At 28.5% G+C, this 57,671-nt stretch carries 66 protein-coding genes and 2 pseudogenes (1 of these 68 running past the window's edge); 22 read left to right on the forward strand and 46 right to left on the reverse strand.

The annotated features are described in order from the left end of the window. Positions 1-371, reverse strand: a 371-nt coding sequence (locus MR875_07960) for a hypothetical protein (protein MCI6994769.1), incomplete at its 3' end; no start/stop codon positions are given. 146 nt (positions 372-517) lie between these two features. Here MR875_07960 and MR875_07965 point away from each other — a divergent pair. Continuing rightward, the gene (locus MR875_07965; protein MCI6994770.1) at positions 518-1,072 is read left to right on the forward strand and encodes a manganese efflux pump MntP family protein; all 555 of its coding nucleotides are present in this window, start codon (positions 518-520) and stop codon (positions 1,070-1,072) included. A 946-nt stretch (positions 1,073-2,018) separates the two neighbouring features. Continuing rightward, positions 2,019-3,554, forward strand: a complete 1,536-nt coding sequence (locus MR875_07970) for an IS1182 family transposase (GenBank protein ID MCI6994771.1) — start codon at positions 2,019-2,021, stop codon at positions 3,552-3,554. Positions 3,555-3,649: 95 nt separating this feature from the next. Here MR875_07970 and MR875_07975 read toward each other — a convergent pair whose 3' ends face one another. Continuing rightward, positions 3,650-4,732, reverse strand: coding sequence for a tyrosine-type recombinase/integrase (locus MR875_07975; protein MCI6994772.1), 1,083 nt, complete (start codon positions 4,730-4,732; stop codon positions 3,650-3,652). Between the two features lie 295 nt (positions 4,733-5,027). Here MR875_07975 and cas2 point away from each other — a divergent pair, with 295 nt between their 5' ends. Then, positions 5,028-5,303, forward strand: a complete 276-nt coding sequence (cas2, locus tag MR875_07980) for a CRISPR-associated endonuclease Cas2 (protein MCI6994773.1) — start codon at positions 5,028-5,030, stop codon at positions 5,301-5,303. Continuing rightward, on the forward strand, positions 5,303-6,298 hold the full coding sequence (cas1, locus tag MR875_07985) for a CRISPR-associated endonuclease Cas1 (GenBank protein ID MCI6994774.1): 996 nt from the start codon (positions 5,303-5,305) through the stop codon (positions 6,296-6,298). The genes cas2 and cas1 overlap by 1 nt, the downstream gene beginning before the upstream one ends. Before the next feature lie 222 nt (positions 6,299-6,520). Here cas1 and MR875_07990 read toward each other — a convergent pair whose 3' ends face one another. Next, positions 6,521-6,808, reverse strand: a complete 288-nt coding sequence (locus MR875_07990) for a hypothetical protein (protein ID MCI6994775.1) — start codon at positions 6,806-6,808, stop codon at positions 6,521-6,523. A gap of 36 nt (positions 6,809-6,844) precedes the next feature. On the opposite strand from MR875_07990, the gene MR875_07995 reads away from it, so the two are divergent. Together MR875_07995 and MR875_08000 are read left to right on the forward strand one after the other, a co-directional pair. Next, positions 6,845-7,414, forward strand: a complete 570-nt coding sequence (locus MR875_07995) for a hypothetical protein (protein ID MCI6994776.1) — start codon at positions 6,845-6,847, stop codon at positions 7,412-7,414. A gap of 4 nt (positions 7,415-7,418) precedes the next feature. After that, a complete protein-coding gene (locus MR875_08000) occupies positions 7,419-7,898 on the forward strand; it encodes a hypothetical protein (protein ID MCI6994777.1) in 480 nt (159 codons plus the stop codon). 18 nt (positions 7,899-7,916) lie between these two features. Here MR875_08000 and MR875_08005 read toward each other — a convergent pair whose 3' ends face one another. From MR875_08005 to MR875_08025, 5 genes are all read right to left on the reverse strand, one after another. Then, complete coding sequence (locus tag MR875_08005) at positions 7,917-8,345, reverse strand: hypothetical protein (protein MCI6994778.1); 429 nt, start codon at positions 8,343-8,345, stop codon at positions 7,917-7,919. 466 nt (positions 8,346-8,811) lie between these two features. Then, positions 8,812-9,066 carry a hypothetical protein gene (locus MR875_08010; GenBank protein MCI6994779.1) on the reverse strand — a complete coding sequence of 85 codons (255 nt, stop codon included), beginning with the start codon at positions 9,064-9,066 and terminating at the stop codon, positions 8,812-8,814. Next, on the reverse strand, positions 9,063-9,272 hold the full coding sequence (locus MR875_08015) for a hypothetical protein (protein ID MCI6994780.1): 210 nt from the start codon (positions 9,270-9,272) through the stop codon (positions 9,063-9,065). The genes MR875_08010 and MR875_08015 overlap by 4 nt, the downstream gene beginning before the upstream one ends. Before the next feature lie 197 nt (positions 9,273-9,469). After that, positions 9,470-9,805, reverse strand: coding sequence for a hypothetical protein (locus MR875_08020; GenBank protein MCI6994781.1), 336 nt, complete (start codon positions 9,803-9,805; stop codon positions 9,470-9,472). 567 nt (positions 9,806-10,372) lie between these two features. Further along, positions 10,373-12,235 (reverse strand): hypothetical protein, encoded by a 1,863-nt coding sequence (locus tag MR875_08025; protein ID MCI6994782.1) that lies wholly within the window; start codon positions 12,233-12,235, stop codon positions 10,373-10,375. Between the two features lie 918 nt (positions 12,236-13,153). On the opposite strand from MR875_08025, the gene MR875_08030 reads away from it, so the two are divergent. Then, entirely contained in the window at positions 13,154-13,570 is a 417-nt protein-coding gene (locus MR875_08030; protein ID MCI6994783.1) for a hypothetical protein, read from the forward strand. Between the two features lie 126 nt (positions 13,571-13,696). On the opposite strand, the gene MR875_08035 is transcribed toward MR875_08030, so the two are convergent. The 3 genes from MR875_08035 to MR875_08045 form a co-directional block, all read right to left on the reverse strand. Then, on the reverse strand, positions 13,697-14,797 hold the full coding sequence (locus tag MR875_08035) for an acyltransferase (GenBank protein ID MCI6994784.1): 1,101 nt from the start codon (positions 14,795-14,797) through the stop codon (positions 13,697-13,699). A gap of 67 nt (positions 14,798-14,864) precedes the next feature. Further along, positions 14,865-15,158, reverse strand: coding sequence for a hypothetical protein (locus tag MR875_08040; GenBank protein ID MCI6994785.1), 294 nt, complete (start codon positions 15,156-15,158; stop codon positions 14,865-14,867). After that, positions 15,155-15,445 (reverse strand): hypothetical protein, encoded by a 291-nt coding sequence (locus tag MR875_08045; protein MCI6994786.1) that lies wholly within the window; start codon positions 15,443-15,445, stop codon positions 15,155-15,157. Before MR875_08045 ends, MR875_08040 begins: the two co-directional genes overlap by 4 nt. A gap of 261 nt (positions 15,446-15,706) precedes the next feature. Here MR875_08045 and MR875_08050 point away from each other — a divergent pair, with 261 nt between their 5' ends. The 3 genes from MR875_08050 (at position 15,707) to MR875_08060 (ending at position 18,166) form a co-directional block, all read left to right on the forward strand. Continuing rightward, a complete protein-coding gene (locus MR875_08050) occupies positions 15,707-16,510 on the forward strand; it encodes an SDR family oxidoreductase (protein ID MCI6994787.1) in 804 nt (267 codons plus the stop codon). 638 nt (positions 16,511-17,148) lie between these two features. After that, positions 17,149-17,847 (forward strand): hypothetical protein, encoded by a 699-nt coding sequence (locus tag MR875_08055; GenBank protein MCI6994788.1) that lies wholly within the window; start codon positions 17,149-17,151, stop codon positions 17,845-17,847. A 10-nt stretch (positions 17,848-17,857) separates the two neighbouring features. After that, on the forward strand, positions 17,858-18,166 hold the full coding sequence (locus MR875_08060) for a heat-shock protein (GenBank protein MCI6994789.1): 309 nt from the start codon (positions 17,858-17,860) through the stop codon (positions 18,164-18,166). A gap of 44 nt (positions 18,167-18,210) precedes the next feature. Here MR875_08060 and MR875_08065 read toward each other — a convergent pair whose 3' ends face one another. The 6 genes from MR875_08065 to MR875_08090 all read right to left on the reverse strand — a co-directional run bounded on the left by MR875_08065 (position 18,211) and on the right by MR875_08090 (position 21,207). Continuing rightward, complete coding sequence (locus MR875_08065; protein MCI6994790.1) at positions 18,211-18,558, reverse strand: hypothetical protein; 348 nt, start codon at positions 18,556-18,558, stop codon at positions 18,211-18,213. Between the two features lie 165 nt (positions 18,559-18,723). Continuing rightward, positions 18,724-19,158 carry an N-acetyltransferase family protein gene (locus MR875_08070; GenBank protein ID MCI6994791.1) on the reverse strand — a complete coding sequence of 145 codons (435 nt, stop codon included), beginning with the start codon at positions 19,156-19,158 and terminating at the stop codon, positions 18,724-18,726. A 52-nt stretch (positions 19,159-19,210) separates the two neighbouring features. Further along, the gene (locus MR875_08075) at positions 19,211-19,567 is read right to left on the reverse strand and encodes an MmcQ/YjbR family DNA-binding protein (GenBank protein MCI6994792.1); all 357 of its coding nucleotides are present in this window, start codon (positions 19,565-19,567) and stop codon (positions 19,211-19,213) included. Positions 19,568-19,581: 14 nt separating this feature from the next. Next, positions 19,582-20,397 (reverse strand): 5'/3'-nucleotidase SurE, encoded by an 816-nt coding sequence (gene surE / locus MR875_08080; protein MCI6994793.1) that lies wholly within the window; start codon positions 20,395-20,397, stop codon positions 19,582-19,584. Positions 20,398-20,599: 202 nt separating this feature from the next. Then, on the reverse strand, positions 20,600-20,815 hold the full coding sequence (locus MR875_08085) for a hypothetical protein (protein MCI6994794.1): 216 nt from the start codon (positions 20,813-20,815) through the stop codon (positions 20,600-20,602). A gap of 20 nt (positions 20,816-20,835) precedes the next feature. Next, positions 20,836-21,207, reverse strand: a complete 372-nt coding sequence (locus MR875_08090) for a hypothetical protein (GenBank protein ID MCI6994795.1) — start codon at positions 21,205-21,207, stop codon at positions 20,836-20,838. Positions 21,208-21,383: 176 nt separating this feature from the next. On the opposite strand from MR875_08090, the gene MR875_08095 reads away from it, so the two are divergent. Further along, the gene (locus MR875_08095; protein ID MCI6994796.1) at positions 21,384-21,695 is read left to right on the forward strand and encodes a hypothetical protein; all 312 of its coding nucleotides are present in this window, start codon (positions 21,384-21,386) and stop codon (positions 21,693-21,695) included. A gap of 202 nt (positions 21,696-21,897) precedes the next feature. Here MR875_08095 and MR875_08100 read toward each other — a convergent pair whose 3' ends face one another. Next, complete coding sequence (locus tag MR875_08100; protein ID MCI6994797.1) at positions 21,898-22,887, reverse strand: hypothetical protein; 990 nt, start codon at positions 22,885-22,887, stop codon at positions 21,898-21,900. Positions 22,888-23,592: 705 nt separating this feature from the next. Here MR875_08100 and MR875_08105 point away from each other — a divergent pair. Together MR875_08105 and MR875_08110 are read left to right on the forward strand one after the other, a co-directional pair. Continuing rightward, positions 23,593-23,898, forward strand: coding sequence for a hypothetical protein (locus MR875_08105; protein MCI6994798.1), 306 nt, complete (start codon positions 23,593-23,595; stop codon positions 23,896-23,898). A gap of 101 nt (positions 23,899-23,999) precedes the next feature. Beyond that, complete coding sequence (locus MR875_08110) at positions 24,000-24,191, forward strand: hypothetical protein (protein ID MCI6994799.1); 192 nt, start codon at positions 24,000-24,002, stop codon at positions 24,189-24,191. A gap of 53 nt (positions 24,192-24,244) precedes the next feature. On the opposite strand, the gene MR875_08115 is transcribed toward MR875_08110, so the two are convergent. From MR875_08115 to MR875_08140, 6 genes are all read right to left on the reverse strand, one after another. After that, complete coding sequence (locus MR875_08115; protein ID MCI6994800.1) at positions 24,245-25,447, reverse strand: hypothetical protein; 1,203 nt, start codon at positions 25,445-25,447, stop codon at positions 24,245-24,247. Beyond that, positions 25,437-27,095 (reverse strand): LicD family protein, encoded by a 1,659-nt coding sequence (locus MR875_08120; protein ID MCI6994801.1) that lies wholly within the window; start codon positions 27,093-27,095, stop codon positions 25,437-25,439. Before MR875_08120 ends, MR875_08115 begins: the two co-directional genes overlap by 11 nt. 43 nt (positions 27,096-27,138) lie before the next feature. Further along, positions 27,139-28,206 (reverse strand): aminotransferase class V-fold PLP-dependent enzyme, encoded by a 1,068-nt coding sequence (locus MR875_08125; protein ID MCI6994802.1) that lies wholly within the window; start codon positions 28,204-28,206, stop codon positions 27,139-27,141. 17 nt (positions 28,207-28,223) lie between these two features. Next, complete coding sequence (locus tag MR875_08130; GenBank protein MCI6994803.1) at positions 28,224-29,174, reverse strand: ornithine cyclodeaminase; 951 nt, start codon at positions 29,172-29,174, stop codon at positions 28,224-28,226. Continuing rightward, on the reverse strand, positions 29,167-30,480 hold the full coding sequence (locus MR875_08135) for an adenylyltransferase/cytidyltransferase family protein (protein MCI6994804.1): 1,314 nt from the start codon (positions 30,478-30,480) through the stop codon (positions 29,167-29,169). Before MR875_08135 ends, MR875_08130 begins: the two co-directional genes overlap by 8 nt. Before the next feature lie 193 nt (positions 30,481-30,673). Beyond that, positions 30,674-31,222 (reverse strand): NAD(P)H-dependent oxidoreductase, encoded by a 549-nt coding sequence (locus MR875_08140; protein ID MCI6994805.1) that lies wholly within the window; start codon positions 31,220-31,222, stop codon positions 30,674-30,676. Positions 31,223-31,731: 509 nt separating this feature from the next. On the opposite strand from MR875_08140, the gene MR875_08145 reads away from it, so the two are divergent. Beyond that, positions 31,732-32,010: a hypothetical protein gene (locus MR875_08145; GenBank protein ID MCI6994806.1), complete on the forward strand. Its 279-nt coding sequence runs from the start codon at positions 31,732-31,734 to the stop codon at positions 32,008-32,010. A 158-nt stretch (positions 32,011-32,168) separates the two neighbouring features. Then, positions 32,169-32,716 (forward strand): annotated as a pseudogene (locus tag MR875_08150) (DNA alkylation repair protein). A gap of 78 nt (positions 32,717-32,794) precedes the next feature. On the opposite strand, the gene MR875_08155 reads toward MR875_08150, so the two are convergent. The 3 genes from MR875_08155 to MR875_08165 all read right to left on the reverse strand — a co-directional run bounded on the left by MR875_08155 (position 32,795) and on the right by MR875_08165 (position 34,879). Beyond that, positions 32,795-33,697 (reverse strand): DUF11 domain-containing protein, encoded by a 903-nt coding sequence (locus MR875_08155; protein ID MCI6994807.1) that lies wholly within the window; start codon positions 33,695-33,697, stop codon positions 32,795-32,797. After that, the gene (locus MR875_08160) at positions 33,681-33,995 is read right to left on the reverse strand and encodes a hypothetical protein (GenBank protein MCI6994808.1); all 315 of its coding nucleotides are present in this window, start codon (positions 33,993-33,995) and stop codon (positions 33,681-33,683) included. The genes MR875_08155 and MR875_08160 overlap by 17 nt, the downstream gene beginning before the upstream one ends. Before the next feature lie 407 nt (positions 33,996-34,402). Further along, positions 34,403-34,879: a stage II sporulation protein M gene (locus MR875_08165; GenBank protein ID MCI6994809.1), complete on the reverse strand. Its 477-nt coding sequence runs from the start codon at positions 34,877-34,879 to the stop codon at positions 34,403-34,405. Between the two features lie 453 nt (positions 34,880-35,332). On the opposite strand from MR875_08165, the gene MR875_08170 reads away from it, so the two are divergent. Continuing rightward, complete coding sequence (locus tag MR875_08170; protein ID MCI6994810.1) at positions 35,333-36,670, forward strand: NCS2 family permease; 1,338 nt, start codon at positions 35,333-35,335, stop codon at positions 36,668-36,670. Positions 36,671-36,682: 12 nt separating this feature from the next. On the opposite strand, the gene MR875_08175 is transcribed toward MR875_08170, so the two are convergent. The 3 genes from MR875_08175 to MR875_08185 form a co-directional block, all read right to left on the reverse strand. Then, entirely contained in the window at positions 36,683-38,095 is a 1,413-nt protein-coding gene (locus MR875_08175) for an MFS transporter (protein ID MCI6994811.1), read from the reverse strand. A gap of 173 nt (positions 38,096-38,268) precedes the next feature. Then, a complete protein-coding gene (locus MR875_08180; GenBank protein MCI6994812.1) occupies positions 38,269-39,918 on the reverse strand; it encodes an AarF/UbiB family protein in 1,650 nt (549 codons plus the stop codon). Positions 39,919-40,553: 635 nt separating this feature from the next. After that, positions 40,554-41,270, reverse strand: a complete 717-nt coding sequence (locus tag MR875_08185) for a DUF4013 domain-containing protein (protein MCI6994813.1) — start codon at positions 41,268-41,270, stop codon at positions 40,554-40,556. A gap of 154 nt (positions 41,271-41,424) precedes the next feature. Here MR875_08185 and MR875_08190 point away from each other — a divergent pair, with 154 nt between their 5' ends. Next, positions 41,425-41,613: a hypothetical protein gene (locus MR875_08190; protein MCI6994814.1), complete on the forward strand. Its 189-nt coding sequence runs from the start codon at positions 41,425-41,427 to the stop codon at positions 41,611-41,613. 335 nt (positions 41,614-41,948) lie between these two features. On the opposite strand, the gene MR875_08195 is transcribed toward MR875_08190, so the two are convergent. The 3 genes and pseudogenes from MR875_08195 to MR875_08205 form a co-directional block, all read right to left on the reverse strand. Next, positions 41,949-42,431, reverse strand: a complete 483-nt coding sequence (locus MR875_08195; GenBank protein MCI6994815.1) for a GNAT family N-acetyltransferase — start codon at positions 42,429-42,431, stop codon at positions 41,949-41,951. 150 nt (positions 42,432-42,581) lie between these two features. Beyond that, the gene (locus tag MR875_08200) at positions 42,582-42,686 is read right to left on the reverse strand and encodes a hypothetical protein (GenBank protein MCI6994816.1); all 105 of its coding nucleotides are present in this window, start codon (positions 42,684-42,686) and stop codon (positions 42,582-42,584) included. A 41-nt stretch (positions 42,687-42,727) separates the two neighbouring features. Then, positions 42,728-42,832: pseudogene (locus MR875_08205) on the reverse strand (pyridoxamine 5'-phosphate oxidase). Positions 42,833-43,022: 190 nt separating this feature from the next. Here MR875_08205 and MR875_08210 point away from each other — a divergent pair. Further along, positions 43,023-43,406: a helix-turn-helix transcriptional regulator gene (locus MR875_08210; GenBank protein MCI6994817.1), complete on the forward strand. Its 384-nt coding sequence runs from the start codon at positions 43,023-43,025 to the stop codon at positions 43,404-43,406. On the opposite strand, the gene MR875_08215 is transcribed toward MR875_08210, so the two are convergent. Genes MR875_08215 through MR875_08225 form a run of 3 tightly spaced genes read right to left on the reverse strand, consistent with a single transcriptional unit; the run spans position 43,407 to position 45,942 of the window. Then, positions 43,407-44,861 (reverse strand): NAD(P)/FAD-dependent oxidoreductase, encoded by a 1,455-nt coding sequence (locus MR875_08215; GenBank protein MCI6994818.1) that lies wholly within the window; start codon positions 44,859-44,861, stop codon positions 43,407-43,409. 50 nt (positions 44,862-44,911) lie between these two features. After that, positions 44,912-45,595, reverse strand: coding sequence for a hypothetical protein (locus MR875_08220; protein ID MCI6994819.1), 684 nt, complete (start codon positions 45,593-45,595; stop codon positions 44,912-44,914). A 59-nt stretch (positions 45,596-45,654) separates the two neighbouring features. Next, complete coding sequence (locus MR875_08225) at positions 45,655-45,942, reverse strand: hypothetical protein (GenBank protein MCI6994820.1); 288 nt, start codon at positions 45,940-45,942, stop codon at positions 45,655-45,657. A 146-nt stretch (positions 45,943-46,088) separates the two neighbouring features. Between MR875_08225 and MR875_08230 the strand changes: the two genes are divergently transcribed. The 3 genes from MR875_08230 to MR875_08240 all read left to right on the forward strand — a co-directional run bounded on the left by MR875_08230 (position 46,089) and on the right by MR875_08240 (position 48,596). Next, the gene (locus MR875_08230; GenBank protein MCI6994821.1) at positions 46,089-46,526 is read left to right on the forward strand and encodes a MarR family transcriptional regulator; all 438 of its coding nucleotides are present in this window, start codon (positions 46,089-46,091) and stop codon (positions 46,524-46,526) included. Between the two features lie 21 nt (positions 46,527-46,547). Then, a complete protein-coding gene (locus tag MR875_08235; protein ID MCI6994822.1) occupies positions 46,548-47,933 on the forward strand; it encodes an MFS transporter in 1,386 nt (461 codons plus the stop codon). Positions 47,934-48,029: 96 nt separating this feature from the next. Continuing rightward, positions 48,030-48,596 carry a hypothetical protein gene (locus tag MR875_08240; protein MCI6994823.1) on the forward strand — a complete coding sequence of 189 codons (567 nt, stop codon included), beginning with the start codon at positions 48,030-48,032 and terminating at the stop codon, positions 48,594-48,596. Here MR875_08240 and MR875_08245 read toward each other — a convergent pair whose 3' ends face one another. The 10 genes from MR875_08245 to MR875_08290 form a co-directional block, all read right to left on the reverse strand. Beyond that, positions 48,597-49,280 (reverse strand): uracil-DNA glycosylase, encoded by a 684-nt coding sequence (locus tag MR875_08245; GenBank protein ID MCI6994824.1) that lies wholly within the window; start codon positions 49,278-49,280, stop codon positions 48,597-48,599. A 26-nt stretch (positions 49,281-49,306) separates the two neighbouring features. Continuing rightward, positions 49,307-50,386 carry an acyltransferase gene (locus MR875_08250; protein MCI6994825.1) on the reverse strand — a complete coding sequence of 360 codons (1,080 nt, stop codon included), beginning with the start codon at positions 50,384-50,386 and terminating at the stop codon, positions 49,307-49,309. Between the two features lie 12 nt (positions 50,387-50,398). Next, entirely contained in the window at positions 50,399-50,869 is a 471-nt protein-coding gene (locus MR875_08255) for a pyridoxamine 5'-phosphate oxidase family protein (protein MCI6994826.1), read from the reverse strand. 45 nt (positions 50,870-50,914) lie between these two features. Next, complete coding sequence (locus MR875_08260; protein ID MCI6994827.1) at positions 50,915-51,571, reverse strand: hypothetical protein; 657 nt, start codon at positions 51,569-51,571, stop codon at positions 50,915-50,917. Positions 51,572-51,768: 197 nt separating this feature from the next. Then, on the reverse strand, positions 51,769-52,215 hold the full coding sequence (locus MR875_08265) for a GNAT family N-acetyltransferase (protein ID MCI6994828.1): 447 nt from the start codon (positions 52,213-52,215) through the stop codon (positions 51,769-51,771). Beyond that, positions 52,212-52,922 carry an alpha/beta hydrolase gene (locus MR875_08270; GenBank protein MCI6994829.1) on the reverse strand — a complete coding sequence of 237 codons (711 nt, stop codon included), beginning with the start codon at positions 52,920-52,922 and terminating at the stop codon, positions 52,212-52,214. The genes MR875_08265 and MR875_08270 overlap by 4 nt, the downstream gene beginning before the upstream one ends. A gap of 59 nt (positions 52,923-52,981) precedes the next feature. Further along, positions 52,982-54,124 (reverse strand): toxic anion resistance protein, encoded by a 1,143-nt coding sequence (locus MR875_08275; protein ID MCI6994830.1) that lies wholly within the window; start codon positions 54,122-54,124, stop codon positions 52,982-52,984. Between the two features lie 90 nt (positions 54,125-54,214). Continuing rightward, a complete protein-coding gene (gene dtd / locus MR875_08280) occupies positions 54,215-54,658 on the reverse strand; it encodes a D-aminoacyl-tRNA deacylase (protein MCI6994831.1) in 444 nt (147 codons plus the stop codon). Then, complete coding sequence (sstT, locus tag MR875_08285; GenBank protein ID MCI6994832.1) at positions 54,659-55,894, reverse strand: serine/threonine transporter SstT; 1,236 nt, start codon at positions 55,892-55,894, stop codon at positions 54,659-54,661. A gap of 104 nt (positions 55,895-55,998) precedes the next feature. Then, a complete protein-coding gene (locus MR875_08290; protein MCI6994833.1) occupies positions 55,999-56,949 on the reverse strand; it encodes a malate dehydrogenase in 951 nt (316 codons plus the stop codon). A 361-nt stretch (positions 56,950-57,310) separates the two neighbouring features. On the opposite strand from MR875_08290, the gene MR875_08295 reads away from it, so the two are divergent. Then, positions 57,311-57,671, forward strand: the 5' portion of a protein-coding gene (locus MR875_08295; GenBank protein ID MCI6994834.1) for a hypothetical protein. 290 nt of this gene lie beyond the right edge of the window; the window shows 361 of its 651 coding nt (coding positions 1-361); its start codon is at positions 57,311-57,313; its stop codon lies beyond the right edge, outside the window.

Raw genomic sequence — 57,671 nt, forward strand, 5'->3', positions numbered from 1 at the left:
TCTAAATAATCATAATAACCAAAATCTAAATCATAATCAGAAACAACATCTAAATCATCATCCAAATCATCATCAAAATCATCATCAAAATCATCATCAGAATCAACATCTAAATCATCATCCAAATCAACATCATAATAAACATATAAATCATAATCAGAATCAACATCTAAATCATCATCAGAATCAACATCTAAATCATCATCAGAATCAACATCTAAATCATCATCAGAATCAACATCTAAATCATTATTGAAACCATCATCACATATCTGCGAATCTCCAACATCATCAGATGCAAAGGCAACACTAGTACAGGATATAAGAAGTGTGAAAAGAAGGAATATTAATAAAATCCTTTTTATTCTCATATTATCACCTCTTGTTATGTAATAACTGAATTACATTGTATGTATTTTTTACAAAAGTACTATAAGTAATTATGTTTAATTTATATATCTTAAAGATAAATGGATTTGATTAAATTTAAATAACATAGATTACATATTTTAGGTTAATGTCATTTAGTTTTATTTCAATTTCATTAATTGCCGTTGCTCTTGCAATGGATGCATTTAGCGTATCTATGACAAAAGGTTTTACTCAAAAGAACCTTACAAAGTCACAGATTTTATATTACGGATTATTTTTTGGTGGTTTCCAGGCATTAATGCCTATTTTAGGATACTTCTGCGGTAATGCAATTGCATCAATTGTTGAAACATTAGCATCAGTTATCGGTTTCATATTACTTTTAGGTATTGGACTTAATATGATTCGTGAAAGCTTAAGTTCTGATGATGACGAAATTACTGATGAATTTTCATTTAAAGAGGTAACTTTACTTGCAATTGCAACAAGTATAGATGCATTTGCAGTTGGAATCGCCATTGCACTTTTAAAAGATCCAATTCTAATCTCATCTGCAATCATAGGTATTGTTGCATTCTTATTCAGTGTTGCAGGTATATTTATTGGTAAAAAAATAGGTCACTTTGTTGGAGACAAATTCCAAATACTTGGTGGTGTAATTCTTATCTTAATTGGTATTAAAATTCTTTTAGGATTTTAAACCTACTTATTTTTTTAAATTACAATTATAATTAACAAAATTCTAAAGATCATAGCAAATTATTTTCACAAAATTTATTAATTTTCTTAAAATAATGCAAAAGTATTGAATTTAGACAACTACATATAGATGGAACTACCATAGTTTGACACATTTTAATGTTTTAATTTCACAAGATAAAATTTCTGGAAATTAATTGAATAACATATTTTTATAAAATTTAATAAATTTTATTAATTTTTGAAAGCATATACTTTTATATGAGTTAAAACAAATAGAATTATAACTATTGAGTTTAATTCATTTTTATTAACTCATATTATCATTAAAATCAAATATTTGTAGGTTTTATTTAAAAATAACTCCATAGAAGCGTTATTTTTACTACAAATCTTGTTAGTGTAATATTAAATATGTCGGAAATGTATTTCCGTATAAAATACTAAAATATGTATTAATATATAATTATGTAAATATGCTATAGTAACCACTAATACAAATAATTATACTAATACTCATAATTGTAATATTACATATAATACATATTTTATAATAATACAACTAATCATATAATGCATTAATATGTAATTGATGATTATATGAAAAATACATATAATATATATTTTATAAAAGATGATTTATACATAAACTATATATTATACAATTAATACATATTTTATACATGAGAAAATGCTAAAAATCAACAGTTTCATATATATCAAGTTATTGAAATATAGTAGTCTCTTCAATTTTTACTATTTTTTATTAAATTTCATTAAAAATTATTAAATTTAAAGCAAAAAAATCGAATTTTAAATTTTAAAAAGAGGATGTGACACGAAGTCACAATTTTTTCTAATTTTAATTGTTTTATTTTTCTTTAATTTTATATACTATGAAGTACAATCTTTTATTATAGATATTAATATTTATGGTTGTTTTATTCATGGTTTTAAAAGATGATAATATAAATCAGACAATGTTGGTCCCTATGGACTTGCGAAATTTGATTCCTGAAGATCATCCTTGCTATTTTATTAAAAATGTGGTTGATTTAATTGATTGTTCGAAAGCAAACCAGGAATTTCGTGGAAAGCCTGGTGAATTTGCTTATCCACGAGAATTATTGCTCAGACTCATTTTAATGAGTGTATTTGATGGTGGATTGTCTTCAAGAGAAATAGAAAGAAAAACAAGAACAGACATTGCATATATGTATCTTGCAGCAATGGAAAAACCATCATACAGGACAATAGCACGATTTAAAGTCGATTATACTGATTTAATCGACGAAGCATTCAAAACAACCATTAAAATTGCAAAAGAAAATGATTTAATCAAAATCCATCATGTGAGCTTAGATGGAACAAAAATCAAAGCAAAAACATCCATCAATAAATTAACCGATGAAAACCAAATCAAAATCATGAAAAAACACCTCAAAAAAAGTATTGAACTTGATCAAAAAGAAGATGAAGAACTTGGAGATGAATCTGGAAATTCAGTCCCAGAATCATTAACAGACAAAGAAAAATTCAAAGAAACAGTAAAAGAAATCCAAAAATCTTCTAAAAACAATAGAAATAAAGATAAATTACGTTCTTCAAGTTTAAATCTTTTAAAACAAGCAGAAAAAAATCCAAAAAAAGTTTTAAAAAAACTCGATAAACTCGAAGAAAAAGTAAAAGAATCACCAAAAGACGTAATTAGCATCAACGACCCTGATGCTCGTTTGATGAAGAATAAAAAAGGCAAATGGGAATGGGATTACAATGCACAAATCATTGTGGACGAATATAAAGGAATAATACTTTCATCATACATTACACAAAATCCAACAGACCATTTCGAACTAATTCCATCAATAGAACAATTAGAATCAAATTTAATCGAAATCTACGATGAATTACCATCAAATTTCCAATTCAGCGCTGATAATGGATATTCCACAGATGAAAACACAACATATCTTGAAGAAAAAGGTTTAGATGGATATATATCCACTAGAAAACTCTCAAGAAAAGAAAAAAAGTACAATTTATGGGAAAAACCATTCAAAAAAGATAATTTCACTTACGATGCAGAAATTGAAACATATATCTGTCCTTTAGGAGAAATTTTATATCGAAGAAGAACTTACGAATATAAAAACAAACAAAGAATAACTTATTGGACAAATGAATGTAAAAATTGTGTTATGAAAGAAATATGCTGCGATAAAAAGAATTACAGAACAATTCAAGACTATGGAAACCCTTCCAAAATCAGAATGCAACGTAAAATGGAAACAGACTGGGCACAAAAAATCTACAAAAAACGATCAAAAACAGCAGAACTACCATTTGCACACATAAAACAAAACATGAAACTCCACGAATTCACAACAACAGGAATAAAAAACACAAACACTGAATTCAAACTATATACAATCGGACACAACCTAAAAAGAATATACAACGAAATAAACACAAAAAACAATTAAAATAAGAAAAAATTATCAAAAAATTAAAAAAAACAAAAATTCAACTAAAAATTTTGCGTCACATCCTCAAAAAATAAAAAAAAGAGAAAAGTCAATTAATTATTAAATCTCATGGAATTGACTTTTAATTTTTGTTTCATTTGTTCACGATCAATATGAATATATTTATCAGTAGTCTGGGAATTGGAGTGTCCTGCAATTGATTGAACTTCAGCAACCGTCAGAATCTCCGCATAATGAGACAATGCAGTGTGTCTTAGAATGTGAACACTGACATTTTTCCCATAATTTACAGGACAATCAATTCCTTCACTCTCAATTCTTTCATCACATTCACGTGCATGTTTTTTAATGATATCCTGAACTCCACGTTTACCAATACGATTACCTTTAATATTAGTGAACAGTTCTTCACGTGTTGCTTCTTCAGCAGCTTTATTTCTCTGAATCACCGGACGATAAACGTTATGAGTATTCTTTCTAAGTTTTGTGATACGATTCATCATCATATCATTCAAACTAACGAGTGTATCATAGGTAATAAAAGTAGTACGGTCTTTTAATTCCCCTTTTGTAGTTTCTGCCCTTAAATAGACATCAATAAACTCATTAGTATCCTCTGGCAAGATATAAAATCCATTATCATCTATTGGAACTTGAATATCATCCTTGTTTAAAAGCACAAGTTCCTTTAGCCTCATTCCAGAATCAATAAAAGTCCTGCAAATTGCATAATCTCTTACATTACCACTCTGTTTGATTGTATCAAGGAAAAAATTAGATTGTTGCCATGTTAAAGAAATTTTTTCAATTCTTTTTTTGGCAGTTTCAGGATCTTCTGCTTTAACTTCAATGATATCCTTCATTTTGATTGGATCATGCTGGATTTCTTCCTGAACATCTTCTGAATTAATGAATTCTAAAATGTTCATCATATATGTTTTAACAGTAGTCCTTTTGTTCCCACGTTGTTTTAAACAATACCTACGATAATGTCTTAACTGTTTTTTAACATTACGATCATTTAATTCATCAATTCCTTCATTTTCAAGATATTCAATGAATTTGGATATATTAAATGTTTGTTTCTTGATAGTTTCTTCCGTTAAGTTTTTTACCTCTTGCTTTTCTTCTAAGTATTCATCTAGGTAGTCTGTTAGCTCATCAACCTCAATCATAAGCTGTTTTTCCTCCTAAAATTTTATACCTAACCCTTGCTATACTATTTATTTTTTGAGTATATAAAGACTTCGTATCTTTTCTTTATTACTGTATATTATTACATAAAATATACGTTCTCTTTATATATAAAAATCAACAAATTTGGAAGTTTTCAGATAAGTGTTGAAAGTGAAGTAATTCCCCTACATCAATCTGTTGAAAAACAGCAATTTCTCCAGATTTTAGATTTGTAATAGAAATCTTAAAAAAAGTAATAAAAAAATTTTACTTTGAAATGATAAATTTTAACTCATGTATGTGATAGTAAGTCTTGATGTAAAATTCAAAACAAATTTGGAAAAAATTGAAAGAATCATCGAATACTATGGTCTTCGAAAAATTCAAAACACATTATATGTAGGGGAGCTGGACAACAATGAAAGAAATTCACTGAAAGAAAGTATTGATAATGTCATAAAAGAATATGATAGTGTTTTGATACTTCCAGTATGTCAAAACTGCTATTTGAAAAAGGAAAGCTGTGGTCGAGAGATTAAATTTGATAATGAACTATTTAGGGTGTACTGATGAAACTAATAATCGATGGATATAATAAATCAATACATAAAAAGGATAACCCGCTTGCCATACATGAAAACTCTGAAATTATAGATTCAATTAAGGCAAGTGAAGTTAATGACATAACAATTGTTGGAAAAGGATACGTGACTTTTGATGCATTGAATTTAATAGCACAAAATAACATTAAACTGATAGCAATCAATCCAAGAGGACAATTAACCTACACATTGGAATCACCTGACTGGAGGAATGTAACATTAAGAAAACAACAATATCAACTGAGTGAAAATAAATTAGGTCTTGAAATTTCAAAAGAACTAATCAAATGTAAAATGAAAAATCAAAAAGCAACATTAACAACATTAAACAAAAACAAACAGCTAAAAAGAGTATTTAATTACAGATCAAAAATTGATGAAATAATAAAACAGATTGATGAATTAAGTTTAAATGGAGATAATGAAAAACAGAGAATAAAAATCATGGGATTAGAAGGAAAAGCCTCAAATGAATATTGGATGGGTGTAAAATACTTCATTCCAAAAGAAATTGAATTTAGAAATAGGACTAAACAGCCGACAGATTTATTGAATTCAATGCTGAATTATGGATATGCTATTCTTGCAAGTGAAATTACAAAAAGCATTTTAGTTAATGGTTTAGATCCATACTGTGGTTTCCTACACTTTGATATGGATAGAAGAACCAGCTTAACATTTGATCTAATTGAACCATTCAGGCAGCAAATAGTAGATAAGACCGTTATAAGTTTAATCAATAGAAAACAAATCACTAATGATGATTTAGATAAAAGAAACAATACAATAAAACTAGAAGCTAGAAAACTAATCGTAAGTAAAATTCTTGGAAAAATATTCTCAACAATAACATATAACGATGAAACTGTCAGTTATGCAGATTTAATTAGAAAACAAAGCAAGAATTTAGTTGATACATTATTGAATGGTACTGAATTTAATGGATTTTATTTAAGATGGTGAGGAAATATAGATATTTTTTAGTTAAAAAATTAATGTCCTCAAAATTTATGAAAAAAATTCTATAAAATTAGTTAAAATCATATAATTTTGAGGAAACCTACCCAATAAAAAGAGTATAAAAAGGATGTCCTCAGAAAGTTTTTAAAAGAAGAAAAAATAGATATTAAACTAAGTAAAATAAAGAAAAATAGGCAGTGTATTTACTGAATGTTTTCTACTGAATTATTCAAAACAATAATCCATACTGATTTTAACAATTGTTCTGAGAATTGGTTTTGTTAAATCCAATTCATCCAAGTCAGTATTCCCATTCACAGTAAACGAACTTTTAATAATTTGATTTTGCTTAAACCAACTAACATACCTGTTCTCTTTAGGATATGGGCATTGATTTTTAGCAGTTCGACCATTAACAACATTAATTGTTTGACATTCACTTTGTAAGAATAAACAATCACCATTAGTGTAATTACCACATGTAGTATTATGGTCTGCTAATGCTTGGAACAATCTTAATTCAACCTGGTCGATTAATGTATTTACTGAATGTTTTCTACTGAATTATTCAAAACTAAAGATTCACCAGTATTCGGCAGTAAAAGATATTACTTCACTAAAGCTGTTAATCAAAGGCCTATGACTACAATGTTCGCAAAAAAGAACAAATCATTAAGAGAACATCACATTAACATGATTAAAGATAAGATAAGCAAAGGCGAATTATCTCCTGAAGATTATGACAAGGAAGTCTCTAAAATTCCACGATTCCATGCTCATGGATTACGAAAATTCTTTGAAACAATGGTTTCAAGGAACTGCGGAAACCTACGTATATGTGCAGTAATGGAAGGCCACACCGCACCTTTATCTACTGACAGCCATTATATTAAGATTGATGTTGAAGATGTTAAGGAAGCATATCTAGCTGCACTCCCTGACCTTTCACTTGAAAATACTGAAACCAAAGTATACACATCAGAAGTCAGAAGAGAAATGGAAGCCAAGATTAATGATTTGGAAAAAGAGAATGTTGAATTAAAGCAGGAATTATGGGATGAGATTAATAATTTGAAAGCTAGACAGCAAGTATGGGAAGAGTTAAAAAAAGAGAAGTGAAACTATGCCGTTATATTGCTATATTATTGAAACTGGATACTATGAGGACAGAGAAGCAAATATTTTAGGACATACAAAAAAATACACTCATGAAGAATTTGACAACCTATGTATCGAAATCACAGAAAAATACGGAGATGTAGAAGAAATAGAGTACACAGTACAGGCTACATTAGAACATGTGGAGGAAATAAGATATAAAATTGATGCATATGAACTAATCAAGCATTTAGTTAATGAATATGGTTTTGTGGAATTAGAAATTCCTGTTAATGATGGAGTTAATAGTAGAGAAATTCAACGGGCACCAGTGCCTACTGAAAATTTAGTTAAAGTTGAATTTAAACCACATCAGAAATGTCCATTTACTCCACAACTTGAAAATGAAATAACATGCACACATCCTGAAGCGGATTTTGATGGAGTGCTTCCAGTTAAGCATATAAATGCGAGATGTAATCTTAAATTTATAAAAAAAGATTGATGTACATTATGTACATCATTAAACAGGTACTGGTTCCAGATTATTCAGTTCATTAAACTTATCCAAATCTTCTTTTAATAAAGTTTTATCAGCATTAGATAATTCACTATCTTTGGATACTGAAACAAGATAATCCACATTATCAATACTTACTTTTTCCTGAAGCCCATACATTTGCATTGCATCATCAATAAAGTAATAAGTATTATTGCCAATATCTGAAACAATATACATTTCTTCAGCATTACTTTCAAAAACTCCAGGATTATCTTCTAATTTACCAACATATAATTCTGTATGACCATCATTTAACATTGCCATACCTCCTTCAAGGTCACTGTAACCGAAAGGCACTTTCATATCATCAACATTAACTGCAGCGGTTGCGGAACCTAGAAGTAAAAATAGTATTGAAATTCCAGTTAATATTTTTATTATTGTTTTCATATTTTCCACCATAATTTTTTTTATGATCATCAAAACCGATTTTTGTGGGTTTTGATATTATGATGTGTGTAAGTTTGGTTTTATACATTTTACTATTTTTTTATGTTTTGAGTTAAACACTGAAAATTAAAATACCGATGTTGTATTTACTGAATGTTTTCTACTGAATTATTCAAAACTTATAAACCAGAATATATTCTCTTTTTTTACAAACGACTAATTTCATAAAGTATTAATCCACATGTTCGACAATAGATTAATTTATGATGAGTATCATAGAGTATCTCCTTGTGTTCATCGCATTCAGGGCATCGCAAACCTGAAACATGTTTATGCTGATACTCATAAATCATCATTAAAATACACAACCCATTTTTTTCACCATATGAAAAAAATATATAAATGCAGTATAATAAGTATATACTCCTCTCTCTTCAATATTAAAAGGTGGAAAAATAAAAAAAAATTAGAATGTTGATAAAATTATCATAAAATTATATTCAAGACCAAATTTATCATAACATTCTTTTAAATCAGATTCAATATTGTCTTTCAGAGTATCTAATTCATCTTTAATCATGTTAAATCTAACTTTAAAAATAAATTCAATTTCAACCCCGAAATCATATTTTGGCACATGGCTATAGAAAAGTACTACATCTTCATGTTTAGGAATTATAATCTGAGAAATATAATCATTAATCTGTTGTTCATATATCATATTATCCCTGCTTTTCTTTTTGTGTATTTGATTCTTTTTAGTTCTTCTACCCAGTCACCTATTTTTTCGGGAAAATGTATTGTTCCTATTTTTCGTGTTTCATTGCTTACAAGTTCACCAGAGTTGATTAATTTCCTTCTTTTTCTTTGGTATTTGGCTTTGTTGTCTTGAGTGGATTTGCATGTGCATTCTGTGCTGCAGTACATTTTTTTTGTTTTCGAATTTTATGAATGTTTTGCCACAGTACTTGCGTTGTATGTGGCAAAACAAGTTTGAATTGATCCATCTAAACGTGCTGAAAGAGATATAAAAAGATTAATGAGAAAACTACAATAACTCATAAAAGTGGATAATAACATTTGTGGGGTTGAGTTATTATCTATTCATTCTACCGAATAAAATTTTATAACTCCTTAAGTTCTTCACTTATGAGTTGATCATCATCAAAAACCTGCTCCAAAACATGAGATGCTAAACATTTTTCAGACTGAATCAATTTACCCTCTTTATTATTTAAATAAATTTTTACTTTTATTTTATCAAAAAAAGGTTCACATTCATAATTAGTATGTTTAGTAACTGATTCATAAGTTTCTTTATTTATAAATTTAAAAATGTTTGAAGGATTTTTTGAAATTTCATCAAACATATCCTTAGTTACAAATGGAGAAATGCGTGGAGCATAATAATGCAAAGAATCATCAAACGATTCAAATTTTTCATTTTGAGAACTGTTCATTTTTTAATCTTCCTCCATCTTTTTATATATTTATTTATGGTTTTATCAGGTTTATATCTTTCCCACATATTATTGTAGATATCATTCCAAGAGTTAACACCAAATCTCATTCCTTTATTCCATTCTTCTCCATAAATTGTTTCTGCTGCATTAAATACGTTTTGAATAATTCAGTAGAAAACATTCAGTAAATACCTAAAGCAGTTAAAATTCCATAAATCAAGAAAAATATACCTAAAATTAAAAGTTTTTTAAAATTTAATGTAGGGTATTTAAAAGAATTTTTAAAAATTTCACCAAAATTCATATTCTACATTCCTCCTTTTAACATGATTTAATGTATATAATACATTGTATAATACTAAAATAAAAACATGATTATTTTATTAATTAACAAAAAAAAGTTTAGAATTTATCATGTTTATATTATTAGGAGTATATTAAAAAAGAAATTAAACAGTAATTATTTGATTGATTATCTGTTCATGTTTAATCAATAGTTATATTAATATTATTTAAAAATAAAAAATGTTTTAAGTTAAATAACTCAAAACATTATAGATAAATTTATTTTCTACGTTTTATTGGATAAATTAAACTGAATAAAGCTAAAACTAATAAGACTAATGGGTTACCAGTTTTAATGTTATTATCAACTAAATGGTTATTAATTGAAGCAGAGGATTCATGTGTTTCAATAAGTTTATTTTCCATGTTAGAACTATTTTTTGGAGCATCAGGATATTCTGGAATATCTGGAGAATTACTATTTTTAGTTACCTTAAATGTTGTATTTGCATAAGATGGATTATAATAATCATTTCCTGCAAAATTAACTTCAACAAAGTAAACATTCTCTGGTAAACCTGGAATAACAATAAATCCACTATTATTAACAATAGTAACATTGTACTTTTTACCATCAACAGTAACAGTAACAGGTCCATCAACAGTGGATTTAATGATTATAGTAGCATTCTCACCAACGATAATATCTTCAGCAGATACATCCAAAATAACCTTTTCTTTAGTGAATAGACTTAAACTTTTTACCTCATTATCAGTAACAAAAATATATTCTACATTTTGCCCAGATTTATTAGTTTCTACATTAACTATTCTGTTAAATCTCGCATCAAAAGTTTGTTGAATGCCATTTGTAATATTGGTATATACATTACTTACAAAATATGGCAAATAATTAGGATTGAATGAATCATTAGTATTTAACCTAAAAGTATAATTGAATTGTGCACCATTTTCAGTAGATGTTAAATTATTAACATTCATAACAAAATAATTCTCAAGTATAATTCCATTGACTAATGGAGTATTTTTACCCCACCAATTTAAATTTGCATTGGTATTAATACCGTTATTATCTAAATTAAAGCCAGTATTATTAGTATTATTTAGAATTCTATTATAATTAATAGTGGTATTTCTTGCTAAATTAGTTACATTTATTGCTTGAGTATTGTTAAAAATAGTGGAATTTATAATCCTAGCATTATTTCCTTTTATATTAATGGATAATAGATTATTTGTGAAATTACATCCAATAATATTGCTATTTGAACCTCTTAGTTCAATAGAAACACAATTATTAATAAAAGATGAATTAATCAGAGTAGTATTAACTGAGAGTCTATAGTTATAAATAGCTCCGCCAACAGGTGAAGTATTATCTGTGAAAGTTGAGTTAAATATTGTAAGATTTTCATTATCATTATCTTCAATAGCACCACCTTCATCTCTTGCATTATTATTTGTGAATATTGAATTAATAATTTTAGCGAATATATTTCCATTAATTGAAGAAGCTCCACCATAAGCAGCATCATTATTTGTAAATTTAGAAGAATTTATAAGTAATTCATCATCCAATTGGCTGAATATGGCACCTCCACTTCCATACCCTGTTGCAGTATTATAGTTAAAAGTAGAATTAATTACAGTTAATTTGCCATATTCGTGGAAAATTGCTCCACCATACTCTGCAGTATTATGGTTAAAAGTGGAATTGATAACAATTAAATCTCCATATTTTTGATATATTGCCCCACCATAAGAACCTTTCCCATTTATGATATTGATGTTTTTAAGTGTCAATGTAGTTTTTTCCATATTAAAAATTCTTGCAAGTTTATTACAGTTAATTGTAAATCCATTACCATCAATAACAAGGTCTTTATTAATTTTTATTCCATTTATGTAAGCATTATCTATTTTATTGTCGTATGTGTAATTTCTATTTAATTTTATATCACCTGCACTGTTTTTTATAAGGTCATTCAAGTCTGTGAATGTACCTTCATTTTTGTCAGCAATATTTATCATGTTATCTATCTGTTGAGTATTATCAATATTCGCAGTGTCTATTCCAATACTTGTGGATATAGATATGTTATCATCTGTTTCAGCATTCACAGCTGAAATTGAAAAAAATAACAGCACTAGGAATATTAAAAATATTTTCTTAAAATTTTTTGATATCATAATTAATCAAAATCCTAATGAAATTTTTTTAAAAAAAGGAAAAATTATTCTAATTAAAATTCCTTTTATTTTATTCAAAAAAATCTTCTAATTTTCTTCTTTAAAACTTTTGTTTTATGTAGAGAAATTATAACAAGATTTACATAATATGTTATTTATATTATAATGTTTATACTTTACTGAAATTTTGAATATGAACAAGATATTTTCTATGTTTTTTTGAATAAAAAGGAGAAGTCTATTGAGAATTTTAAAAAAAATATGAGATGAGTTACATGATTTCAAAGAATTTTAAAAGAATATTAATAATTTTTATATTATTATTTTTGTCTATTTCTTCAGTATCAGCTGAAAAAGACAATTCTGGGAATTTCACTGATTCAAATACTCTACTTGATGAATCTGATATATCAGCTCAAGAGGGTTATTCTGGGACATTCACAGACTTAAAAATATAATTGATGAAGCTGATGATAGGAATATAATAAATTTAGACAAAGATTATAGATTAGATGAAAGTGAAAAGGATAGTTTTATTAATGGTATTGGTATTTATAAAAATATTACTATAAATGGTAATAATTATACAATTGATTGTAATCATATTGTAAGAGTATTTCAAGTTTCAGAATCATTGACATTAATTAATGTAAATATAATTAATGGTTATGCTCCAGGAGAAGATGGTGGGGCTATTTATAACGCAGGTACTGTAGATCTTAGAAATTGTTCTTTCAATTTTAATATTGCAGATAAAGAAGGTGGAGCTATCGCCAGTTATAAGATGAATAAAATATATAATTGTACTTTTGATTCCAATAGTGCTGGAGATAGAGGAGGTGCAATTTCTTGTTCATATGGGATATCATTATTGATAATTCCACTTTTACAAATAATCGTGCTAATTATAGAGGGGGAGCATTATACGCTGAAGGAAAATTAAATATTTCAAACTCAAACTTTTCAAACAATAAAGCATCTTACGGTGGAGCAATTTCAAATCAAAATAATGCGAAATCCATTATTGCTAATTCTACATTTAAAAATAATAGTGCTTCTAGTATAGGAGGTGCTATTCGTAACAATGGTGGTCAATTAGATATAAATGATTCTACATTTGATAACAATAGTGCGGGGGAATATAGTGGAGCAGTATCCAGTTTCACAGACAGTGTAACAGAGGTATATAATTCTGTATTTATGAGCAATAGTGCTGGTGATAGAGGTGGCGCTATACGTAATGGTGGAAATTTAATTGTGTTTTGAATAATTCAGTAGAAAACATTCAGTAAATACTTTATCCCTTTAGATAGTTTTTTATTATTTATATTAATTATTATACATATATATTTTGTAAAAAAAATAAACAAAGTTTCAATATTATTTTATTAATTAACCAACACCAGAAATTCTATTGAGATATGGAATTTTATTTAAAATAAGAATAATACCCCAGGAAAAAATAATTGTTAATATGAATAACACATTGAAAAATATTGGATCTCCCCATTGTTTTTCAAAAGAATCTAATGCTACTTTTAATGAAATAAATACAATCATATGACATAAATAAATCCCAAAACTAGTAATACTAATTGAGTTAATAACATCTCCTACTTTAGAATCTTTAATTTTATCATAAACCTTTTTAATAGAACCGTGAGATAGAGAAAAATATCTTGCAAATAAAAATACAAAGCTTACAATTATAATATTCAAGAAACTAAATTGAGAGATTTGAATAAACTTATTTAAATCTAATGAGTTTTTAGCTATGACTGAAACTTGTAATATATACAGAATAATTGATAAAATAAGAAATACAATTGTTAATTTATTTTCATTAATTTTTAGGGATTTAGATGTGAAATCTGTTTTAGATAAATAATATCCTAATATAGCAAAAACAAAAAAGAAAGGATAATTAAATGGTTTTCCATAATTTATAAATCCAAAATTCATTAAAACAATAGTAATTAAACTAATTATTAAAGCTATTTTAAGTATATTTGGATAAACTTCATTAATCTTATTTAAAATAAAAATTAAAGCATAAACAATAATAAGCATCTGAACAAACCAGTATACTTTTGGAATTCCTTTTGGATAACTAACAGTGAATATTTTGAAAAAAGCATCTATAAATGATACTTTTCCACCAAAATAAAATCCCATATTTGCAAAAACATACAAAAAGATAACGAAAATCAACATCCAAAATACATAAGGAACAACTACTCGACTCATTCTTTTCTTAATAAATTTAATCAATGAATCTTTTCTATTAAGTAATAATGCACCACTTATCATTACAAATAATGGTACTCCAATGTCCCTTAAAGAATTAAGAAATAAAGAATAAAACCAAAATGTAGAACCAAATATCTTCTTTTTTAAGACAATCCCTGCAAAAACATGACACGCAATAACTGCCAAAATTGCAAAACACCTTAAAAAATCAAAATAAAAAATTCGGTTTTTAGTTTTTAACATACTTTAGTTTTATATTAATAAAAAGATAAGTAATTTTCGTTTAACTACTTAAAAATATTTTTCTTTTTTAATCGAAAAAGACAGCATTAATTAAGTTATCTCGGTAAGTTGTCTCATCTTTTAAGCTTTCAATATGATGGATAACATTTAATTTCAAATCTTCTAGTTTTATACGTGTTTCAATATCATTAAAGTCAACATCGAATATTAAAACAAATTTAATTTCCATATCATAGTCAAATATTATCCAATTTGGTCCATTAATATCTAAAAGTTGAATGGACCATTTTGCCATGATTTTGTTAATTTTAAATGTAATATCATTTACATCAAAATTAGCATCTATAAATATTTTTTTCATTGGTACAAATCCTGTGAAGCTATTGGTTGGATAGGTACATCAATATCTTCCCTGTTAAAAACACCAAAAGCAGTTATTTCTTTTTTAAGAATCGACATTGATTGTGAATATTTATCATTTTCAAGAGAAACTAATGCTATATTAAGCCATTCTTCATCTTCTGATAGATATAAACATGGTTCAAATAATTGAAATTTTGAAATAATAGTTAAAAACACATCTCCAATCTCTATCTTATCTCCAGTATGTTCTAAATTTAATTGTATAATTCTATCTTGAATATTCATTTTAATCATTTATGTTATTATTTGAATAATTTTCCAATTAGATTTTCGTTATTTTTATAAAGTTTTGAATAATTCAGTAGAAAACATTCAGTAAATACCTAAATGATTTTAACAAATACTCAATTATTCATTAATCACCTGATTTTATGGAGACAATAACCAAAAAAACAAACATTACCCAAATCGATTAATTAATATATACCAGATTATAAACAATTATGTAGTGTTTTAATTACACTTTATTTTAAGGAGGAAATGTTCATGGATAGATTAAAAGATAAAGTAGCTATCATTACTGGTTCTACAAGTGGTATTGGAATCGGTATTGCTAGATTATTTGCTGAAGAAGGTGCTAAAGTAGTTATTTGTGGACGTAGAGAAGAAAAAGGACAAGCAGTTGTTGATAATATCACAAAAGAAGGAGGAGAAGCTTATTATCACTTCTTTGATATTACTGACACTGACAGTATTGAAAAATTAATTGATGATACTGCAGAAAAATATGGAAATATTGACATTTTAGTAAACAATGCTGCTAATGTAGCTCTAAAAGACGGAAGTATTAGTGAATTGACTATAGACATGTGGGATGCTATCTTTGAGAGTGATTTACGCGGTACATTCTATGCTACAAAATGTGTAATTCCATACTTACAAAAAAATGAAAATGGTGGATCTATTATAAACATTGGATCAATGGCATCATGTGGTGGGGATTTAGGTTCTACTGCTTATGCATGTGCTAAATCTGGTGTTGACATGCTTACACAATACACCGCACTCCAATATGGTAAAGATAATATTCGTTGTAACTGTGTACGTCCTGGATTAATAGTAACTCCAGAAAATGAAGCAAATGTGCCTGAAGTCTTAAGAAACATTTTCTTAAGTAATATCATGGTAAACCGTTATGGTGGTCCAGAAGATATAGGTCATATGTGCGTATATTTCGCATCTGATGAAAGTGAATATGTTACTGGACAAATAATCAATGTAGATGGTGGTCTTAACTCCCATGTATCCACATCAGCACAATTTAGAGAGTTAAACTCTCGTACATGGTAATTAGTACTTTTTAGTACTAATTTTTTTATTTTAAAAATGATTAAATTAAATAAATCATTTATTGTTTATTTTTTCTTATGAAATAAGAACAAAACTCACACCCTTAATACTAAAACCAAACATCAATCGAAGACCAGTTTGTCTTAACTGTTTAGGTTACATGAGTATTCTTGTAACTTTGTTTTCGTTTACAACTTTTTTTGATTCTGGGGCTTTTTTATCAAAGTTACTGATTTATTAAATTATTCACACCAGTATTATTTGAATCAAAATTAAAATTCTCATTATCTCTATATTACTGTCATCACCATCAATAACCCTTTTAGCAAAAATAACTCCTAATGAAACAACTAATTACAAATAATTTTCTTTGACATAGAAATAATTTTAGTAAATTCACGTATTTTGAAACTTGCCAGTATCTTACTTATCATAAGCTCTCATGCTATTAATTATATGAATAATGTGCCTGAATAACTACTTTTAGTAGATTCAATTTTTCATTACCTTTTTATCTTCAAATCTGAGAACAGTTTTCATTTTAAAAATCAGCTCATTTAACTTTTGAATAATTCAGTAGAAAACATTCAGTAAATACTAATTTACGAAAGAAAACCACATTCAACGTTAATAGTGAAGTGTTTATTAAAAATAATTCTCAATCAATAACTTCTAAAATTAAATCTAAACTTAAACAAATTAAATCTTCAATTAATAAAAAGAAAAATAATTTTTTAAGTAGGTTAAATAAGAAATATGTTGAGAATCTTAAAAAGGAATACTATGATTATACTAAAGAGTTCAGTAAAAATGCAAATAAAACAAGAAAAAAATTACAAAATGAATATCCAATACCTAATTTAGACGTTATTGAGGAACATTTTATTGTTGAATGGGGGATGGATTCTGGGCCTTTAAATAGGTATTTAAGAAAAATTGATAAGGTTTCTGAATCTCAAAAAAAGTTTTTTTTAAGTTATATCCAAAGATTAAATAAGGTGATTAACAAATATAATAACATTCAACATAACACGTTATTACATAGGAGAGTAAGTTCTGACTTTTTTATAGAAGATGTTGGAAAAATTGGTAAATTTGAAACTCCAATTTCAACTTCATTCAATGATCATGCAATAAAAAAGAAAAATTATGGTGATTTCCATATTTCAATTTTAGCTCCAAAAGATGTTAATGGAGCATATCTTGAAGAAATCATGAAAAAACATCACGGTATAAATCACAATCATGAAGAATGGTTATTACCAATAAATACTAAATATAAAACGTTATACAAAAATTATGAAACTAAAGAAGCAGTAATCATATTATTGACATGAAGTGATTAGAATGGGTGAACAAAAATATGAAATTAATAAAACTGTTTTAAAAGAATTTTATGAGGAATTAATGGCTTTAGAAGATTGGATTCCTTTTGAAATTAAAAGTTCATTACCTCTAGAAATATCTATGAAATTAGGTTCTAAAGTTAAAAATAAGGATTTGTGGTGGAATAAAATTATGGAGCACCAAAGGGCTAATCCTTATGATGATTATTATGATTATATTAATTGGGAGATTGAATCTTTTCTTAGTAAATATCCTTACTTTAAACCTCTTTTTATTGTTTTGAATAATTCAGTAGAAAACATTCAGTAAATACGAAATAGATTAAAAAAAAAGAACAAAAAGAAAAAGAAAAATTATTTTAAATTATATTTGGCAAGATAATCAAACTTATCTTCATTAGAACATTCTATATTATTATCACAAATCCATGCAATAACTTTATCCATTAATCCTTCAGAATATTTTGAAATAAAGATTTCTATGTCTTTTAATTTCACATCAGTTTCCCAATCACAGGTGTTAAAAATATCTTCCGCACTCCATTCTAAAACTGTGAAATCACCTATAATAACCAATGCTTGGAATGCAGTAATTTTAATTTGATTATTTGTATTAGGAACATAAAAATATTGATTTTCATCATCATACCAATAATTTTCATTATTAAATTTAATTAATCTTTTAAATTTATCAAAAACCATAATCATCCCTCATGTTTTTAGTTTTAGTCTTTTTCTTTCACGAAATATTGTTTTGAATAATTCAGTAGAAAACATTCAAAAAGTACAACAAATAGAATGAAAACATGAAAAACTAAAGTTTTATTGACAAAATAATTACCATCTAAATTCCATTAGTGTTGTGTTCTACCATTTTCCAAATTTGTCTTTATCTATGCGTTCTCGATATCTAATTTTTCTAAACCCACATTTTTCATGAAATTTAATGCTTACAACATTTATCGAAAAAATTGCTGCATACAAACTCCAAATCCCTTTTTTAGGAGCAATACGGATAATTTCCTGCATTAATTTATAACCTATTCCTTTTTGCTTAAAAGAATCATCAACATATATTCTCACTTCTACAGATCCACTATAGGTAGCTCTACTTAATGTATGACTAAGTGCAATCCATCCTACAACTTTATCTTTCAACAGCCACATAACGACAAAATGACAAAGGATTTTAGTTCCAACCATCATATGTGAGGCATGTTCTTTCAAAGGTTGCAATCCCACTTTCCAAACCCTGAAAGTATATTTCCAAAACCCTCTGCCAGCCATACTTTTCCATTTCACGAATCATTATCTCAACTCTATGCATTATTCAACTAAAACTCGATAAAAATAATTATTTAGATAAAGTTAATTCAAAACTTATATCCAATAACATCTTTATTTTTTCATCACAAACATCATCGAGAGAAACAGTAATCCAGTGCTCTTTATTCATATGATATGCTGGAAAAAAGCCATCCTCATTTCTTAATGAATCTATAAGTATTGGATCACACTTGAAATTTACAACATCCATACTTTCATCCCCTTCCAATTCAAGTTTATTCTTTGAAACATCCATAATCAAAGCAAACCATTTTCTATTATCTTTATGACGGAATACTTCATAATTTGGGAATTTAGCCCATGGAAAGTCAATTTCTGAAGAATAATTTTCTAAAATATAATTTTCCAGTTCATCACGGTTCATTATAAATCTCCAAATTACCACTCTTTTAGATTTTTAGAAGTCATATCAACATTAAGTGGAGTTAAACTAGGGCATTTTTCAACAAATAATGCATATCCGTCGCTTCCCTCTTCATATTCCTTAATAAGATCTGATGCAATCATGATTAAATCATCACTTTTCTGATTTTCTTCTAGATGATAATTGAAGATTTCACTTTTTTCCTCATCAGTATTATCGATGACTTTCTTGTCAAGCATGTTGTGTGACAGATTAGTAATCTTGACCTCTTCAGATTCATGATTTGTCGGTACATTTAAATTAAATAAGTCAACATCTTTAGGGAATCCTTTATCGATAATCTTCAATACTAAATCATGCAAGACTTTTTTCGCTAAAGTGAAGTCATAATCTACATACCATTCCCCATTTTCGTCTTGTTTGTAAGAAGTTTTTGGATCAATGAATAATGAAACTGCAATTGCAGGAATTCCCATACTGACCGCTTCAAAGGCAGCGCATACTGTACCTGATGAAGTTACATCACAGCTAATGTTCACACCCTGATTTATTCCGGTTATCACCAAATCCGGTTTTTCATCCATTACATAATCAGCACCAACAATTACTGCATCTGCAGGACTACCTGAAACAGAATATGCTTTGCTTCCATCTTCAAGTTCACATGATTCAAGTTTCAAATGTTTAAACAGTGAAATACGACGGCCCACACTACTATTGTTCTTATCTGGTGCTACAACATATACATTAGCCAAATCTTCAACAGCCTGTTTTGCAGCCAATATTCCAGGTGCATTAACTCCATCGTCATTGGATATTAAAATATTCATGATATCATCCTAAAGTGTATTAATTAATAATATTTAATCTTTTGATTATAAAATATTCTCCATTAAAAAAACCATATTAATTTTTAACATCAACCAAAATTCTTTTTTGCCCATTATATTCACCAATTCCTCTTACTATTAACTTATCAATATAAACAGATATTATCAGTGATATTTTTGCCCTATTTTCACTTTCAATGAATTAATTTTTTATTATTTTCATAACCTGAGCAATTGTTCTAACTGAATGTTCCTCAAGCAATTTATCATCATATATCAATCTTTTTCTCAAAACATATTCTCCGACATTATTATTTACAGTAAATGCTATATTATTGTTATAATAATAAATCAATTGCTCATCTTTTTTTAATTGGGAAATATCATCTTCAGTTAGCTGTCTTCTATACACAATCATTTAATCAACACCCAATAAATCTAATTTTTCTTAATTTCTTTATCCAATACTATTTCAGCTATTTTAATTGCAAAATTACATTCTGGATCTAATGCCAAAGCCACATTACCCTCCAAATCATACAATGGATAGTCTTTACAAAATGTATAATGTGCACCATGATTATCGCAGGTCTTACCATTAAAATATTTGCAATCCAAATATTTACAGTATTTTCCACACATAATACAGAATTCTTGATGATTTTGCACTTGTTCTCGTGTGAAATATAATGCAGGAGCTCGATTTAAAGTTACATCTATAATATCTACAAGCATATCAGTTGGCAAATCAGGATACTCTTTTTCGTGTTTCTGTATCATTTTTAAACAGAATTTAATATAATTTGTCATCAAAAACCACATTCCTTTTTTTAATGCTGCATTTATTAACATTGATTTATTTCTGCAAATTTTTCTACCATCTATTATTTGTTTTTTACATTAAAGTTAATTTCCGTATGTTTTTTGTAAAAAATATTTAACAATGAAATTATATATTTATAATAAACAAAAAAAGGAGTTATTATATGTTTAAAAAAATTATGATTATTTTAATCTTCTTATTATTGGCCATTGGTGTTGCTTCAGCTCATGATGATAAAGCATACAGTAGCATCGATATAAATGATATAAAATTACCCAATGATTTTAATAAAACAGGAGTGCATTCAGCAATTAAAGACAATATTCATTTAATGGTTGTTGGATATGCTGATGCAGATTACGGCAGATATTATGAAAGTATTGCCAATACTTTACATATTGATATTGGAAAGATCAGCAATTATACGGATGACGGTTTAAAACTTACCGGTTCACTTGAAATAGTTAATAAATGATAAAAAAGCATTGATAGATGTATACGTCATTAACAACAATACTTTCAATGATGGAGGTAAAATTTTATCTCAAATCAATGAATTAAATAATTTAGCACCAATTAAACCAAGTGCAAATTAATCTATTTTTTAAAAAAAGTTATATTAAAAAAAAAATAGCAAATAGGGCAGTGATGCCCTAGGAAATTACTATTTAAGAATTTTATCTTTTTACATATGCTCCAGCAAGCAAACCAATAACAATAATGATCAACAATATTGGATTACCAGTAGCGTGACTGTCAGTTACTATTTTAGGTTCATTTGAATCAGATACTTCAGGCCCATTGGTTTCTTCTGAAACATCATCATCAGAACTATTTTCTAATACAGTATCAACATTTTCTTCACCCAATGGATCAAATCCAGTTGTGTTTTCTGTTGTATCATTATTTAAGTCATCTTCAATTGTGTCTTCAGTTGTATTGGTTGCAGTAAGATTCTCCGGTTCATCATCATAATTGCTTATATCATCATCCAAATTCTTAAGAATCTCCCCAATATCAGCATCAGGATTTTCACCATTCATGTCATTTTTAATCTCAACTACTTTGAATACGAAAGCAGAGACTAAAACACCATCAATATGTATTCCATCAGACTGTTTTTTAATAACATAAGCAAAGAACTTATATCCATCTTTTGTTGTATTGATATGTAAATTATTTACGTTTTCCCATATATCTGGATACCAGGTTTTTAAGATTGTATTAGATACATTCTCATTATAACCAATTCCCTTATTTCCCAATTCATTTAAATAATTAGCAAATTCATCAGAAATATTGAAATATTTGTTTAAGTTCACTTCACCTGTGGAACTGCCCTTACTTATATCATTACCATTTTTATCAACAATATGACTCCAAACATTACCATGTTCCTCCCCATCTTTTTTAAGAGCAGAAACATTTACAGATACCTGATTCAAAGATCCCTTATAAGAATCACCAGAATCAGTGATTGGAAGATATTCTGTTACTGAGTTACTTGTATATGTCTTATTACTGTCGACGTCTTTTGGATTGAATTCACCATTTGTACGGATATACATATGTCCAGTTTCCACATCATCTGAAGAATCATCTGCACATACGAATCCGATTGAAGCTAATGTAAAAAGCATTAATATTACTAAAATTACTTTTTTCATAAAAATCTCCTTTTTAGAATATGTATTTTAATAAAGCTTTTTTACAAATTCATTAAATTCTGAACAATATTTTCTTGAATTATCATCCATTAATAGTACAACTTATAAACTAATAACTATCAAGTTATATCAAGTTTATACCATATGTGATATATTTCTTATAATATATATAATTAATGTATTATAATAAGTTTTAATTAATATTAAAAGATAATTAACTGAGAGGATAATATGAAAAGCATTCTTTATTTAACTGATCTTTTTTATGAAGCAAAAGGGCGAAATTACTACGAAGAAGATTTATTTATCATAAAACAATTGCAAGAAGGATTTTAACATAGCAATATGTCATCCAAAAGATGCTGAAGTTTTTGAAGATAATGCAGATCTAATTGTATTTAGAAATACTGGTTCTGTTATTTTTTATCAGAAAGAATATGACTTATTCAAATCAAGAGTACATGAAAAAGACCTTTTAACTTTTAATGAAATCACAGGAAAAGCAGATATGAACGGTAAACAGTATCTTATTGAATTAACAGAAAATAATTATCCTGTAATCCCCACAATAGATGATATTAACAATTCTGAAAAACTTCCAAAGTCTGATTTTTATATATAAAACCTAAGGATGGGGCAGATTCAATAGGTCTTGAAAAACTTTCTGATGAGGAATTACTGAATAAAGATTTAAAAGGGAAGAAAATGCTAATAGAACCGGCAATAGATTTCGAATATGAAGTTTCATTTTATTTTATCAATGAAAAATTTGAATATTCAAGGTATACACCTAATTCAAAAAAACGTTGGGAACTCAAGGAATATGCACCAACAGAAGATGATCTTAAATTTGCAAGAAAATTCATTGAATGGAATGATATTAAACATGGAATTCAAAGAGTGGATGCATGCAGAACAAAAACAGGAAAGCTTTTATTAGTTGAACTTGAAGATTTAAATCCCTTTTTATCACTTCAAGTACAAGTGTTGAAACTCAAAAGAGATTTCTAACAGATTTAAAAAATGCATTTTTAGAACTGATTTGATAATCAGTACTCTAATATAATATAAAGTTCAAATATTTAATTAATTAAAAAAATAAAGGTAATGCGATGAAACTCATTGACGGATTAAAAACATATTTAACAGACTGGAAAAATCTTCTTACACATGGAATAGTTGGAGTAATTCTACTTTACTGTTTGCTTTTTGCTCCAATTGCTTGGTACTGGAGAGTGATTATATTAATTCTTGTTGTTGCTTTTAATTTAATTAGGATGAACTATTCTAAAAAGAATAAATAAAAAAAGTATTGGAGAATTTAAAATTAAATTCTCTAATTTTTTTAATAAAAAAATCATTCAACAAAATACTTTTTATTTGAAATTTTATTTATCTTATTACGTAACTTTTCACGACCAGATTTTACTAAAACCTCATCAATTAAAGCATCAGTTTTTGGATCAATGGAAAATGTCATTCCAAATTTGGAATATCTTCTTAATGTGGAAATAGGTTTTTTCAGTTCTTCATAGACTTCTTCAAATTGCTCTTCATCATCTAAATCTAAAGTTAATAAATAATCAATATTATTTTTGAAGTATCTTTTAAACTCCAGTTGTCTATTGGTCATTTTAACTAAACGCCAAATATTTGCAACAGCAGTTTTTTCATCATCATGTTTTCTTCTTTCCCATACCACTTCTTCATGGCAAATTCTAGCTTCAGTAATAATATCTTTTGTTGCTTCAATGACTTTCTCATACCCAATTTCAGTGTCAACAATAACAGTTCTTTTTATTTTCTGTTCTTTAATTTCTTTTTCTCTGAAATTCTCATTATACATTTCAGTGAAAAATTCATCTGTACATTTAGGTAAACAAAGTTTAATTCCATCAACATCATATTTTACTGTTTCTTTTAGAATTTCTGAACTAATGTTATATTTAAGAAAACGAACCATAGAATAATCCTGAATATTTTCCCATTTATCAATGAAAATACGATTTTTAATCTCATTATAATAACGTTTATGTCCACCAGTTACTGCATAAATTTTATTTAAAACATTAGTAGCTAATTTCAAATGCCAAAATTTATCACTCACAATAACTCTATTTAATGTTAAACGGAATTTTCTTTCACGAGCCAATCTTTTTGACCAGCCCTTAATTATAGTACCATCTAATTCTGCGTGTTTACGTATTGGATAAATACGAACCTCTATTCCATTGTGAATATTATTGTCTAAATAAACCATATTGAAATAAGTAGTATTTTTATTTCCATAATTGATGAAAGAAGGGTTAAATTTAGGATTATTGAACATACCTTCAACATACCGATCATCACTATATTCATTCTCAATGATTTCGCAAAAACGGTCCATATCCCCCATAGTCATAGCAACAGACATCATTCTAGTACCATTTTTCACTGTATGATTAAGATATGCATTTAAAGCTGTTTGACCAATTAAAATATATTTTAAACCATTCTTTGAACAGATATCATCGATTTCTGCAAGTAATTCTAATTGTATATCTTGTTTACTCTTCATTATTTAACTCCTCAATGAAATCACGTTCCAAATCTATACGACTAATACCAGTTTCATTTTCAATTTTTTGCCAAATCAGACCATTTCTTGTATTATATATCGCATTATTATAAAGATCCATTGCTTCATTATCCAAACCACATTCCATCTTTGCTTTAGCTTGAATAGCCATTACTTCACCATCAAATGGATACATCTCTAAAATATCCTTACAATATTCATCAATAGCCCTATAATCATCTAATGAATCTGCATTATTGTCCATAATCCATAATTTTGAACGATGTATATCTAATAAATCAGGATATTTAACACTGTACTCGTCAATTAATGATTGAACCATGGATTCATCTTTATCATCATAACGAGCAACAGATAACTTTCTACAAAAAGTAATAATATCATCTATTTTCATTAGTTCATCAGATAATGGATTTTCCTGCATTTTACGAACAGTTAAGAACTTATTAGCATTAAAATATTCTCCTTTTTCAATATAACATAACAATAATGTTGAAAGATTTTTATCAGAAATCGGAACCATAATACCATACTTGCGAACATCGCCAACTAATTGTAAAGAAATATATTCATTAAGTTCATCAAAGACAGCATCATAATCCTTATTTTCTTGTAATTGACGCAAGAAATCCTCTTTTCCTTCAATATTTTTAGTTATATGTTGAGATTGAACAAAGACTTTTTCTTTAGCAATTAAACTATCAATTTTTCTTCTATTGTAAAATGCACGAGCATTACTACGTTTATTTATTTTATATTTTTCAAAAACAGAATCACGATTTATTTTATCAAGATATAAATCAGTGTATTCACTGAAAGGAATTTCAATATCTTGGAAAGCATTATGAACTATTTGTTCTTCATAATCTGGAACATACATCCAACTATCCCCATATGCTATTCTAAAAATACATTCACTTTGTTCAGCAACAGGGAGTAAATTACCTTCAAAATTTTCCAATCTAGGAGTTCCCAAATGTTCTTTTCTATATCTTAATATTTGAATTCCCCAACGCATACAGAACTCAACACATTCTTCAGTTGAAAAATAGAGTAATTTGTCTTCTAATTCCTTAAGAACTTTATCTTCACCTTCAGAATCAACTCTATCACAATATTTTTCATATAATTTATAATGTTCCTTCCATTCATCAAGAGATAAATTTTTGTTTACAACAAAATACGGGGACATCAGTTCTGTGTAAATACGAAGATATTTAATATATTCCTGGATTTCTTCTTCACCAGTAGGCATTGGATCCATAATGAAAAATTCAATATGCTGACCACATGCTTTTCCAGGTAATGCCTGTGATTTATAAATTGCAGTGGTTGTATTATCAGTATACCTAACAATTGGATTGTTATAATACTTTGTATTTCCATTATATACAAAAGTACGTCCTTCAGGAACAACATTATCCTCTGTTTCAATAACATTCCTTAATTTATTCCAGTTATCCCTTGTAATATACAAATCAACATCATCATCCCAAGGTAAGAAACGATGATTTCTAACAGTACCTAATGCAGTACCACCAGCTAAATAGTATTCAACATCATATTTAGTACAAATATCATCAATTTCCAACACTAAGTTGAAAAGATTTTCTTGTACTTTATTCATTCTACTCAAATCAAATTTCTCCTAATATAAAAAATTATAAAATTTATTTATTGTTTACAAGATTATCTATTGCAACAACCAATTCTTCAACATCATCAATTGAATGTTTACCTACATGAGAAACACGGAACATTTTTTTAGCTAAATCTCCACCACTAGGATTTACAGTAAAACCATATTTATCAATTAATTCCCTATAAATTACATCAGCATTTTCATCTGGGAACAATACTGGAGTAACTGCATTGGATAAGGGATATTTAGGATAATCCAAACCGATTTCTTTAATTCTTTTTCTAAAGTAAACAGCAATTTCATTTGTTTCTTTTATAATGTTTTCAATTCCTTTTTCTTCAAGACGTTTAACCATGTCATCTAATTCTATGATGATACGAACTGCAGGGGTGAATGGAGTTTGTCCCCTTTCAGCATTTTTTAGATGGTCTTTGAAATCGAAATAAATAGATTTTGAGTCAATAACTTCAACTCTTTTTAATATTTTTTCACTTAATGCAACAACAGATAAACCTGGAGCCAATGATAATGCCTTTTGTGAACTTAAAATAACTGCATCAATTCCATATTTATCCATATTGATTTCATCAGCTAAAAAAGCACTAATTGCATCAACAACAAAAATTAAATCATTTTCACAACAAACTTCAGATAACATTTTAATATCATATAATTGTCCGTTTGAAGTTTCATCAAGATTTACAAGCAAACCAGTAAATTTTTCATCACCAATTACATCTTCAATCATGTCTTTAGTTAAAGTTTCACCATTTTCAACTTTGACAGATTTATGTGGAATATCATGAACTTCACATATTTGAGCAAATCTATGACCAAAAGAACCACCCTCAATTACAATTAAGTTGTCTTCTTTTGTAAAACAGTTCATTACAGTTGCTTCCATAGCTCCTGTTCCTGATGAAGTTAATAAAATAATTTCACCATTTTCGTTGAATAATAATCTTTTTAATCCAGCACTAGCTGAAAATACCACCTGTGAAAACTCATCATTTCTAAAGTATGGTACTTGTTTTCCACCAATTTCTAATGTTTCTGGAAACATTTCAACTGGTCCAATAGTAAATAAATGACTCATAATTATCTCTCCTTTTATTATATCATAAAAAATTTATCTTTTATTTCATTTTCCAAATCCAATGAGTTTTTATAAAATTTTGAAGCAAAGTACAAATCATGTATAGCCAAACCATAATTATATACTAAAATTCTTTCTTTATCATTAGTACGGCCTTTTACTTTACTCAATAATACATCAGATACATTCTCAACTGATTTGAATTGGTCAAAATATTTAAATCCTCTAATCTGATTAACTTCATCAGCAAATACTTTGTCAAAAAACAAATCACAATTCTGGAAACCTAATGTCATAATAGGTATAACTGTACAACCTTCTTTATAACATTCATCAGAAGCAAAATCTTCTGTGGCTCTTGTAACAGCAGAAATAATTAAATCACTGCCAATTATTGTTTCTTCATAAGTATCACACAATTCAAATTTCATATTCGGATACTTTGAGAAATAATCCATAAACCTTTCTTCATGATTATGATATTTATATAATTTAAAAGTAATTTCACGGTCTTTGATTTTAGACATCAATACATCAATACATGCAAACATTATATTTCCCAAACCAAAAAGACCAACTGTCTTAAAATCTTTTTTTGAAAAAAGTAAAGCAGAATGTGCAGCTGCCGCACCAGTTCTTAATGTAGTAATATACTCCATGTCAATTAAAGCATTTAAAACACCAGTATCTGCTTCGTACAATAACATATCGCCAAGCATTGTTGAACGAGTTTCTCCAGGATTTAACAAATGACGACCAATCATTTTTAAACCTGCAATATTTTCATCTTCATACATACAAGGCATACAAGCATAGTAATCCCCATGATCTTGACTCATACGGGATTTAATAGGCATTTGAAAATCTGTTTTATTTTTTAAAGCAAAATCAACCCAATCAAAAAAGTTTTCTGAAGATAATTTTGTACCTATTTTTTTACAGGTTTCAAAATCAAAAACCTTAATCATTATTGTACCTCTCTTTCCTTATGTATTCAAGTATTTCAACAATTTTTAATGATTCTTCTTCAAAAATACTTTTTGAATCAATACGATTGTTAGACAGCATCCTTGACATGTCTCTAATTAAATATTTGAAACCATTTCCTTCAAAATTGGTATTAAATAACTGAACATCACTAGAACCTGGGGTATGTAATTCAAAGCTTTTGCTTCTCCACCAATCTCCTCTCATACGTATTGTTCCTTCTGTTCCAATGATTTCAATTTGATTATCAACACGAACAGTGTTTCCAACATTGATTATTGCCCTACCTTTTGGATAGACAAAATTCATTGAAGCAAATTCAATATTGTCCCCATCTTTAGATACTTGGAAATCAAAATTGTCATAATTATCTCCCATAATTTTTAACATTGGAAGCAATGCTATTGCACCTAAGTCATAAAATAAATTAGAACGAGTGATATCATTTTTAGATATGGAACAGTTAAAGCTTAAGATATCACCTATTAAACCACCTTGTGCCATCCATAATAATTGGTTGAATACATAAATATGAACCATTTTAGTATTTTCCATTAAAATGACATTATTTTCTTTTGATAATTCCATTAATTTCATTAATTTATCTGAACTGAATGCTGCAGGAGGATCATATAGAACATGTTTGCCTGCTTTGAGGGCTCTTTGAATGTAATTAAATCTTTCAACAGCAGCGCAATGAACATAAATAATATCAGATTCTTCAAGCATTGCATCATAATCATCAAAAGTGTTTTTAACACCATATCTTTCCTTAAATTCATTTAATATTTTATTATCATCACTGTAAACATTTTTAACTTCGAAACCATTGACTAATTTAGCTTCTTTTACAATCTGATTATCATCAACGAAATCACAAACAATACCCACATCATATTGATCAAAGGTTTCTTCCCTAATTTGAGTGCTGGAAATACCCTTGGTTCTTTCGAGATATACCATATTACAGTACTTAGATAAATGATCGAATTTGCCTACCCAATCATCACCAATAACAAATGAATCAATATCATATTTAATGATATCATCAATTTTCTGGCCAAGATATTCCTCAACTATAATTTCATCTGCAAACCCTGTTTTTTGCACATTTTCTATTCTAGTTGCAAGTGAATCGTGAACATTTAACTTTCCACGCCCAACGTCATAATTTTCACCAGTAACACCTACAACCAAATAATCACCATACTCCTTTGCTCTTTTAAGTATGTTGTAGTGTCCTTTATGAAATAAATCAAATGTTCCATATGTAATAATTTTTTTCATGAAAAAACCCTCTTAAATTAATAAAATATATTACATAATAATTTATAAATTAATACTATTAAAAGTTACTATAATACTCAAAAAATAGTATAAAAATTAATTTAAAAACTAAAAATAAGCCGTTTAAATAGAAAAATTATGAATAGCTAATTTTTTAAAAAAAAATATATGAAATATTCTAAAAAAGAATAAATCATTCAATTAAGTTCATTAAATCTTTACAGTGTTTATCTGCAAGATTTTCCATGTTTTCAATTTCATCCTGTGTGCTGTCTCCAGTATTAAACATACCACCGGTGAAAACTGTTCCAAGATAATTCATTTTACAGAATTCAAAAATGACTTCATAAGGTTTTATGATTTCACTAACAGAAATTCCTGCTTTTCCATCTTCAGTATAATCTTCATTGGAAGAACCTGCAGTAATTCCTAAAATGATCTCCTTATCTTGAAGAGCATTTTGGCTACCATATGCCCATCCGTGTTCAAATACTTCTTCAAACCATCTCATGATAAGTGATGTCATGGAATACCAGAATAATGGAGATTGCACTACAATAATATCTGCCCATAACAATTTTTCTTTTTCCTGTTCAATATCAATGTTGTAATCTGGATAATGAATCGCTAAATCGTCAAATCTTGCATAGGGATACTTTTCTTTCAAAGTTTCAATAATTCTTTTATTTCCAACAGATTGACTTGCATATGGATGACCAGAAACTATCAATAAATTTTTCATATTTTCTCATCAATTTTCTAATTATCAATTCAATATTTTGTTATAATCTTTTAAATATTTTATCAAAAACTGAATAATATTACAATAATACTTGATTAAAAATCAAATGTATAAACATATAAATAAAAACATATAAATTATTAGTGTTAAATTTAATTTTCATTTGGGGGAAGTAGCATAATAAATAATTTCTTTGATGGATTTAAACACAGATTAGGTGAAGACAGCATTCCTTATCAAATAAGCCAATATGGCATTCTCATCGCAGGATTATTTTTTTATGCAATCGGAACTGTATTATCATTTTAATTTTAAAACATGATTTTGAAAAAATCAATGTTCTACAATTTGGTTTAGCTTTATTATATGGTGTTTTTGTAGATATCAATTTAGGAATCTTTTCATGGATAGAACCTAATTTTTACATTGCAAAAATAGGATTATGCGTATTAAGTTGCATAGTTTCAGGGTTTGGAATTTGGCTTGAGGCAAAATCTGACACATTATTATTGCCTCAAGATGGAGCTGCATTTGCAATATGTGATGTGATTAATAAAAAATTCAGCTTAACACGTCAAATGATTGATTTTACTCTTGTTGTTTTAGGTGCTATTGCATCATTCTGGTTACTTGGCAGTTTAGTTGGTATCAGAGAAGGTACATTAATCAGAGTTGTTTTAATTGGAGTTTTCGTTGAAATGTTCGTTAAATTTTATAGAAGGTTCAGAAATCCTAAAACTAAAGAAGAATATATTGCATATAAACAAGCAAAAAACCAAAGCAAATAATTTTTTAATTTTTTAAAAGCTATTTTTTATTAACATTACATCAATCCATTTTAAAATATAAACGATTACTCAACTAACATTAAAAAGGTCAAATTATGGATTTTGAAGAAATAATCAAATTTTTTAATGAAAATCATGATGAAAATAATCTTAAAACAATGAAGAGACTTAAGGCAGGAAGCAGTAAAACTTACGGTATTAAAATGCCTGTTTTGAGAAAATTAGCCAAAGATATTGGAACTGATCATAAATTATCAATCAAATTATGGAATCATGGATATCATGATTCACGGATACTTGCTACATTAATAGAAGACCCGAATGAAGTCACAGAAAATCAGCTTGATTTATGGGTTCATGATTTTGACAACTGGGACATCGTTGACCAGGCATGCATAAATATCCTATATTATATGCCTAGTGCAATAGATAAAATTCCCATTTGGGCAAAATCAGAAGAAAAGAACAGCATTCAGTCTAATTGCAGTTATTGCAGTTCATGACAAGAAATCAGAAAAATGATTACTTTGAAAAATTTTTCCCATTGATAATTAATGGATCTAATGATAATCGTAATTTTGTAAAGAAAGCCGTGAATTGGGCGCTTAGAAGCATTGGAAAGAAAAATAAATTTTTAAATAAAAGAGCATTGGAAGTTTCAAATGAAATTTTAGCTATTGACTGTAAGTCATGTATAAATGGATAACTAAAAATGCAATTAAAGAATTAGAAAGTGAAAAAGTTCAAAAGAAATAAAATAAGTGCATTTAAACACTTAAAACAACTATTTTTTACGTTTTAATGGTACAAAAATACATGAAACCAATCCAATTAATAAAATTAATAATGGATTACCAGTACCATGAGCTCCTGCAGAATAAGATGATTTGCTTACTGAATTTGCAATATCTTCATTGGTATTCTCAGTAACATTTTCAGTCTCATCAATATCCTCAAGTTCTTCAAATTCATATGTTTCATTATCTGTTACATTAACAGTTTCATTTGTATCGTTAGCAGTGACTTTATAAGTTTCATTTTCTAAAACATTATATTTAATCTCAGTAGTTTCATTATACCCTGCAACAGCAATATTAATGAAATTACCTGCCTTAGTAACTTTAAACATTACAGTTAAACCAGCTGTTTGCCCTTCAGTCAAATTACCATTATAATTCCAGGAATAATTGTCTTGATAAGACCACAATCCAGTATCATCAGTATAACCTATATAAATTAAACCATCAAAACTCTTTTCTTTAATGTAAGGATTTGTTATATTCCAGTTACCAGTATTTGTAATATTCAATACAAATCTTACAGTATCCCCAACTGAAACATTAGGATCCATACATGTCTTACTTAAAGACATATTATAAATAATTGTATAATACTCAACATTGTAACCAAATAAGTTTTGTACACGAGTATCTGGTGAATAAACAACTACAAAATCATAGACTGCAAATGTAGTGTCATTTATTTTCTTAAATTCAGTGTCAGGAACACGTACTCCACTATCATATAATGAAATAACCTTTTGAACACCACTTTTAGAACTATGTAAATAATCTTTATCAGTAAAATCCCATACTGTCACATCATTATTAAGAATATCATAGTAAATTATTATCTTAATATATTCAGCAACATTAGAATGGTCATTATTATTAAGTACAACACTCATATTTGACAAGGAATGATTTACCAGTAACAGCATTCCTATAGTGATTAAGACAGAATCGTTTATAATTAGTTCCATTAATTTCAATATATGAATTTGACCCTGCTGTATACAATCCAGGATTATTTAATAAATTTACATTCCACAGATTTACATTATAATTTGTAATATAAAATGAAGAAGATACATTTTTTCCATCAACATAATGATTATTTCCATTAATGGATATTGGTTTATTGATGACAATTCCATTTATTAAGTCACTATCAGTATCTGGATTATATGCATAATCTTTATTCAAAGTGAGATAACCTGAAGTATCTGAATCAATTAACTCTTTTAATTCAAATAAAGTACCAACATTATCATCAGTTAAAACATCATCATTAGAAGATTCAATTACTGGATTTGAAGTTTGAGATTCAACAATACTGTCCTCAAATTAGACATTTTCTACAGCAATTGTATCATTAATATCCCCATTAGCTGAAACTGCAGATATTGATATCATCAGAAATAAAAGAACGATTAACAACTTAAAAACATGATTAACTTTCAAATTTTTCACCTCATTTCATTTAATTGAAAAAAAGTAATAAACAAATAATCACACATTATTACCATTAGAAAATATGTATGCAATATTATATAAAATTTTAAAAAATATTGAATATTATTTAAATTAAAAATTATAATTTTATAAACCATCTAATAAAACATGTGAACAATAGCAGGAGTAATGTTTGACTCAATAATTGCAGCGACAATTAAAAGAACCATAGATACAAGAATCAACAATAAAATATCTTTAATATATATCTTAGATTCATTCCATTCTTCCCCAACTGTTTTATCTTTACTGATAGCAGCTTTAACCAGTTTTATTTCCAATTTTGTTAAAATCAATGCTCCACTTAATGAGAGTATTAATGATACGAATTCAAATATTCCATGAGGCAATATTGAGACAATACAAAAAATAGGATCAAGTGAAAATGAAACCCCCAAAAGAAATGCATTGTATCCAATAGACAAAATTGCAAATATTGATAGAATCAAACCACTTATAATAGTCATTAGGTCAACTGAAAAATTGTGGATAAAATAATCAACTGCAGATAATGAATCATCAAAAATAATTGGTATTTGAGAATTTGACTCACCACCACCCATAACTATACTCAATACAATAAATGTTCCAATTGATATTGCAAGAAAAAATCCTGTGGAAAACCATACGATTTTTTATTTCTATCATAAAAATCATGAACAAATTTTCTAGTAAAAATTTCAATCATCGAATATCATCATATTTTAATATATTTTTGTACATTTTAAAAGTTTTCAAAAATTTAATAGTAATATTAGATATTTTACAGTAATACTTAGATGTTTTAAAATTAATAATCAAAAATAAATGGATGTTAAAAATTTTTATTTAAATTTATTATTTTAAACATTATTTAAATTAATTTATCTTTATTTCAATAGTTTTTATCTAATAATTAGTTTAATCAACTGTAGCAAAACTTTAATAGTATTTATAAAAAAATATAAAAAATGAAGACTTTATTAGATATGATTTTATCTTAAAATATTGTGTGTTATATTGAAGTTTTCGTTTATTAGAGGTGTTTTATGTTAAACGAATTTTTTAAATTATCTGAAAATAAAACAGATGTTAAAACTGAGATCATTGCAGGTATTACAACATTTCTTGCAATGTCATATATTTTAGGTGTAAACCCTGGAATGCTAGCTGAAGGTGGAATGCCTGCTACAGGAGTATTCTTTGCAACTGCATTTGCATCAGGTATTGCATGTATTGTAATGGGACTTTTCTCCAAGTATCCAATCGGATTAGCTCCAGGTATGGGTTTAAACGCATTATTTACTTATACTATTATCTTAGGTATGGGTAACACATGGCAAACTGGACTTGCTGCTATATTTATTTCAAGTATTCTTTTCTTCTTGATAACAGTTTCAGGTCTTAGGGAAGCAATTCTTAATTCAATCCCACAAAACTTAAAACTAGCTATTGGTGCTGGTATTGGTTTCTTCTTGGCATTTATTGGATTAAAAGGTGCTGGAATTATTGTTGCTGATCCATCAACTTTTGTTGCACTTGGATCTTTATTCAGCGCTCCTGCACTTTTAGCATTAATTGGTATTGTATTGACTTTAGTATTATATGTTAAAAAAGTACCTATTGCAGTATTCATCGGTTTAATCGTAACTGCAATTTTAGGAGTTATTTTCACTGCAGTTGGATTTGGTGTAGGAGACATGACTATGCCTGCACTTCCTGCTCAATTTATCTCAACCAGCATTGATACTTCATTGATTGGAGGATTTGCTTCTGGATTTACACAATTATTCAGCAACATTCCAAACTTGATTTTAATCTTATTCTCATTGCTCTTTGTTACATTCTTTGATACTACTGGAACTTTAATTCCTTTAGCACGTCAATGTGGTTTCATGGACGAAGAAGGAAAAACACAAGGAATTGAAAAAGCTTTCATGGCTGATGCAATAGGTGGAATAATTGGTTCCATTTTAGGTACAAGTACCGTAACTGCATATGTAGAAAGTGCAACAGGAATTGGTCTTGGTGGTAGAACTGGATTAACAGCTGTTGTTACTGGTGTTTTATTCTTAATTTCCATATTCTTTGCTCCAACCGTGTTAGCATTATTTACATCATCTGTAACTGCTGCAGCATTGGTAATTGTAGGTATCTTAATGATGACACAATTAAAAGATATTGAATGGGAAGACTTAACAGTCGTAGCTACTGTTTTCATGACCATCATTATGATGCTTTTAACTTACTCCATTTCATTAGGTATTGCATTCGGTTTCTTAACCTTCGCTATTACAAACATTGCTATAGGAAAAGCAAAAAATTTAAACAAATTAGTATGGATAATGACCATCATATTCATTATCTACTTATTCTTCGGATTATAGTGTTTAAAGAATTTAAACACTATTTTTTTCTTTTTTTTCATTCTTACCTACAACAGTAAGAATAATTACAATTACACTTAATATTATTGAAAATATTGCAATATAGTGTAAACCTGAGGTTAGCTGCTGTGCTGCAGATCCAAACAATACATTTTTCTGCATATTTTGGGCAGATACACTAAGAGCATATATTAAACTTCCATAACATACAGCAAAACTTATTCCTAGATTCCTTGATGCCTGAATAACACCTGATGCTGTTCCACTATATTTTTCAGGAACTGAAATCATAATTGCCTTATTGATTGGTGACTGCAATAGTCCACATCCAATTCCATAAATAGCAAATATTATGAATATTGCCAATCCATGGCTCTCAGTATTTGTTCCAATAATCAATATACTTGATATTATGCAGATTATACATCCTGCGATTGTTGGTAATACATATCCCTTACGATCAGTTATTTCTCCACTTAATGGTGCAATAAAAATCATTAATATTGGTGCAGCACTTAAAATCAAACCTACCATACTGGATCCATCATGAACTACTTTTTCCAAAAAGTAAGGTAATCCATAAATAAATAGGTATTCAGCTACATATGCCAGGTGAAGATTGATGGAACTTGTAGCAAATGTTTTATTTTTAAATAGACTAAGATTTAAAAGAGGATCTTCAGCATTTTGTTCTATTTTAATTGTAGCAACTATTGAAATTAATGATAGGATTAATGATACAAAAAAGTAAATATAATCTTTATCTTCAATAAATGTCATTGTTGCAATTATTAATGCAATTGATAAGAAAATTCCAATCAATCCTTTAATATCCCATCTGACATCCATTGTTTCTATCTTATCCAAACTGTAAACACTTAAGAAAAATGTCAAAATACCAATTGGAACATTAATTAAAAAGATAGCTCTCCAATTAAACATTCCCTGCAATATACCTCCTATTGCAGGACCAATAGTAAGACCTACAGCTGCAAAAACTGAATAAATTCCATAAGCCTTTCCTAAATGAATTACTGAAAATGCTTTTTCCAAAATTACCATAGGCCCTGAAAGGAGAATTGATCCAGCAATTCCTTGTAAAAATCTGCAGAATATCAGCAATTCAATTGAAGGAGCAATTGAACATAAAATTGAAGTTACAACAAAGCTAATGACTCCGATGATAAATATTTTATCATGACCGTATCTGTCACCCAATTTGCTTGCAAAAAGTGCGAATCCTATAAATGATATGAAATACGCAGTGGAAACAAGACCAGTTACACTTAGATTGCTTTGAAAGTAAATTTGAATATTTGGTAGTGAAACGTTTGCAATACTAGTGTTTATACCTGCCATTAACACTCCAAGAGATAATGCAGTGAGAATTTTCCATTTATTATCAGATTCTCCCATATTTGCCATATAATAACGCCCCACTTTAATAGAATTATAAATAAAAAAAAATAAATTATTTTTCTTTAAAAGCATCAAATTGACTAAAAATCAATTTAATATCAAAAATAAAATGTAAAAATAACATTATAATATTTGGACAAACAATGGTATAAATGTATTCATTATTTATTATACTCATATCATTTGTACATTACATTCATTAAAACTAAATATCCGCCCAAAACTGCGCTAAAAACAAAACCTACCAATCCAAGTATAGGTAGGCCGAATAATGTAGGACCAACATCTGTAATAAGAGCAAGGGAAGAACCAATAATCAATGATGACAAGATTAATGAAATGGATAACTGATTAATCAATTGACCAATTCCTTCATGCTTCAATTTTACTTCAATATTACCTTCTTCCAATTTTGATATAGTACTGTTTATTGTATCAGGTAAATCCTTTGCCAGATGTTCCAACTGCAAAAGGTAATTCAAACTGACTTTTGCCAATCTTTCAGGTTTATATTTATTGATTACAATTTTTCTGGATAATTTCTTTAGTTCAGTTGCAGCGTTGAAATTAGGATCAAGCTTTTTACCAGTATCTTCAATCAAAGCTATTCCACGTCCAATCATTACAAATTCATTTGGAAGAACAATGTGATTCTTAATCATTGCATTTAGCAAATCTTCCATTGCACCATCCATATTCTTTAACTCAGCACCATAATAAAGATTCAATAAATCATTGATATCTGCACGCAATTCAGGAGTATTCTGTGACGGTGAAATAATATCCATATAAATCAATTGTTTAATTATATTGTCAGTGTTTCCACTTATTAAAAGCAAAATAAGTTCAGCTATATTTTCCTTGAAGTCCTCGCTCAATATACCAATCATACCCATATCAATGTAACATAACTTATTGTCCTGTGTCACTATAAGATTTCCAGGATGCGGGTCTGCATGGAAATACCCATCAATTAAAATCTGTTTAAAATAAGATTTAAGGCCATAATCAGCAATTTTTCTTTTATTGATATGAGGATAATTACCTTCAATCAAATCATTAACCATTACACCCCTTATAAGTTCCATAGTGATTAGTTTTTCACTGCAGTAATCAGCGTATGCCTTTGGAATCTTAATATAATCAACATTACGGAAGTTCTTTAAAATATTCTGCATATTCATTAATTCTTCTAGATAATTGATTTCCTTAAGAATTGATCTTTCAAATTCACTTATAATAGCTGGCAGATTTAATGATTTGGTTGTTACAATATATCTGTCTATTCTTTTTGCTAGAAATTTCATTATTTTGATATCTGATTCAATAATTTCACGGGATTTTGGCTTTTGAACTTTAATTGCAACTTCTTCACCAGTGCTTTTCAATCTAGCCTTATAAACTTGTCCAATGGATGCTGAACCTATTGGATTTTGATTAATATCAGAATATATATTTTCAATAGGCTGGCCCAACTCATCTTCAATAACTTCCTTCATTTCATCAAATGGAGTGACAGGAGTGTTGTCTCTCAACTGTTCAAGCTCTTCAGCAATCTCAAGACCTACCCAATCAGGTCTTGTACTTAACATTTGACCTAGTTTAATGTATGCAGGACCTAATTCTTCTAGTACTTTTCTAATTCTTAGTGGAACTGATTCATCCGGAAAATCATCTTCTTTTTCAAGTTTATAGTTTCTTAAAAAAGGAAATTTCCTAAAAAAAGTATTTTCCTCAATTAAATAACCAAAATCATTCTTTTTAAGAACTTTATATATCTCATTTAATCTTTTTAGATTATCATTCCTAGTACTAGCAACAACTTTCATTATTTAAAAATAGTAAATTATAATATTTATTCTTTTAGAATATCTGTAAAAAAAATAATTAATGTTGAAAGATTGTTTTTTATTTAATAAAAAATATGGTTTATCAGGCAGAATAAAAGAGAAAACAACCTTTCATTTTGGAGATAGAATATCTTAAAGAAAAACATTAAGTTCGGAAAAAGGTTGACATGTAAAGTGATAATACTTTAAGATAATCATCTTGATTATTAATATTTGTTCGATAGTATATAAACCTTTCGTACATATACAAATGAATTTTATTTATGAAATTTTTCAATTAAATATTATAATCGAAAATGGCTGATTTTTGAAAAATTATAATATAATACAATCTTTCCTAAGTTTTAGAGAATTATCTTAAATTTTATTAATTTAAAAGGTATTTTTTTTGAGGTTGACATAATAATCTTTAAGTATAAAACTTAAGACAATCTCTTTTGAGAATAAAAATATGATATTCCAATGAATAATGCATATTTTTTAAGAGTTTTCATTTAAGACAACTCTTACAATAATTAATATTTGTTTGTTATTATAAAAACATTTTATCACTTATCAAGGGTGACAAATAGTATTATAAAAAATAAAAAAAATAAAAAAAGAGTTTATTAATTCTAAGCATTAGAATATAATAAACCAGATGCTCTGTAAGCAACAAATAAGAAGTAGATTTCAAATATCCCACTTAAAATTAATGAAATAGTAGATCCAGCATCACCTAAGCTAGCAATTGCAGCAAAAATAACTCCTGCAATAATACATACAATAGCTAATAATACAATAAGAGCTAGGATTTTTAATATTCCTACTCTACTGATATCAGCAATAGCTTCAGGAATGTTTAAAGCATCGGATAAATTTTCATTTTTAGCTAATCTGCATTGTGCCATGAATAAAGTGAATGCAAATACAATAATAACAATTAATCCAATGATTGAACCTACAAGTCCTAATAATTTACCTAAAATATATGTAACAACAAAAGGAATGATCATGTAGACAACATTTACAACAAATAATTTTAAACCATTGATTGCTTGTCTTACAACATCTACTTCAGGACCTCTGTTTTCTCTGTTAATTCCGAATTTTACAATATCCAAACAGTACCCTTCAATTACTAAAAATATGATTAAAGCAATGATTAATCCTATAACTGCAATTCCTCCACCAACTAACCAGTGGTCTGTAGCGAAACTTGCAATAGTACCCACACCAGTAAAAGTAAGAACAATTGCAGCGATTACTCCAAGAATTACATAAATAATAAGTGCTTTAACGTTATTTAATGGGTATGCCAAAGCATCCCCTAAAATTTCACTTAATTCCATTTTTAATACCTCTTTTAAATTTTTTTGATTCACTCCATGATATTTTAAAAAAATATAAAGAATACATATATATTCTATTTAGTAATATATAAAATAAATTACAAAATTTAATTTTATTTATAAAGGAGCATTTTAAAATGAAATTTGATCATTTATGGAAAGATTTTTATTCCCAAAATTGGTTTATAGTGTAACTGAAGGCCCTCTTTCAGACAAAAGAATGCCAACAGCAATGATTTATACTATGAATGTGACTGAAGAATTCTGTCAGGAAAACTACGATTTCACTCTTGATTCATTAGAAACAGTTATTGGAAACATGTTCACCAAACCATATTCCTAAAAGCATACAATACATATCAGTTTAAGGATTACAGCAAATATAAAAATGATATTTTCAAGGAAAGTGAAAAAGCAAAACATAGGGATGAACAATTCCCCGTTGATTTAAAAAATGCTTTCGAATTAGGTATTAAAATAGCTGAAGATGCACAAAATAAAAAAATGATAAAATCAATGAATTTTGGAATTCTGAATTGTGCAAATATGAAAACGATTGCTTAAGAAAAAACAATATATTTGACATCTAATAACATATGTTGATGTTCAGGCACCTTCAGAAAAAATAATTGAAATCATTGACAGATACCAAATTAAAGAATAATTCCATTGAATTATTCACTTATTTTTTCCCAATTCACCTAATGTATCTCCACTTATTCTAAATACTGTCCAGTCTTTCATCGGTTCAGCACCAAGAGACAAGTAAAAATCAATGCTTGGCTGGTTCCAGTTAAGACACCACCACTCCAATCTCCCACAGCCTCTTTCAACTGCAATTTCTGCCAATGTTTTAATTAATCCCTTACCATAACCTTTTCCACGATATTCCGGCTTTACGAACAAATCTTCAAGATAAATTCCTGCACGACCCAAAAATGTTGAGAAATTATGGAAAAACAATGCAAAACCAACTTCATTGTCATCTTCAAGTGCAAATATCACTTCTGCAACCTTTTTATCGAAGATCCATTCGTTCAATAGTTCTTCTGTTGCAATAACTTCATCAAGCATTTTTTCATATTCAGCCAATTCTTTAATGAATTCTAAAATTAAAGGCAAATCTTCCTTTTTGGCAAATCTATAAGAAAACTGAGACATAATATCACCTAATCAATATTATGTTAATTAAAATACGATATAAAATTTATGAAAATAAAAAAAAAGAAAAAAAAGATTTAGATTTCAAATTGTTTTGCTGGCTCTCCTGAAAAATCAGCAATAGTAGCTTTACCAGAAATAGTAAACACTTCACTCATCTGTAAATTCCACTTCACCTGCAATTCTTAACCATGCAAATTCAGGATTTGCTGCTGTAAGTTCAAATTTAAGGTTTGCTTCCAATTCTTTAAACATTGGCTTTTGGTTGCTTGTACAAAAGTAAGGTTTTCCATTTCTTCAAAGTAATACATGATTGGTCTTACTTTTGCCTGACCATCTAATCCTAAAGTTGCTAAGTATTCTACAGGGTTTTCGCTTAAAAATTTAATTACTTCATTCATAATAATATTCTCCTTAACAGTTTTTAATTTAAGTAAATGAAATTAAATAGAAATATTTAACCATTTAAGTTCACTCGACAAGTTATATTATGTATAGACATTAATAAATAGATTTTGTAACTAAAAAATAACTGAGTAACCGTTTGGTAACTAAAAAAGATTTATATGTTTCAATATTATACAATTAATCATGAGTTCTAAGTCAGGTATGGAATGTCCAATAAATAAAGCAGTCGAGTTGTTTAATAAAAAATGGACCATTCAATTAATAAGAGACATGTTCTTTGGAAAAAAGCAGTTCAAAGACTTCCAGGAAGATAAACCTAACTTAAGCAATAAAGTTTTATCCCAACGCCTCAAAGAAATGGAAGAAAAAGGACTAATCGAAAAAAGAATAATAAACACATCACCAGTATCTACAGAATACCACTTAACAGAGTACGGTAAAAAATCAAATAAAGTAATTTATGAGTTGGCGGCTTTCATTGTAGAAAGTCCAAACTATCCAGAATATAAAAATAATAAAGAAGAACTCAAAAAAACTTTTGAGACTACTTTAAATATAAAAAATTAATTAAAATTTGTAATGTATCTTGTGTAACTTATACAAGCATACAGAACTACTTGAAGGGAATGCATAAATCATTTCATCAAGCTCTTCCAAAGTTATTTTTTTATTGATAATGAATGTAAACATGTTTGCTACGTTTTCTGCATCTGCTGCATATATTTCAGCACCTACAATATTCAATTCCTTATCAACAATTACTTTTACTTCAGCTGTTTTATCATTTTTAAGTTCAATAGAATATGAATTACCATATCTTATTGTGTGAACCTCATATTCATCGCTTTTATCTGCAATGTATGCTGGAACACCGACTGTTGCTATTCTTGGTATTGTATATGCAACTGCAGGCACTACAGGATATTTGATTTCATCAGCTTCACCCAATAGCTCTTTTGCGAGATATTTTGAGTGATGTATTGCAACGGTTACGAGTTTAGCTATTCCTGTATCTGCAACATCTCCTGATGCATATATGTTTGGAACAGCAGTCTGCAGGTGTCCATTTACCTTGATTCCTTTACTTGTGTATGTCAATCCTACATTTTCAAGGCCAATATCTTCAACATTTGCTTCCCTTCCCATAGCTGCAATTACATAATCCCCAGTTATGCTTTCACCATTCTCAAGGTTGACTGTAAATGCATTATCATAAGCTTTATTGTCTATTTTTGCTTCTGGATCTCTTAGGAATTCATCACAGTTAATTGAATTTTCAACATTTGCAACTTTAGCTTCAGGATTATCGATTATGACACTTTCATCCTTAATGACTTCTTTTACTGTCTGGTTGAAATGGAAACGAATATTTTTCTTCTTTAGGATTTCAATTACATTTTGCACATATGGCTGGTGGAAGTACTTTAATGCCATGTTTCCACGAATTATAACATCTGCTTCAAGTCCTGCTTCTGCAAGTATTGATGCAAACTCCATACCAACAAATCCTGCACCAATTATGATTGCATGCTTTGGAAGCTCTGCAATATCTAAAAAGTCAGTGCTGTCATGCAAGTATTCCTTACCTTTAATGTCTGGAATGACTGGTTTTAAACCTGTACATATTACAATTTTATCTGTTGTGAAGGTTTCATCGCCCACTTTTACTGTGTGTTCATCCACAATCACTCCTTTTCCATGTGCAACATCCAAGTCATATTCCTTGAATTTGCCATCTAAAAATTCAGCCATTCCTGAAATACGTTTCTGTTTGTATTTCATTAAATCCGGCCAGCTGACTTCAAAGTTGCCTGCTTTTCCCACACCCTCAAAATTGTCAGCTAATGCTTTGATTTCATATGGTGCATCAAGCAGTGCCTTTGAGTTGCAACCTCTGTTTGCACATGCTCCACCGAAAAGGCTTTCTTCTATAATTAATATTTTAAGACCTGCTTTTCTTAAGAAACGGCCTCCTTGCCATGCTGCATTTCCACTTCCAATATAAATGACATCATAATCCATAAAATTAACCTCTGAATTAAAATTTTATTTAAAATATTATAAGTTATTATCTAAATATTTTCAGCAATCATGCCGAAGAGATCTTTTGTTTTCATAGTTATCATAAATTCCCATACATCTTCAGGTACTTCATATACAAATGTCGGATACCCTGCATTGGCTATCGGCTTTGATACCAAAACTGCAGATGTTGACTTGTATGTTTCACCACCCGTTACTGGATAATAATTAAAATCACTTGAATCTTCTATATTTTGTGCTATCCTAACTGATGCATCATCCATTGCAGGAGTTGCTACATAGAATCCTTCACCATATTCAGGAATATGAGAATGGCTTATTACTACTGCATCAGCATCACTGGCTGTTACATTAGGATTTACATAGTCATGAACCAGACTTTCACCATTTGCTCTTCCTTGACTGTAATCCTGTGCATCCTGTGTAACAGTAACCTTATAATGGATTATTTTGACGTTATCACCTGCAAACTGTTTTGCAGCATTGATTTCAGGGTCAATTGCAAGTGTTTCTCTTGGATGGATTCCAGTTATTAATGCAATACAGTTAGTAGCATTTGGATTTCCATAAATTCCAACTTCTACAGTACCTATGTTTGTATCTGCAATTGTTGCATAATTAGCATCAGGTATGAAAAGTCCACTTCCAGAAACGAAAATAGCTCCAAAAATTAAAAAAAGAAGAATAATTATTATTTTTGTTTTTCTCTTCAAGCTTTCACCTTTTTAGAATTCAAATAATAACTATTAAAGTTTAAAAAAAGAAAAAGGAATTAGAATTTAAAGAATTCCTTACTCCATTTGATTTTGTGTTTTAAATCTTGAACTTCCATTTCATAGGTTTTTTCGGAATCACCATAGTTTTCGTCCAAGTTTTCAGCTTTAGCGTCAACATCAACTTCAAGTAAACCAGATTTTTCTAGTTTTTCAATTTCAGGCAATGCTTTTTCTTTCAATTCAAAAAGCATGTCAATAGCTTGACCAACAGTAATGTTTTGTGCTTCCAGTTGTTTCACTTTTTCCATTTGTTCATCAGTTAATTCTATTTCCATTTTACTCATAGTCCTACCTCATAAAACAATTATAAATTATTTATATATTTAGCAATATTCATTTAAATATTTTTTAGTAATAATGTTTCATTCATAACTGTTTCAAAAGAAACATTTATAGTATATTATTTAAATATGATAAATCAGGTGAAAAAATGGATAATAATCCCGATGTTTTTGACAATGCTCCACTGATTGGATGGATTCATAACATCTCCAAAAATCAATTGAAATATTTAAATTCACGAATCCAGGAACTAAACTTGAACCGTGAAATAAGATATATAATGATGATTTATGACAATCCTAACTGCTCACAGGACGATTTGGTCAATATTTACGGCGAAAGCAAAGCAAATATGGCAAAAGCACTGAAAAAACTGGAAGAAGATGGATATATCATTAGAGAAGTGAATCCTGAAAACAGACGCAAATATATGTTAAAAACTACAGAAAAAGCCGACGCATTAGTTCCAAAGATACGACAGATTTCCCTGGACTGGGAAGAGCAGGTTGGAATTAGTGAGGAAGATATTGAATTAAAAGAAAAAATCAGACAAATAGCCATCAACGGCATGAAACTTATCGACTAATAAATTAAAAGAGGAGAAATAATGAAAATAGAATTCGAAACATATGTTATATTCATATCATTTATAACTTCATTCTTTGCAGTGTTTTTATCAAATGGTGTGGTAATAGGTGTTCCAGCAATAGCACAGGACTTTGCTATGAATAATGTTATTCAAAACTGGGTACCTACAATATTTTTCCTTGTTGTAGCAGTGTTTACTGTTCCAGCAGGACAAATTTCAGGAAAATTCGGTGTTAAGAAATCATTACTTGCAGGAATAATAGTATTTTTATTAGGTTCCATAGGTGCATGTATTGCATTTTCAACCGAATCATTTTTAGTATTCAGAATTATCCAAGGTGCAGGTGTTGCATTCCTAAATGTATCTGCAATGGCAATGGTAGTTCATGCAGTTAAACCACAAAACAGAGGAAAAGCTTTAGGTTTTACAGTAACTGGAGTTTATCTTGCAACTTCACTTTCACCAGTCATCTGTGGATTTTTAGTTCATAATCTAGGATGGAGATCAATGTTTTACTTTGTGATTCCATTTTTAGTATTATGTATCATATTATTAATCTTAAAAATCCCTCAAGAGTGGACAACATATCAAGATGACACAATCGATAAAGTTGGATCTATTGTATATGCCATTGGAATTTTATCATTCATTTACGGATTCACTACTTTAATCACAACAACTGGTAAATTATTAACCGTTGCTGGAATTATTTTACTTTCAATATTTGGAGTATATGAGTTAAGGCAAAAATCCCCAGTTTTCAATATGAATCTGTTTAGAAACAAAAAATTCACATCATCCAACATTGCAGCATTATGCAGTTACCTTGCAATAATGGTTGTTACCACAATCCTAAACTACCACTTCCAGTACGTAAGAGGATGGGATGCACAAATGTCTGGCATGATATTAATTATCACACCAATTATCATGGCAATAATGGCACCTAATGCTGGAAAACTATCCGATAAGATACATCCACAGAAATTAGCTGCAATTGGAATTGGAATTGCTGCTGTTGCACTTGCAATATTGACATTCCTAACTGGAGACACACCTCTTTACATCGTAGTATTAGCTATGGTATTGCAGGGTATTGGTATGGGACTCTTCTCATCTCCAAACATGAATGCAATTATGAGTTCAGTTCCACCAAAAGATGCGCCAACTGCATCTGCATCACAGGCAACCATGAGAACAATTGGTCAAACAATGAGTTTAGGTTTATTAACACTTATATTCGCTTGGGTGATGGGTAGTTTAGAACTCGCTCCACAATATGCAACAATGATTGTGCAAGCATCTCAAATCATCTGTGGAATTTGTACAGTAGCTTGTGTTTTATCAATATTCGCATCACTTGTTGGAATTAAATCAAGTGATAAATTCAATACAGACAGATAAAATTGATGGAGATTTTTCTATCAATTCTTTACTTTTTTTTAACATTAATTTTCAAATATCATAAAAGACATATACTATTTTTAGAGTTGAATTAATATGGAAATTACAGCTGAGGAAATGAAAAAAACAATACAAAAAATATATGATAAACTAGATAAAGTATCTCCAGTTGATTTTGACTGCGGAAAGTTATGTGGTGAAGTATGTTGTGTTTATGATGAAGAAGACTATCGAAATGAAGATTTAGCATTATATCTATTACCTGGTGAAGAGTTGATGTATGAGGATAGTGATAGCTATGAGTTATATTATATTGATTCATCCGAAATAAAATACCCTCATTCCTGGAAAGGACAAATATATCTAGTTAAATGTATCAATCCACCAAGATGCGACCGAAGCATCAGACCTATTCAATGTAGAACATTTCCTTTAATCCCGCACATCAATAAAAAAGGAGAATTCCATTTGATATTTGATGAAAGCGAATTTCCATACAAATGCCCAATTGTCCATGACCACATAAAGTTAAACGATGATTTTATTAAAACAACTTATGAAATATGGTCTATGTTAATTTCCAATCCATTAGTCTATGATTTGGTGGATATGGACTCCAGAATGAGAGACAATAGAAAAACAGATTATGAAATAGTAATTTAACTATTTAAAATCAAAAAGATCATTTTGGAGTTGCCAATTTATTTCACCAACACCATTTTCTTTTAAAAATTCGTTTGCCAATCTAAAATGATTAGATCCTAAAAATCCCCTTCGTGCTGAAAACGGTGAAGGATGGGATGTAATCAAAACCAAATGATTAGGGTTTGTAATCAATTCCTTTTTCTTTTCTGCCTGTTTTCCCCAAAGCAAGAATACAATTGATTGTTTTTGGTTATTTAATATTTTAATTACATTATCAGTGAAAGTCTGCCATCCGCATTTGCTGTGGGAATTTGCATTGCCTTTCTCAACTGTCAACACAGTATTTAGTAGAAATACACCCTGTTTTGCCCATTTCTCCAAGCAGCCAGAATCAGGAATCGGATAATCATATTCATCATAGATTTCCTTGAAAATGTTTTTTAGAGATCTTGGAATTGGTCTGCCACCAAGTGTTGAAAATGCAAGACCATGAGCCTGGCCTTCCTCATGGTACGGATCCTGACCTAAAATAACTACCTTAACATTATTTAGAGGAGTTAACTTGAATGCATTAAATATGTCTTCATAAGGAGGATAGACTGTTTTTGATTCATATTGCTCTTCAATAAATTCCATAATCTTTAAAAAATAGTCCTTTTCAAATTCATCCTTTAAAGCCAAATCCCAATCATTACCAATCATAAAATATAATTTGTAGTTAATTCATTTTAACTTTTACCGGAAAATCTATTTAGATATGGAATCTTATCTAAAATCCACAATATCACTAAAGATATCACTATAACAATTATAACCAGAAGAGGTATTGATATCAGGAAATTTTGGTCTAAAAAGAATTTAGTGTAATTTATTTTTAAATGGTAAATTATAAGATAATGGCATAAATATAATCCAAAACTGTAGTTACTAAACACAGTTATTGCATTTCCTACATTATTACTTTCAATATTTGTTAAAAATTTTGTTTTAGACAAATACTTGAAAAATATGAATATATTTACAGATAAAGCTAAAATCAATAGATTAAAATATCCTTTATAAACAAAATGATTGCTTGAAGTTGATTGAGGAACTACAAATCCAAATATATAATAGGAATATAAAATTATTGATACAACTAATGTAACTGCAATAATAATTTTTGAATCTATTTTTCTTCCAACATAATCATTATTGGCAATGAAATATCCAATTACAATATATGATATAAAAGATACAAAATATACCAATCTAGAAAAATATGGATTAAATAAACCAAATTCAGAAATCAATATATAAATTAAAGATAAGCCTGTTAAAATTTTAATGAAAATACTGTCAAAATTCTCTTTTCTTTCATTTCCAAACTTAATCACTTTATTTATTGCAAATATTCCCAAATAACATATTATTATCATCCATATGAACCAAAATGTTACTCCAAGAGTTCCTGATGTTCCCAATAATATATCAATTGAACTTTTTATATTGAATCCATGCCAGATATAAACTGATGCATATGCAACATAAACTAAAACCCAAAATAGAAATGGAATTAATAATCTTGACAATCTCTTTTTGAAAAATTTAATTAAAGAATCATCCCGATTCAACAGTAATGCTCCGCTAAGCATGACAAAAATAGGTATTGAAAAATCCCTTAAGCAATCAAAAAAAGCAGTAACTGGAAAATACGAACTGTTAACACCAGTTATTAAAAAGAAGATAGCTGCATGACAAAATACTATCCCAATTATTGCAATTGCCCTTAATACATCAAAATAAAAAATTCGTTTAGATTTATTCATAAAAACTCAAAGCTATTTTTCACGTACGAATTTACCACTCATATGCTCAATTTCAAGTTCAAAAACTTCAGTTTTATTTAGGAATTTGTTAACTTCTTCAATTGTATAATCATGAGTTGGAAAGAACTTATCCCCAAGATCAGTCAGTTTTTCCTTTTTCTCATCAATATCAGTTAAGATCCTGATTTTACCAAAAACAATTACACTTTTAAATGTGTACCACCAGTTTCCATCTTCCATAACACCTTCATCAATTACACAATAAGAAACCTTAGGGTAATTTTCTATTGCATCCTTCTTATGGCCTTTTTGAGCTCCATGAAAGTAAATTTTACCATCAACATATACATGATCCATTGGAACTGCATAGGGATAATCATTATCCCCAAGCAATGCCAATACTCCACGAGGCTCATTGGTTAATATTTCAACACATTCATCTTGTGAAAGTTGCTGTTTTACCCTTCTCATTTGTCTAAACATATTTATAATCTTTAAAACAAGTGATAAATAAAGTTTTATTATAACTTATTTATTGTCTTTTTCATCAATATATTCTTTTAATTCATCAAATTTATGATTAAAATGCCTTATTAAGATACCTGCAGTCAATGTAGCTGTACCCACACCAGACAACACATAACCACTCCAAACCAATAGTAAACTATCAAGTTTACCTATTGCAGTATTTCCCAAAACAGTGTAACCATTACTTGTAAAAGCATTAGAAGCCATCACAAGAGCATCCAACAAGCTAACTCCTTCAGATATTGAAGTAATAATTAAACTGAAAACAATAATTGCAAATAACAATAATATAGTTACTCCCAATCCATGTGAAGTTGTATACTCCTGGAAATTATCATAACTTAATTTAGCCAAATAAATGAATATTGGCAAGTGAATAAAATTGACTAAATCTATCAATGTAGCTCCAAAAATCAAATAGGACAAAGAACCGAAAGGAATTATTAAAAATAGAAGTATTTTATTTTTCCATGTTGATTTATCAAGAGTTAAACAGAAATATAATGATAATATACAATCAAAAACTGAGAAATAAATTAAATTGCTATTATAATAAACAATTGAATAAAGAACATTTATGAAACATGCTGCAAGCAATATCAAGTAGAATATTTGTCTTAATGAATGAACTTCATCTTCAGGAATATAACTCTTCAAATCAAAATGCTTACTGTCCTTTATACTTGAATATACTTTACCAACAATGATATAACCTATATAAAAACAAATATATCAATAACAAACTCAAGTAAAGATATTGTCATAAAATTTAATCCCATTAATTGAACTGATGCCATAAAATCACTATTAAAATCAATACCATCATTTATATTTATAAAGTAATTTAAATTTAACTAATTATTTTCATATAAAAATTCATAATGGTCAATACCATCTTCCAGATAAACTTCAGAAACTCGTTTAAATCCCAAATTTTGATAAAAATCAATCAAATAAGCCTGACCGGATAATCTAATTTTTGACTTGTTTAAATCATTTACAATAAAATTTATGGCTTTTTTCATCATTTTTAAAGCAATGCCTTGACCCCTATGAGATTCCTTAACTACCAATCTGCCAATAGCCATTTCTTTATATGAAACACCCTCTGGAATTATTCTTAAAACACCAACTATTTCATTATTATCCTTAACGATTAAATGATATGCACTTTGGTCCTTATTATCCAAATCCTGATATGGACAATCCTGTTCTACAACAAATATTTCTACTCTCAATCTTAAAATTGCATATAACTCCAAAATTGACAGTTCATTGAATTTTTTAATCTCGAATTTCATGCTAACACATCATTTATAAATGATATAATTTTATTTGCAGCCTGATTTTGCTGTAATTCTGGTGAAATTTGAGCTATACCATCACCTGACTGGTTACCATAGTATCCGAATTGAGCATGATTTCCACCATCAATTACAAATTCAGTGAAATTATTTTTAATCAAATCCTTTGAATCATTGTATTTTTCCATGTTCAATACATTATCATTGGATCCATAAATTGACAATACTGGTTTTTCAATTTCATTTGTGGGATATGCAGCAAACAATATTAATCCTTCAGTATTGTTTGTACTGTTAACGTATGATGCCGCCATTGATCCACCCAATGAATGACCTGCTATGAAGTAATGATTATAAGAAGAGTTTTTGATAATTTCATCTGCACTGTTCTGACCTAAAATAGCTAAATTGAATGGCATTTCAACTGCATATGTGTCAATACCTTTGTTTGATATATTTTTAAGCAATGGTGCATATGAAGTATATTCCACTTTGGCTCCAGGATAAAAAATCAATGCAGAATCATTGCCTGGGCCATCAAACAATAATCCATTTGATGTTTTCAATACTGAAACATTGCCACTACTGTTTAAACAGTCTGTGGCGGTCTTTTCAGAATGATAATAATCATTTACATAATATATTCCAAACAAAATAATGATTGCAAAAACAAGTAAAAAAGCAATTTTAATTTTTTTATTCATGAATATATTTAAAAAAGAAGTAATATTTAAAAATTAGATGTAGCAGGTTTTAAAACCCACTATTTCAATATGTTTTCATTTGTTGTTTCTATTTTATCAACGACTTTTTGACCTTCATCAGCGAGGTCACTAAACATCATGATTGTTTCTTTCATTTTAGGAAGTGCTTGTTCCTTATATGTACTTACATCTTCAATAGCTTGAATTGCTTCTGAAAATGATGCTTTTAAAACTTCAGGAGAAATCATAGTCTCTGCACTGTGCTTTTGAATTTCCCCTCCTTGTTCCTTAAGCATGTGTGAAGTGGATTCAATGATGTGTTCAGTTGTGGAGTTGATAATGTTGATTTTATCCATTACAATTTTTTGATCGTATAAAGCACTTGCAACCATTACACCAGTCCTTAATGCTGAAACAGTTACATTTTGTGCACGTTTAACACCACGAATCAATTCCTTATTGTTCCTTCTAATTACATTAAGGGATACAATACCTTGTTGATTTACAACAATCATTTGCTGCATGTCCATAATTCTTTGTCTGAGAGGGAATAATATTTCTTCACGGACAAATTTGATTTTTTCCTCATCAATTCCGTCAATTTCGGCAGACTGGATTTGTGCTTCAATGGATGAATCCATCTGTTTTGCGAGTTCAATATCTGCAAGAAGTTTATTGGTTACTTCCCTTAAATAATTTTCTTCATTTAAAAGAGTGGTATTATCATTTTGAAGGACTTTACTACTTTTATCAAGTGATTGAACAATATCTGCTATTGCATTTTCTGCTTTTTCATATTTAGCAAAGTATTTTCTGATAGGATTCATTAAATTTCCAAGAACTCCTTTTTTGGTGAAATCAAGTTTACCCGGATCCAAGTCTTTTATTTGTCTGTTTAACTCAAGCAAGTTTTCACCAATATTATCAGATTCCTTTCCACCTTTTGTCAAGTCAACAAATCTGGTAGCCAACATTTCATTATGTGCTGCAGACCTAGACATTTCATTTAAACCAAAGTTATCCAATGGTTTTAATATTTCTTCTCTTGCATTTGGATTGTTTAAATCAGTATCAAAAATTGCTACTGCATTGCCTTGTGCCTGATTTTTAAGATTAGAATCTTCTAATTTTTTTTCTTCTTCTTTTAAAGTTGTTTCAACATCTTCTTTGATTTCATCAACATTCAATGAAAATTCTGCCATCATATCACCTTAATTTTAATATCTGATGAGTAAATACTTGAATAATAATATTTTTTTTATAATTTTTATATGTATGTATTTAAATTGTTATTATTCATCTGCTTCTTTTTCAAGAAGAATTGTTACTGGACCATTATTTAATAAGTCAACTTTCATATATGCTCCGAATTCGCCTGTTTCCACAATAATCTCTTCCGCACATTTTTCTGTGAAATAATCAAACAAACCAGTTGCAATATCTGGTGATAATGCCTTATGAAAAGAAGGTCTGTTCTTTTTAGTTGAAGCATATAATGTAAATTGAGGAACTAATAATAATTTACCACCAATATCTTTAACTGATTTGTTCATGCGACCATTTTCATCCTGAAATATCCTTAATTTCAAAAGTTTTTTTGAAAGATAATCTGCTTCTTTTTCAGTATCATTTTCTCCAAAACCGACTAAAACCATCAATCCTTCATCAATTTCACCAATAATTTTTTCATCAACTTCAACACTTGCATTTGTAACTCTTTGAACAACTAACCTCATTTAATCACCTTTTTTTGCAAATTCTCCTAAGAAATTAACTGGAACTCCTCTTTTCATACGATCATGATACTCAGCAGTTGCGGAGAACAATGCATCACCTGCTGAATTTAAAGCAGTTTCACATGAATCCTGTACAACACCAATGATAAATCCAACTGCAACAGCCTGCATTGAAACATCCGCACTAATTCCAAACAATGAACATGCCATTGGAATGAGCAATAATGAACCTCCAGCAACTCCTGATGCACCATATGCACCCAATGTTGAGAGAACACATAAAGCAATTGCAATTGGGAAAGGCACATTTATCCCCATAGTATGACAAACAGCAAGAGTCATGACTGAAATTGTTACAGCTGCACCTTCCATGTTAATTGTTGCACCTAAAGGAATAGTAACTGAAAAGAAATCCTCATCAAGTCCCAAACGTTCACATAAATTCATATTAATTGGAATATTGGCTGCAGAACTTCTTGAGAAAAATGCTGTAATACCACTTTCTTTTAAACATGTTAAAACCAATGGATAAGGATTACGTTTTAAAATAATTCCAGAAATCAATGGATCAGTTACAAATGCAACCAACGCAATACAGGTTACAAGAAGCAATAATAATTGTCCATATTGAGTGAAAATACCCAAACCACTTTCACTAACAGATTTAAATACTAATCCCATAACCCCAAAAGGAGCGCATTGAATAATTCCCTGTACAATTTTAGTAATTGCCTTACTGAAATCTGATAAAATATCTTTTGTATTTGAACTTGCAACACTTTTAAGAGCTAATCCTAATACAACTGACCAAAACAATATTCCTAAATACTGACCTTGAGCAAGCAAATCAATCGGATTTACAAATATACTTGAAATCAAAGTATACATCACTTCACCAAGACCTCCAGGTGCTGCTTCAGTACTAGCAGCTGTAAGATGCATAGTAACAGGGAACAAATAGCTAACAGTAACCGCAACAAGAGCAGCTAAAAATGTACTAAACAAATAAAGTCCAATAACAGTTTTAAATCTAGGCCCTATACCACTTTTTGCATTGGCAATAGCAGATATAACCAAAACAAATACTAAAATAGGAGCAATAGCCTTAAGAGCATTTACAAATAATTCACCAGGAAAAGCAATTACTGTCCAATCAGGAACAAAAACTCCCAGAATTGCACCAATAATTGCACCAATAACAATTTTTAAAATAAGACTTGATTCTGTCCATTTCATAATATACTTTTTCATAAAAATTCCTTCAATAAAAATATAATAAAATAAATATATAGTTTATAATAAAAAAATGTTAAGTATAGTTTACAAAAAAGAAAAAAAGATTAAATATTTAAAGTTTCATTAACATGCTTTGTAGTTTCACGAATAGTTTCTGCAGCTTTTATGAAACTTTTTTTCTCATAGTCACTCATATGAATTGGAACAATCACAGCAATTCCATTTTTAGAAGTAACCGCTGGAACACCTAGAGAAACACCTTCAACACCTTCAACTTCTCCATCCAAATAACAACTTACTGTTAACACCTTATGAGTATCGGTTATTATTGTTGAAATAATGTTTGAAATTGCAAAAGCAGGACCGTATTCAGTTGCTCCTTTTTTGGAAATAATTGTTTTTCCTGCATTTCTAAGTTGCTGAAGTAATGATATTACATCCATATCAACATATTCAACAAAATATTTCAATGGAATACCACCAATAGTAGTTGAACTTAAAAGAGGAACCATATTCTCACCATGCTCACCAACAACCCTCGTATGAACTTCAGATCCATTGATATTGACCATTCTTGAAAAATAGTTTTTTAATCTAAGTGAATCCAAGTGGTTTCCAACACCAATCACTTTCATTTTATTAAATCCTGAAGCTTTAAGAGCAACTGTTGTCATAACGTCCACTGGATTTGTTGCAACCAAAATAATTGAATCTGGCGCATATTCTGCAATTTGTCTTGAGTAATAATCTACAATTTTTGCATTAGGAACAGCTAAATCAAGACGACTCATTCCAGGACTACGATGAATTCCTGCTGTTATAAGCACAACATCAGAACCTTTAATATCATTAAAATCACATGTAGGAGTTAATTTACAATCAATATTTCTTGAAGATAATGCATCATACATGTCATAAGTTTCACCTTTTGCCTTGTCAAGACTTTGAGGTCTTGCAACCATAACAATTTCATCAACTGTATCTTCCCTTGCTAAGGTAAATGCAACGTTTTTACCTATTGTTCCAGTTGATCCAAAAATACTTACCTTTACCATAAGAATATATTGATTTTTATTATAAAAATAATTTACGAAACTTAAAATTAATTAAAATATTTTTATTTTAACAATGAAAAATTAAACACTCTGATTAAAATTAATCAAAATCATACAATTTATATGATTAAAATAAACATGTTAAATAAATTTAAAGAAATTTATACCACATATATGAATCTAATAATACTTATATGATTTTAAATTGAATTAGATGAATTGGTCAGAAAGATAAAAATGAAAAGATTTACTAATCTGTCTAAAATCATCATAGATTTACTATAAAAGGTAGAAAGAATATAAGATATTTTGTTAAAAATTACAAGACATATATTAAAAACATTAATTACATGATGATAACATGAATACCGATGACTTAAAACTAGAAACAAAATGTTATGACGCTAATGAATACGGATACTTATACGGACTAAACAAAAGAATCCCCGATGAAGAATTTGAAAAAATAAAACAATACTTCAGAGATTTCAGAAGAATGGATTTCGTAGAAGGAAATGTTCAAGTAACCGGAAGACCAGAAGGATACAGATGCCTTGAAAAAGATGTGAGCAAAGTAGAAAAAATTCTTGGAATAACAAATACCCTTGAAAAAAGACAAAACAAAATAAAAGAGGCATTCGCAGATCCAATCAAAAAGGCAAATTTGATTGACCAATCATATGAATGGTTAAAAATGCTTTTTGAAAAAGGTGGAACAAGAC

The organism is Methanobrevibacter sp. (assembly GCA_022775905.1).
GTDB lineage: Archaea > Methanobacteriota > Methanobacteria > Methanobacteriales > Methanobacteriaceae > Methanocatella.

Bases quoted from the DNA above. Each gene is read 5' to 3' on its own strand.
- MR875_07965 (MCI6994770.1), top strand. From the start codon at position 518: ATGTCATTTAGTTTTATTTCAATTTCATTAATTGCCGTTGCTCTTGCA.
- MR875_07970 (MCI6994771.1), top strand. From the start codon at position 2,019: ATGGTTTTAAAAGATGATAATATAAATCAGACAATGTTGGTCCCTATG.
- MR875_07975 (MCI6994772.1), bottom strand. From the start codon at position 4,732: ATGATTGAGGTTGATGAGCTAACAGACTACCTAGATGAATACTTAGAA.
- cas2 (MCI6994773.1), top strand. From the start codon at position 5,028: ATGTATGTGATAGTAAGTCTTGATGTAAAATTCAAAACAAATTTGGAA.
- cas1 (MCI6994774.1), top strand. From the start codon at position 5,303: ATGAAACTAATAATCGATGGATATAATAAATCAATACATAAAAAGGAT.
- MR875_07995 (MCI6994776.1), top strand. From the start codon at position 6,845: ATGTTTTCTACTGAATTATTCAAAACTAAAGATTCACCAGTATTCGGC.
- MR875_08000 (MCI6994777.1), top strand. From the start codon at position 7,419: ATGCCGTTATATTGCTATATTATTGAAACTGGATACTATGAGGACAGA.
- MR875_08005 (MCI6994778.1), bottom strand. From the start codon at position 8,345: ATGAAAACAATAATAAAAATATTAACTGGAATTTCAATACTATTTTTA.
- MR875_08010 (MCI6994779.1), bottom strand. From the start codon at position 9,066: ATGATATATGAACAACAGATTAATGATTATATTTCTCAGATTATAATT.
- MR875_08015 (MCI6994780.1), bottom strand. From the start codon at position 9,272: ATGTACTGCAGCACAGAATGCACATGCAAATCCACTCAAGACAACAAA.
- MR875_08020 (MCI6994781.1), bottom strand. From the start codon at position 9,805: ATGAACAGTTCTCAAAATGAAAAATTTGAATCGTTTGATGATTCTTTG.
- MR875_08035 (MCI6994784.1), bottom strand. From the start codon at position 14,797: ATGTTAAAAACTAAAAACCGAATTTTTTATTTTGATTTTTTAAGGTGT.
- MR875_08040 (MCI6994785.1), bottom strand. From the start codon at position 15,158: ATGAAAAAAATATTTATAGATGCTAATTTTGATGTAAATGATATTACA.
- MR875_08045 (MCI6994786.1), bottom strand. From the start codon at position 15,445: ATGAATATTCAAGATAGAATTATACAATTAAATTTAGAACATACTGGA.
- MR875_08050 (MCI6994787.1), top strand. From the start codon at position 15,707: ATGGATAGATTAAAAGATAAAGTAGCTATCATTACTGGTTCTACAAGT.
- MR875_08060 (MCI6994789.1), top strand. From the start codon at position 17,858: ATGGGTGAACAAAAATATGAAATTAATAAAACTGTTTTAAAAGAATTT.
- MR875_08065 (MCI6994790.1), bottom strand. From the start codon at position 18,558: ATGGTTTTTGATAAATTTAAAAGATTAATTAAATTTAATAATGAAAAT.
- MR875_08075 (MCI6994792.1), bottom strand. From the start codon at position 19,567: ATGAACCGTGATGAACTGGAAAATTATATTTTAGAAAATTATTCTTCA.
- surE (MCI6994793.1), bottom strand. From the start codon at position 20,397: ATGAATATTTTAATATCCAATGACGATGGAGTTAATGCACCTGGAATA.
- MR875_08085 (MCI6994794.1), bottom strand. From the start codon at position 20,815: ATGATTGTGTATAGAAGACAGCTAACTGAAGATGATATTTCCCAATTA.
- MR875_08090 (MCI6994795.1), bottom strand. From the start codon at position 21,207: ATGACAAATTATATTAAATTCTGTTTAAAAATGATACAGAAACACGAA.
- MR875_08095 (MCI6994796.1), top strand. From the start codon at position 21,384: ATGTTTAAAAAAATTATGATTATTTTAATCTTCTTATTATTGGCCATT.
- MR875_08100 (MCI6994797.1), bottom strand. From the start codon at position 22,887: ATGAAAAAAGTAATTTTAGTAATATTAATGCTTTTTACATTAGCTTCA.
- MR875_08105 (MCI6994798.1), top strand. From the start codon at position 23,593: ATGCTAATAGAACCGGCAATAGATTTCGAATATGAAGTTTCATTTTAT.
- MR875_08110 (MCI6994799.1), top strand. From the start codon at position 24,000: ATGAAACTCATTGACGGATTAAAAACATATTTAACAGACTGGAAAAAT.
- MR875_08115 (MCI6994800.1), bottom strand. From the start codon at position 25,447: ATGAAGAGTAAACAAGATATACAATTAGAATTACTTGCAGAAATCGAT.
- MR875_08120 (MCI6994801.1), bottom strand. From the start codon at position 27,095: ATGAATAAAGTACAAGAAAATCTTTTCAACTTAGTGTTGGAAATTGAT.
- MR875_08125 (MCI6994802.1), bottom strand. From the start codon at position 28,206: ATGAGTCATTTATTTACTATTGGACCAGTTGAAATGTTTCCAGAAACA.
- MR875_08130 (MCI6994803.1), bottom strand. From the start codon at position 29,174: ATGATTAAGGTTTTTGATTTTGAAACCTGTAAAAAAATAGGTACAAAA.
- MR875_08135 (MCI6994804.1), bottom strand. From the start codon at position 30,480: ATGAAAAAAATTATTACATATGGAACATTTGATTTATTTCATAAAGGA.
- MR875_08140 (MCI6994805.1), bottom strand. From the start codon at position 31,222: ATGAAAAATTTATTGATAGTTTCTGGTCATCCATATGCAAGTCAATCT.
- MR875_08155 (MCI6994807.1), bottom strand. From the start codon at position 33,697: ATGAGTGTTGTACTTAATAATAATGACCATTCTAATGTTGCTGAATAT.
- MR875_08170 (MCI6994810.1), top strand. From the start codon at position 35,333: ATGTTAAACGAATTTTTTAAATTATCTGAAAATAAAACAGATGTTAAA.
- MR875_08175 (MCI6994811.1), bottom strand. From the start codon at position 38,095: ATGGCAAATATGGGAGAATCTGATAATAAATGGAAAATTCTCACTGCA.
- MR875_08180 (MCI6994812.1), bottom strand. From the start codon at position 39,918: ATGAAAGTTGTTGCTAGTACTAGGAATGATAATCTAAAAAGATTAAAT.
- MR875_08185 (MCI6994813.1), bottom strand. From the start codon at position 41,270: ATGGAATTAAGTGAAATTTTAGGGGATGCTTTGGCATACCCATTAAAT.
- MR875_08190 (MCI6994814.1), top strand. From the start codon at position 41,425: ATGGAAAGATTTTTATTCCCAAAATTGGTTTATAGTGTAACTGAAGGC.
- MR875_08195 (MCI6994815.1), bottom strand. From the start codon at position 42,431: ATGTCTCAGTTTTCTTATAGATTTGCCAAAAAGGAAGATTTGCCTTTA.
- MR875_08200 (MCI6994816.1), bottom strand. From the start codon at position 42,686: ATGTTTAAAGAATTGGAAGCAAACCTTAAATTTGAACTTACAGCAGCA.
- MR875_08210 (MCI6994817.1), top strand. From the start codon at position 43,023: ATGAGTTCTAAGTCAGGTATGGAATGTCCAATAAATAAAGCAGTCGAG.
- MR875_08215 (MCI6994818.1), bottom strand. From the start codon at position 44,861: ATGGATTATGATGTCATTTATATTGGAAGTGGAAATGCAGCATGGCAA.
- MR875_08225 (MCI6994820.1), bottom strand. From the start codon at position 45,942: ATGAGTAAAATGGAAATAGAATTAACTGATGAACAAATGGAAAAAGTG.
- MR875_08230 (MCI6994821.1), top strand. From the start codon at position 46,089: ATGGATAATAATCCCGATGTTTTTGACAATGCTCCACTGATTGGATGG.
- MR875_08235 (MCI6994822.1), top strand. From the start codon at position 46,548: ATGAAAATAGAATTCGAAACATATGTTATATTCATATCATTTATAACT.
- MR875_08240 (MCI6994823.1), top strand. From the start codon at position 48,030: ATGGAAATTACAGCTGAGGAAATGAAAAAAACAATACAAAAAATATAT.
- MR875_08245 (MCI6994824.1), bottom strand. From the start codon at position 49,280: ATGATTGGTAATGATTGGGATTTGGCTTTAAAGGATGAATTTGAAAAG.
- MR875_08250 (MCI6994825.1), bottom strand. From the start codon at position 50,386: ATGAATAAATCTAAACGAATTTTTTATTTTGATGTATTAAGGGCAATT.
- MR875_08255 (MCI6994826.1), bottom strand. From the start codon at position 50,869: ATGTTTAGACAAATGAGAAGGGTAAAACAGCAACTTTCACAAGATGAA.
- MR875_08265 (MCI6994828.1), bottom strand. From the start codon at position 52,215: ATGAAATTCGAGATTAAAAAATTCAATGAACTGTCAATTTTGGAGTTA.
- MR875_08270 (MCI6994829.1), bottom strand. From the start codon at position 52,922: ATGAATAAAAAAATTAAAATTGCTTTTTTACTTGTTTTTGCAATCATT.
- MR875_08275 (MCI6994830.1), bottom strand. From the start codon at position 54,124: ATGGCAGAATTTTCATTGAATGTTGATGAAATCAAAGAAGATGTTGAA.
- dtd (MCI6994831.1), bottom strand. From the start codon at position 54,658: ATGAGGTTAGTTGTTCAAAGAGTTACAAATGCAAGTGTTGAAGTTGAT.
- sstT (MCI6994832.1), bottom strand. From the start codon at position 55,894: ATGAAATGGACAGAATCAAGTCTTATTTTAAAAATTGTTATTGGTGCA.
- MR875_08290 (MCI6994833.1), bottom strand. From the start codon at position 56,949: ATGGTAAAGGTAAGTATTTTTGGATCAACTGGAACAATAGGTAAAAAC.